The sequence below is a fragment of the Kutzneria sp. NPDC052558 genome, assembly GCF_044547355.1.
Taxonomy (GTDB): Bacteria; Actinomycetota; Actinomycetes; order Mycobacteriales; family Pseudonocardiaceae; genus Kutzneria.
In genome coordinates this window covers 115,344-170,118 of sequence record NZ_JBIUAG010000003.1, presented here as the reverse complement: position 1 = coordinate 170,118, position 54,775 = coordinate 115,344, and the positions used below count along the sequence as shown (strand labels likewise).

59 protein-coding genes and 1 tRNA gene (2 of these 60 only partly in view) are annotated in these 54,775 nt (G+C 71.6%); 25 read left to right on the top strand and 35 right to left on the bottom strand.

Features of this window, described 5'->3' with window-relative positions; genetic code table 11:
• Together ACIG5F_RS07265 and ACIG5F_RS07260 are read left to right on the top strand one after the other, a co-directional pair.
• Window positions 1–732 carry the 3' portion of a LutB/LldF family L-lactate oxidation iron-sulfur protein gene (locus tag ACIG5F_RS07265; RefSeq protein ID WP_396516552.1) on the top strand. It extends 690 nt beyond the left edge of the window, so 732 of the gene's 1,422 nt are visible here — the last part of the coding sequence; its start codon lies off the left edge, out of view; the stop codon is at window positions 730–732.
• Window positions 725–1,339 carry a lactate utilization protein C gene (locus ACIG5F_RS07260; protein ID WP_396516551.1) on the top strand — a complete coding sequence of 205 codons (615 nt, stop codon included), beginning with the start codon at window positions 725–727 and terminating at the stop codon, window positions 1,337–1,339. The genes ACIG5F_RS07265 and ACIG5F_RS07260 overlap by 8 nt, the downstream gene beginning before the upstream one ends.
• Before the next feature lie 157 nt (window positions 1,340–1,496).
• Here the strand turns inward: ACIG5F_RS07260 and ACIG5F_RS07255 are convergent, their stop codons facing one another.
• The 3 genes from ACIG5F_RS07255 to ACIG5F_RS07245 all read right to left on the bottom strand — a co-directional run bounded on the left by ACIG5F_RS07255 (window position 1,497) and on the right by ACIG5F_RS07245 (window position 4,405).
• Window positions 1,497–2,360 (bottom strand): Fpg/Nei family DNA glycosylase, encoded by an 864-nt coding sequence (locus tag ACIG5F_RS07255; protein WP_396516550.1) that lies wholly within the window; start codon window positions 2,358–2,360, stop codon window positions 1,497–1,499.
• A 3-nt stretch (window positions 2,361–2,363) separates the two neighbouring features.
• On the bottom strand, window positions 2,364–2,801 hold the full coding sequence (locus ACIG5F_RS07250; RefSeq protein ID WP_396516549.1) for a DUF983 domain-containing protein: 438 nt from the start codon (window positions 2,799–2,801) through the stop codon (window positions 2,364–2,366).
• Between the two features lie 122 nt (window positions 2,802–2,923).
• Window positions 2,924–4,405 carry a sigma-70 family RNA polymerase sigma factor gene (locus tag ACIG5F_RS07245; protein WP_396516548.1) on the bottom strand — a complete coding sequence of 494 codons (1,482 nt, stop codon included), beginning with the start codon at window positions 4,403–4,405 and terminating at the stop codon, window positions 2,924–2,926.
• Between the two features lie 240 nt (window positions 4,406–4,645).
• Here ACIG5F_RS07245 and ACIG5F_RS07240 point away from each other — a divergent pair, with 240 nt between their 5' ends.
• Together ACIG5F_RS07240 and ACIG5F_RS07235 are read left to right on the top strand one after the other, a co-directional pair.
• Window positions 4,646–5,032: a hypothetical protein gene (locus tag ACIG5F_RS07240; protein ID WP_396516547.1), complete on the top strand. Its 387-nt coding sequence runs from the start codon at window positions 4,646–4,648 to the stop codon at window positions 5,030–5,032.
• Window positions 5,033–5,076: 44 nt separating this feature from the next.
• Window positions 5,077–5,149, top strand: a tRNA-Gly gene (locus tag ACIG5F_RS07235).
• Between the two features lie 119 nt (window positions 5,150–5,268).
• Here the strand turns inward: ACIG5F_RS07235 and ACIG5F_RS07230 are convergent.
• Both ACIG5F_RS07230 and ACIG5F_RS07225 read right to left on the bottom strand, forming a co-directional pair.
• Entirely contained in the window at window positions 5,269–5,538 is a 270-nt protein-coding gene (locus ACIG5F_RS07230) for a hypothetical protein (protein ID WP_396516546.1), read from the bottom strand.
• A 113-nt stretch (window positions 5,539–5,651) separates the two neighbouring features.
• Entirely contained in the window at window positions 5,652–7,253 is a 1,602-nt protein-coding gene (locus tag ACIG5F_RS07225) for a chitinase (RefSeq protein ID WP_396516545.1), read from the bottom strand.
• A gap of 146 nt (window positions 7,254–7,399) precedes the next feature.
• On the opposite strand from ACIG5F_RS07225, the gene ACIG5F_RS07220 reads away from it, so the two are divergent.
• A complete protein-coding gene (locus tag ACIG5F_RS07220; protein ID WP_396516876.1) occupies window positions 7,400–7,798 on the top strand; it encodes an ATP-binding protein in 399 nt (132 codons plus the stop codon).
• Here ACIG5F_RS07220 and ACIG5F_RS07215 read toward each other — a convergent pair.
• The 6 genes from ACIG5F_RS07215 to ACIG5F_RS07190 form a co-directional block, all read right to left on the bottom strand.
• Window positions 7,784–8,659, bottom strand: a complete 876-nt coding sequence (locus ACIG5F_RS07215; RefSeq protein ID WP_396516544.1) for an alpha/beta fold hydrolase — start codon at window positions 8,657–8,659, stop codon at window positions 7,784–7,786. The two genes, ACIG5F_RS07220 and ACIG5F_RS07215, sit on opposite strands and share 15 nt — an antisense overlap.
• Before the next feature lie 10 nt (window positions 8,660–8,669).
• Window positions 8,670–9,026, bottom strand: a complete 357-nt coding sequence (locus tag ACIG5F_RS07210) for a hypothetical protein (RefSeq protein ID WP_396516543.1) — start codon at window positions 9,024–9,026, stop codon at window positions 8,670–8,672.
• Window positions 9,027–9,041: 15 nt separating this feature from the next.
• Complete coding sequence (locus ACIG5F_RS07205; protein ID WP_396516541.1) at window positions 9,042–9,329, bottom strand: YiaA/YiaB family inner membrane protein; 288 nt, start codon at window positions 9,327–9,329, stop codon at window positions 9,042–9,044.
• A gap of 52 nt (window positions 9,330–9,381) precedes the next feature.
• Window positions 9,382–10,014, bottom strand: a complete 633-nt coding sequence (locus ACIG5F_RS07200) for a zinc ribbon domain-containing protein (protein WP_396516875.1) — start codon at window positions 10,012–10,014, stop codon at window positions 9,382–9,384.
• 119 nt (window positions 10,015–10,133) lie between these two features.
• The gene (locus ACIG5F_RS07195) at window positions 10,134–10,517 is read right to left on the bottom strand and encodes a type II toxin-antitoxin system death-on-curing family toxin (protein ID WP_396516540.1); all 384 of its coding nucleotides are present in this window, start codon (window positions 10,515–10,517) and stop codon (window positions 10,134–10,136) included.
• Window positions 10,514–10,720, bottom strand: a complete 207-nt coding sequence (locus ACIG5F_RS07190; RefSeq protein ID WP_396516539.1) for a hypothetical protein — start codon at window positions 10,718–10,720, stop codon at window positions 10,514–10,516. The genes ACIG5F_RS07195 and ACIG5F_RS07190 overlap by 4 nt, the downstream gene beginning before the upstream one ends.
• Window positions 10,721–10,845: 125 nt before the next feature.
• Between ACIG5F_RS07190 and ACIG5F_RS07185 the strand changes: the two genes are divergently transcribed.
• From ACIG5F_RS07185 to ACIG5F_RS07170, 4 genes are all read left to right on the top strand, one after another.
• Window positions 10,846–12,030 (top strand): hypothetical protein, encoded by a 1,185-nt coding sequence (locus tag ACIG5F_RS07185; RefSeq protein ID WP_396516538.1) that lies wholly within the window; start codon window positions 10,846–10,848, stop codon window positions 12,028–12,030.
• Window positions 12,031–12,056: 26 nt separating this feature from the next.
• The gene (locus ACIG5F_RS07180; RefSeq protein ID WP_396516537.1) at window positions 12,057–13,751 is read left to right on the top strand and encodes a hypothetical protein; all 1,695 of its coding nucleotides are present in this window, start codon (window positions 12,057–12,059) and stop codon (window positions 13,749–13,751) included.
• A 113-nt stretch (window positions 13,752–13,864) separates the two neighbouring features.
• Window positions 13,865–15,073 (top strand): hypothetical protein, encoded by a 1,209-nt coding sequence (locus ACIG5F_RS07175; protein WP_396516536.1) that lies wholly within the window; start codon window positions 13,865–13,867, stop codon window positions 15,071–15,073.
• The gene (locus ACIG5F_RS07170) at window positions 15,073–18,675 is read left to right on the top strand and encodes a glycosyltransferase (RefSeq protein WP_396516874.1); all 3,603 of its coding nucleotides are present in this window, start codon (window positions 15,073–15,075) and stop codon (window positions 18,673–18,675) included. Before ACIG5F_RS07175 ends, ACIG5F_RS07170 begins: the two co-directional genes overlap by 1 nt.
• On the opposite strand, the gene ACIG5F_RS07165 is transcribed toward ACIG5F_RS07170, so the two are convergent.
• Genes ACIG5F_RS07165 through ACIG5F_RS07155 form a run of 3 tightly spaced genes read right to left on the bottom strand, consistent with a single transcriptional unit; the run spans window position 18,672 to window position 22,961 of the window.
• A complete protein-coding gene (locus tag ACIG5F_RS07165; RefSeq protein WP_396516535.1) occupies window positions 18,672–20,615 on the bottom strand; it encodes a glycosyltransferase in 1,944 nt (647 codons plus the stop codon). The genes ACIG5F_RS07170 and ACIG5F_RS07165 overlap by 4 nt on opposite strands.
• Entirely contained in the window at window positions 20,612–21,616 is a 1,005-nt protein-coding gene (locus ACIG5F_RS07160; protein ID WP_396516534.1) for a hypothetical protein, read from the bottom strand. The genes ACIG5F_RS07165 and ACIG5F_RS07160 overlap by 4 nt, the downstream gene beginning before the upstream one ends.
• A 25-nt stretch (window positions 21,617–21,641) precedes the next feature.
• Window positions 21,642–22,961 (bottom strand): hypothetical protein, encoded by a 1,320-nt coding sequence (locus ACIG5F_RS07155; RefSeq protein ID WP_396516533.1) that lies wholly within the window; start codon window positions 22,959–22,961, stop codon window positions 21,642–21,644.
• Window positions 22,962–23,409: 448 nt separating this feature from the next.
• Between ACIG5F_RS07155 and ACIG5F_RS07150 the strand changes: the two genes are divergently transcribed.
• The 4 genes from ACIG5F_RS07150 (at window position 23,410) to trxA (ending at window position 25,222) form a co-directional block, all read left to right on the top strand.
• Window positions 23,410–23,787 (top strand): hypothetical protein, encoded by a 378-nt coding sequence (locus ACIG5F_RS07150; RefSeq protein WP_396516532.1) that lies wholly within the window; start codon window positions 23,410–23,412, stop codon window positions 23,785–23,787.
• Window positions 23,788–23,803: 16 nt separating this feature from the next.
• Window positions 23,804–24,418, top strand: coding sequence for a hypothetical protein (locus tag ACIG5F_RS07145; RefSeq protein WP_396516531.1), 615 nt, complete (start codon window positions 23,804–23,806; stop codon window positions 24,416–24,418).
• Window positions 24,419–24,548: 130 nt separating this feature from the next.
• On the top strand, window positions 24,549–24,950 hold the full coding sequence (locus tag ACIG5F_RS07140) for a MerR family transcriptional regulator (protein ID WP_396516530.1): 402 nt from the start codon (window positions 24,549–24,551) through the stop codon (window positions 24,948–24,950).
• A complete protein-coding gene (gene trxA / locus ACIG5F_RS07135; RefSeq protein ID WP_396516529.1) occupies window positions 24,905–25,222 on the top strand; it encodes a thioredoxin in 318 nt (105 codons plus the stop codon). Before ACIG5F_RS07140 ends, trxA begins: the two co-directional genes overlap by 46 nt.
• Here trxA and ACIG5F_RS07130 read toward each other — a convergent pair.
• The 4 genes from ACIG5F_RS07130 to ACIG5F_RS07115 all read right to left on the bottom strand — a co-directional run bounded on the left by ACIG5F_RS07130 (window position 25,206) and on the right by ACIG5F_RS07115 (window position 30,149).
• On the bottom strand, window positions 25,206–25,871 hold the full coding sequence (locus ACIG5F_RS07130; protein WP_396516528.1) for a response regulator: 666 nt from the start codon (window positions 25,869–25,871) through the stop codon (window positions 25,206–25,208). The genes trxA and ACIG5F_RS07130 overlap by 17 nt on opposite strands.
• Window positions 25,868–26,950 carry a sensor histidine kinase gene (locus tag ACIG5F_RS07125; protein ID WP_396516527.1) on the bottom strand — a complete coding sequence of 361 codons (1,083 nt, stop codon included), beginning with the start codon at window positions 26,948–26,950 and terminating at the stop codon, window positions 25,868–25,870. Before ACIG5F_RS07125 ends, ACIG5F_RS07130 begins: the two co-directional genes overlap by 4 nt.
• Before the next feature lie 81 nt (window positions 26,951–27,031).
• Entirely contained in the window at window positions 27,032–28,828 is a 1,797-nt protein-coding gene (locus ACIG5F_RS07120) for a gamma-glutamyltransferase family protein (RefSeq protein WP_396516526.1), read from the bottom strand.
• A 7-nt stretch (window positions 28,829–28,835) separates the two neighbouring features.
• Window positions 28,836–30,149 (bottom strand): UDP-glucose dehydrogenase family protein, encoded by a 1,314-nt coding sequence (locus tag ACIG5F_RS07115; protein WP_396516525.1) that lies wholly within the window; start codon window positions 30,147–30,149, stop codon window positions 28,836–28,838.
• 133 nt (window positions 30,150–30,282) lie between these two features.
• Here ACIG5F_RS07115 and ACIG5F_RS07110 point away from each other — a divergent pair, with 133 nt between their 5' ends.
• Complete coding sequence (locus ACIG5F_RS07110) at window positions 30,283–31,245, top strand: aldo/keto reductase (RefSeq protein ID WP_396516524.1); 963 nt, start codon at window positions 30,283–30,285, stop codon at window positions 31,243–31,245.
• A gap of 228 nt (window positions 31,246–31,473) precedes the next feature.
• Window positions 31,474–32,232, top strand: coding sequence for an SDR family NAD(P)-dependent oxidoreductase (locus ACIG5F_RS07105; RefSeq protein ID WP_396516523.1), 759 nt, complete (start codon window positions 31,474–31,476; stop codon window positions 32,230–32,232).
• A gap of 79 nt (window positions 32,233–32,311) precedes the next feature.
• Here ACIG5F_RS07105 and ACIG5F_RS07100 read toward each other — a convergent pair whose 3' ends face one another.
• Window positions 32,312–33,949 carry a TM0106 family RecB-like putative nuclease gene (locus ACIG5F_RS07100; protein WP_396516522.1) on the bottom strand — a complete coding sequence of 546 codons (1,638 nt, stop codon included), beginning with the start codon at window positions 33,947–33,949 and terminating at the stop codon, window positions 32,312–32,314.
• A gap of 78 nt (window positions 33,950–34,027) precedes the next feature.
• On the opposite strand from ACIG5F_RS07100, the gene ACIG5F_RS07095 reads away from it, so the two are divergent.
• Window positions 34,028–34,465: a DUF6474 family protein gene (locus ACIG5F_RS07095; RefSeq protein ID WP_396516521.1), complete on the top strand. Its 438-nt coding sequence runs from the start codon at window positions 34,028–34,030 to the stop codon at window positions 34,463–34,465.
• On the opposite strand, the gene ACIG5F_RS07090 is transcribed toward ACIG5F_RS07095, so the two are convergent.
• Complete coding sequence (locus tag ACIG5F_RS07090) at window positions 34,462–34,896, bottom strand: DUF6069 family protein (protein WP_396516520.1); 435 nt, start codon at window positions 34,894–34,896, stop codon at window positions 34,462–34,464. The genes ACIG5F_RS07095 and ACIG5F_RS07090 overlap by 4 nt on opposite strands.
• A 121-nt stretch (window positions 34,897–35,017) precedes the next feature.
• On the opposite strand from ACIG5F_RS07090, the gene ACIG5F_RS07085 reads away from it, so the two are divergent.
• Window positions 35,018–35,674: a TetR/AcrR family transcriptional regulator gene (locus ACIG5F_RS07085; RefSeq protein ID WP_396516519.1), complete on the top strand. Its 657-nt coding sequence runs from the start codon at window positions 35,018–35,020 to the stop codon at window positions 35,672–35,674.
• On the opposite strand, the gene ACIG5F_RS07080 is transcribed toward ACIG5F_RS07085, so the two are convergent.
• From ACIG5F_RS07080 to ACIG5F_RS07065, 4 genes are read right to left on the bottom strand one after another with little or no spacing between them, the layout of a single operon-like run.
• Entirely contained in the window at window positions 35,671–36,633 is a 963-nt protein-coding gene (locus tag ACIG5F_RS07080) for a glycine betaine ABC transporter substrate-binding protein (RefSeq protein WP_396516518.1), read from the bottom strand. The two genes, ACIG5F_RS07085 and ACIG5F_RS07080, sit on opposite strands and share 4 nt — an antisense overlap.
• Window positions 36,630–37,367, bottom strand: coding sequence for an ABC transporter permease (locus ACIG5F_RS07075; RefSeq protein ID WP_396516517.1), 738 nt, complete (start codon window positions 37,365–37,367; stop codon window positions 36,630–36,632). The genes ACIG5F_RS07080 and ACIG5F_RS07075 overlap by 4 nt, the downstream gene beginning before the upstream one ends.
• A complete protein-coding gene (locus tag ACIG5F_RS07070) occupies window positions 37,360–38,496 on the bottom strand; it encodes an ABC transporter ATP-binding protein (RefSeq protein WP_396516516.1) in 1,137 nt (378 codons plus the stop codon). Before ACIG5F_RS07070 ends, ACIG5F_RS07075 begins: the two co-directional genes overlap by 8 nt.
• Window positions 38,489–39,136 (bottom strand): ABC transporter permease, encoded by a 648-nt coding sequence (locus ACIG5F_RS07065; RefSeq protein WP_396516515.1) that lies wholly within the window; start codon window positions 39,134–39,136, stop codon window positions 38,489–38,491. Before ACIG5F_RS07065 ends, ACIG5F_RS07070 begins: the two co-directional genes overlap by 8 nt.
• Window positions 39,137–39,213: 77 nt before the next feature.
• Between ACIG5F_RS07065 and ACIG5F_RS07060 the strand changes: the two genes are divergently transcribed.
• Genes ACIG5F_RS07060 through ACIG5F_RS07045 form a run of 4 tightly spaced genes read left to right on the top strand, consistent with a single transcriptional unit; the run spans window position 39,214 to window position 42,142 of the window.
• Window positions 39,214–39,735, top strand: a complete 522-nt coding sequence (locus ACIG5F_RS07060; protein WP_396516514.1) for a hypothetical protein — start codon at window positions 39,214–39,216, stop codon at window positions 39,733–39,735.
• Window positions 39,736–39,780: 45 nt separating this feature from the next.
• Window positions 39,781–40,575 carry a YcnI family protein gene (locus ACIG5F_RS07055; protein ID WP_396516513.1) on the top strand — a complete coding sequence of 265 codons (795 nt, stop codon included), beginning with the start codon at window positions 39,781–39,783 and terminating at the stop codon, window positions 40,573–40,575.
• Window positions 40,572–41,111, top strand: a complete 540-nt coding sequence (locus tag ACIG5F_RS07050; RefSeq protein WP_396516512.1) for a copper resistance protein CopC — start codon at window positions 40,572–40,574, stop codon at window positions 41,109–41,111. Before ACIG5F_RS07055 ends, ACIG5F_RS07050 begins: the two co-directional genes overlap by 4 nt.
• The gene (locus tag ACIG5F_RS07045) at window positions 41,108–42,142 is read left to right on the top strand and encodes a copper resistance D family protein (protein ID WP_396516511.1); all 1,035 of its coding nucleotides are present in this window, start codon (window positions 41,108–41,110) and stop codon (window positions 42,140–42,142) included. Before ACIG5F_RS07050 ends, ACIG5F_RS07045 begins: the two co-directional genes overlap by 4 nt.
• On the opposite strand, the gene ACIG5F_RS07040 is transcribed toward ACIG5F_RS07045, so the two are convergent.
• The 5 genes from ACIG5F_RS07040 to ACIG5F_RS07020 form a co-directional block, all read right to left on the bottom strand.
• Window positions 42,120–43,391, bottom strand: a complete 1,272-nt coding sequence (locus tag ACIG5F_RS07040) for an MAB_1171c family putative transporter (protein ID WP_396516510.1) — start codon at window positions 43,389–43,391, stop codon at window positions 42,120–42,122. The two genes, ACIG5F_RS07045 and ACIG5F_RS07040, sit on opposite strands and share 23 nt — an antisense overlap.
• A gap of 11 nt (window positions 43,392–43,402) precedes the next feature.
• Window positions 43,403–43,933 carry a hypothetical protein gene (locus ACIG5F_RS07035; protein WP_396516509.1) on the bottom strand — a complete coding sequence of 177 codons (531 nt, stop codon included), beginning with the start codon at window positions 43,931–43,933 and terminating at the stop codon, window positions 43,403–43,405.
• A 138-nt stretch (window positions 43,934–44,071) separates the two neighbouring features.
• Entirely contained in the window at window positions 44,072–44,824 is a 753-nt protein-coding gene (locus ACIG5F_RS07030) for a helix-turn-helix transcriptional regulator (RefSeq protein ID WP_396516508.1), read from the bottom strand.
• A 563-nt stretch (window positions 44,825–45,387) separates the two neighbouring features.
• Window positions 45,388–45,693 (bottom strand): tetratricopeptide repeat protein, encoded by a 306-nt coding sequence (locus ACIG5F_RS07025; RefSeq protein WP_396516507.1) that lies wholly within the window; start codon window positions 45,691–45,693, stop codon window positions 45,388–45,390.
• 63 nt (window positions 45,694–45,756) lie between these two features.
• On the bottom strand, window positions 45,757–46,539 hold the full coding sequence (locus ACIG5F_RS07020) for an alpha/beta fold hydrolase (protein ID WP_396516505.1): 783 nt from the start codon (window positions 46,537–46,539) through the stop codon (window positions 45,757–45,759).
• A gap of 81 nt (window positions 46,540–46,620) precedes the next feature.
• Between ACIG5F_RS07020 and ACIG5F_RS07015 the strand changes: the two genes are divergently transcribed.
• Window positions 46,621–47,466, top strand: coding sequence for a macrolide 2'-phosphotransferase (locus ACIG5F_RS07015; RefSeq protein WP_396516504.1), 846 nt, complete (start codon window positions 46,621–46,623; stop codon window positions 47,464–47,466).
• Here the strand turns inward: ACIG5F_RS07015 and ACIG5F_RS07010 are convergent.
• From ACIG5F_RS07010 to ACIG5F_RS07000, 3 genes are all read right to left on the bottom strand, one after another.
• Window positions 47,450–47,737, bottom strand: a complete 288-nt coding sequence (locus ACIG5F_RS07010; protein WP_396516503.1) for a hypothetical protein — start codon at window positions 47,735–47,737, stop codon at window positions 47,450–47,452. The genes ACIG5F_RS07015 and ACIG5F_RS07010 overlap by 17 nt on opposite strands.
• Window positions 47,738–47,846: 109 nt before the next feature.
• The gene (locus ACIG5F_RS07005; protein ID WP_396516502.1) at window positions 47,847–48,752 is read right to left on the bottom strand and encodes a phosphotransferase; all 906 of its coding nucleotides are present in this window, start codon (window positions 48,750–48,752) and stop codon (window positions 47,847–47,849) included.
• Window positions 48,753–48,756: 4 nt separating this feature from the next.
• Entirely contained in the window at window positions 48,757–50,073 is a 1,317-nt protein-coding gene (locus ACIG5F_RS07000; protein ID WP_396516873.1) for a helix-turn-helix domain-containing protein, read from the bottom strand.
• A gap of 302 nt (window positions 50,074–50,375) precedes the next feature.
• On the opposite strand from ACIG5F_RS07000, the gene ACIG5F_RS06995 reads away from it, so the two are divergent.
• The gene (locus ACIG5F_RS06995; protein WP_396516501.1) at window positions 50,376–50,606 is read left to right on the top strand and encodes a hypothetical protein; all 231 of its coding nucleotides are present in this window, start codon (window positions 50,376–50,378) and stop codon (window positions 50,604–50,606) included.
• A 13-nt stretch (window positions 50,607–50,619) separates the two neighbouring features.
• The gene (locus ACIG5F_RS06990; RefSeq protein WP_396516500.1) at window positions 50,620–50,985 is read left to right on the top strand and encodes a hypothetical protein; all 366 of its coding nucleotides are present in this window, start codon (window positions 50,620–50,622) and stop codon (window positions 50,983–50,985) included.
• Between the two features lie 307 nt (window positions 50,986–51,292).
• Here ACIG5F_RS06990 and ACIG5F_RS06985 read toward each other — a convergent pair whose 3' ends face one another.
• Both ACIG5F_RS06985 and ACIG5F_RS06980 read right to left on the bottom strand, forming a co-directional pair.
• Complete coding sequence (locus tag ACIG5F_RS06985; RefSeq protein WP_396516499.1) at window positions 51,293–52,576, bottom strand: MFS transporter; 1,284 nt, start codon at window positions 52,574–52,576, stop codon at window positions 51,293–51,295.
• Entirely contained in the window at window positions 52,576–53,889 is a 1,314-nt protein-coding gene (locus ACIG5F_RS06980) for a GH1 family beta-glucosidase (protein ID WP_396516497.1), read from the bottom strand. The genes ACIG5F_RS06985 and ACIG5F_RS06980 overlap by 1 nt, the downstream gene beginning before the upstream one ends.
• 141 nt (window positions 53,890–54,030) lie before the next feature.
• Here ACIG5F_RS06980 and ACIG5F_RS06975 point away from each other — a divergent pair, with 141 nt between their 5' ends.
• Entirely contained in the window at window positions 54,031–54,666 is a 636-nt protein-coding gene (locus tag ACIG5F_RS06975; RefSeq protein WP_396516495.1) for a TetR/AcrR family transcriptional regulator, read from the top strand.
• Window position 54,667: 1 nt separating this feature from the next.
• On the opposite strand, the gene ACIG5F_RS06970 is transcribed toward ACIG5F_RS06975, so the two are convergent.
• Window positions 54,668–54,775: the end of an amino acid deaminase/aldolase gene (locus tag ACIG5F_RS06970; RefSeq protein ID WP_396516494.1), read on the bottom strand. The gene runs 1,098 nt beyond the window's last position; 108 of the gene's 1,206 nt are visible here — the last part of the coding sequence; the start codon falls outside the window, past its right edge — the gene reads right to left on this strand; the stop codon is at window positions 54,668–54,670.

Below are 54,775 nucleotides of genomic sequence, written 5' to 3'. Positions count from 1 at the left end.
CGGATGTGCCTGACCCTGCCGGAAGTCCTGATCACCGTGATGGGCATCGAGAAGCTGGTGCCGACCTGGCAGGACCTGGAGGTGTTCCTCCAGCTGCTGCCCCGGTCGTCCACGGCCGAGCGGATGAACCCGTACACCTCGGTGTGGACCGGGGTGACGCCCGGCGACGGCCCGCAGGAATTCCACCTGGTGCTGTTGGACAACGGGCGCACCGACGCGCTGGCCGACCGGGTCGGCCGGCAGGCGCTGCGCTGCATCCGCTGCTCGGCGTGCCTGAACGTGTGCCCGGTGTACGAGCGGACCGGCGGGCAGGCCTACGGGTCGGTGTACCCCGGGCCGATCGGCGCGATCCTGTCGCCGCAGCTGGTCAACGACATGCACGACAAGCAGGCGGCGTCGCTGCCGTACGCCTCCTCGCTGTGCGGCGCCTGCTACGAGGTCTGCCCGGTGCGGATCAACATCCCCGAGGTGCTGGTGCACCTGCGGGCCGAGGCCGTCGAGGCCAAGGGGCGCACGCCCGAGTCGGTCGGCATGGCCGCGCTGAGCTGGATCTTCGGCGACGCCAAGCGTTACGAGAGCGCCCAGAAGATCGGCTCGCTGGCTCGCTACCTGGCCCCGTCCGGGCGGATCAGCAGCCTGCCGTGGCCCGGCTCGAAATGGACGTCCGCGCGGGACGTGCCGACCCCGCCGGCCGAGTCTTTTCGCATGTGGTGGAGGAACAACCGTGGCTGACGCCCGCTCGGTGATCATGGGCCGTATCCGCCGGGCACTGGCCGACCGGCCCGAGGTTGCGGAGATCCCCCGCGCCTACGACAAGAGCCGGCCGCTCGGCGACCTGGTGGAGCTGGCCGCCGAGCGCATCGCCGACTACCGGGCCGAGGTGCACCGGGTGGCGTCCGAGGACGTGCCGGCCCGCATCGCGGCCCTGCTGACCGAGCGCGGCGCGCGGCGAATGGTCGGACCTGTCGACCTGCCGGCCGCCTGGAAAGTTGACGTTGCGGACTGGCTGAGCGACTCGCCGCCGCTGTCCATCGATCAGCTGGACGGGGCCGACGGCGTGCTCACCGGCTGCGCGGTGGCGATCGCCGAGACCGGCACCATCGTGCTGGACGGCGGTCCGACCCAGGGCCGGCGGGCGCTGACCCTGGTGCCCGACTACCACCTGTGCGTGGTGCGGTCCGACCAGATCGTCGGCATCGTGCCCGAGGCGCTGGCCCGGCTGGAGCCCACCCGGCCGCTGACCTTCATCAGCGGGCCGTCGGCGACCAGCGACATAGAGCTGGACCGGGTGGAGGGCGTGCACGGCCCGAGGACCCTGCACGTGATCATCGCCGGCTGACCACCCGCCCAACCGCCTGACCACCCCCGCGAACAGCCCCACCACCGACCACCCAAGCCGCCATATTCACAATCGCAATTCCCACATGTGCGCCACATTCGACTTCCAGTGCTGCATGTGGACCACATGTGGCGAAAACGGGGGCGGGGCTCTGGGGTTACTTGAGGAGGCGGGAGAGGCGGCGGTCGGCGAGCGGCTTGCCGCCGGTCTGGCAGGTCGGGCAGTACTGGAACGACTTGTCGGCGAAGGAGACCTCGCGCACGGTGTCGCCGCAGACCGGGCAGGGCAGGCCGGTTCGGCCGTGCACCCGCAGGCCGGAGCGCTTCTCCCCCTTGAGCGTGGCCGAGCCCTGGCCGACGGAGCGGGTGACGGCGTCGGTGAGCACGCTGTGCAGGGCGGCGTGCAGCCGGTCCAGGGCGTTGTCGTCGAGCTTGCCGGCGGTCGCGTAGGGCGAGAGCTGGGCGGTGTGCATGATCTCGTCGGAGTAGGCGTTGCCGACGCCGGCGAGCACGGTCTGGTCGGTCAGCGCGGTCTTGAGCCGCTCGGTGCGGCCCTTGAACAGCGCGGCCAGGGCAGCCCGGTCCAGCGACAGGGCGTCCGGGCCGAGCCGGGCGATGCTGGGCACCTCGGCCGGATCCTTGACGATCCACACGGCCAGGCCCTTCTTGGTGCCGGCCTCGGTGAGGTCGAAGCCCGGCCCCTGCCCCGGCGGCCCGAGGTGCACGCGCAGGGCCAGCGGCCCCTTGCCGGGCTTGGGCGGGGCGGCCGACAGGGTGTTGGCCCAGCGCAGCCAGCCGGCCCGGGCCAGGTGCACGATCAGGTGCAGGCCGTCGCAGTCCAGATCCAGGTGCTTGCCGTGGCGGCCGGCGCCGGTGACCTCGCGGCCGTGCAGATCGGTCCACGGCGGGCTGGCGGTCTTGAGCACCGACAGCGAGGCCACGTCCACCCGGACCACCGTGCGGCCGACAGCGAACTCGCGCAGGTGGTGCGCGAGCGCTTCGACCTCGGGCAGTTCAGGCAAGGGCTAGTCCACCGGTTGCAGCGGCCCGTCCACGTTGGGCAGGGAGTACACCTCGATGTTACGCGCGACCTTGCTGGTCTCCTGGCGAACCGTGAACACGCCGCGCACGGTGCCGACCCAGCGCTCCGGCGGGTGCTCGTCGAGGTCGCCCGGGGTCTCGGCGACGATCGTCCACGGCCGCCGCAGCGCCCAGCGGGCCGGGAAGAACAGGAAAAGGATCACCAGGGCCAGGATCAGCCAGGCCGGCACGACCACACCGTCGGGCCGCCAGACCAGCAGCACCACGGTCAGCAGGACCAGAATGGCGATCATGCCGATGCCCGGGCCGTGGCCGCCGGCCACGTCGTGCTCGAAGTCGTCGGCCCCGTCCATGTTGGCCCACGACATGCGACCGCGCACGGTCCACATCCTGCCGTCGGCACCCCGTACCAACCGCGTCATCCCCGCCTCCTCGCGATCGCGAACCGGTCACCGGAGCGTCTGTCCACGGTATCGCGCGGGGACTGGACCCGGCGGGTGAACCTTTGCACGCGCCAATTGTGACGGTTCGCGACCGTCCTCGCTCACTGGGGCTTTCTGATCGAGGTCGAGCCGGTCGAGGTGGTGGTGGAGGTGGCCGTCGGATCGCTCGGCGGCGACGACGTGGTGCTGGTCGTCGACGTCTTCTTGGGGGCCGAGGTGGTGGCCGGCGTGCTCTTGGTGGTGGTCGGGGTGGTGGTCGTCGGACCCAACACCGCCACCGTCGCCGAAGTGCCGGACGTCACTGAGGTGCCGGACGTGTTGGTGGTCGGGGCGTCGAGGATCTTGCCGGTGGGCGTCGAGGTCGACGTCTCCGTGACGGCGGTCTGCGGGTCGCCCGACGGCGGCGGGGCCGAGCCGGTCTGCGACGGTGGCGTCACCTGCCGGCCCGGGTGGTTGTCGAAGAACGCCGACTGCGCGCCCTCGGCCGCCTGCGCCTTGGCCGACACCGGGTGGCTGCTGGCGTACGCGCTGGTCGGGATGGAGCCGTTGGTCGCCCCGTCGGCGGCGGTCGGCTGCCCCGGCGACGGCGCGCAGTAGGTGGACACGATCTGGTGGTCGCTGTGGTCGGGGGCCGCGTCGGGCTGGCTGTGCGACAGCCACGGTCCGATGGCGATGCCGAACACGCCCACGGCCGCGACCGAGGTGGCGGTCAGGGCCAGCTTCACCCGCGTGGCCAGCAGGGCTCCCTTGCCCACGAGAGCGGCGCCGAAGCCGCTGCCGGCGACATGGCCGGCCACCACGCCGGTCGCACCGAGGCCGATCAGCGGCACCAGCACGCCGGCGTGCGCTCGTAGCGCCGAGCAGACCTCGTTGAGCTCCCCCTGCAGCGACTTGCACTGGTCGCAGCCCCGCAGGTGGGCCCGGATCCGGCGGCCCTCGAGGCCCTTCACCGTGCCGGCGGTGTAGCCGCCGAGCTTCTCCCGCACCGACCGGCAGGCCGTCGCGCCGAGGCCCTCGGTCAGATGCGCCTGGAGGTAGGCCGCGCGCAGGCCGTCCCGGGCCCGGCGGGCCAGGGCGGCGGTGGCGTTGGCGCTCAGGCCGAAGTGCGGCGCGACCACGGCCGGTCGCTCGCCCTCCACCTCGACCTGCCACAGCACCGTCCGCCAGCGCTCCGGCAGGCTGCTGAAGGCCTGGCTGATCAGCGTGCTCTCGGCCAGGCGGGACGAGTTGTCGGTGTACGGCTCGGCCCGGCGGTCCAGCTCCGCGTCCTCGACCGGCACGTCCCGGCGGCGGGCGCTCCACTCCCACGACACCCGACGGGCCACCGTCAGCAGATACGTCCGCACGTGGTCGGTCGGCCCGTTGCCGCGGCGCACGGCCTGCAACACGCGGAAGAAGGCCTCCGCGGTCAGGTCGTCGGCCTCGGCGGCGTCCCGCACCTGCTGCATCGCGAATCGGCGGACCGCGTCGGCGTGCCGCGAGAACAGCTGGCCGAAGGCGCTGTCGTCGCCCGCGCGCAGTCTCTCGAGCAGGGCTTGGTCATCGTCGGCTCCCGCCGACGCCGGGCGGCTCACGTCTGCCATCCCCGCCCCCTCCCCAGCCGAACGCCACCGAGTGGGTGACGATGATCCCACAAACAGGTGTAACCAAACGTAACAGGACAGGACAGCCTGAGTCGTTCTTACAAGGTCGCCGACCGCCGCTGATACCGCCGATTGGCCTCAGCCAGCCGTAATAACGCCTGGTGTCGGCCCGGTCACGGCTCGGCGTCATGTGGTCACGCCCGCCTCCGCCGACCGGCCCCGCACCGGTAACCTTCATCCGTGGTGGAGTGGCGTGGAGAAGCGTCGGCGCGGTTCCCCGAACTGCGTCCCTACCTCGAACGCGACTCCTGGTCCTGCCACGTCTTCCTGTTCGAGGTGCTGCAGCTCGCCCTCGAAGCGCACCGCAGCGGCGACCAGGAGCTGCTGGACCGCGCCTACGGCTTCGCCCGCTGGTGCTTCGAACAGCCCGGCCGGTTCCTGTCCAACGCCGCCGTCGTCAGCTTCTACGAGCACGTCTTCGACGACTGGGATCTTCGTCACGCCGTCGCCGCCCGGCTGCCGGCCGAGGTCATGGCCACCGTCCGCCCGCTGTGGGAGTGGCGGCTGCCCGCCGACAAGTTAGCCGAGGTGGACCGGCTGCTCGGGGCCGTCGACCACCCCGGTTGAAAACCCCGCCGCGGCATGGGATATGCTGTGCGCAGCACGGCGTTGCGGACGTAGCGCAGTTGGTAGCGCATCACCTTGCCAAGGTGAGGGTCGCGAGTTCGAGTCTCGTCGTCCGCTCGGGCCCGAGGGGCGTGTGTTCGCTGGAAAGCGCGAACACACGCCCCTCGCCGTTATTTTGGGGGGCCGAGCCCCCCACGCCCCCCACGCACTAGCTGCCCGCTGGTGTGCGAGCGCTTTCAGACTTCTAGGCGGTAGAGGCCGAAGATCATGAAGGCGGTTTCGAAGCGGATAGCGAGGTCGCTGAAGCCGTTGCCCCAGACGCGGACGGACAGGACCTCGGTGCCGGGGCTGGTGGCGAAGGCGATGGTGACGTCGGAATCGCCCTCGAGGGGGAACTCGAACCAGCCGTCCTGGGCGGTGGAGTCGCTGGTCATCAGGCCCAGGTCGACGTTGCGCCAGTCGCCGTCCTCGAGCTGCTGGCCGGCGAAGGTGCTGGCGACCTCCACGAACGCCTTGGCGTTCTGGGCCAGGATCCAGCCCTCGGCGAGCAGCTCACCCTTGCTTCTGCTGATGACGGCCTCCCGGGGCAGGGCGCTGGCCCCACCCCGGAAGGATGCGGTCAGCCGCCGAAGTACGAGGTGAAGTTGGTGGCGAACTCCCAGTTGTTGAACTTATCCCAGTTGATGGACCAGGTCATCAGGCCGCGAAGGTCCGGGTGCGTGCCGTGCACGGCGTAACCGCCGCAGTTGGTGTTCTTGGTGAGACAGTCCAGAGCCTGGTCCAGGGCGCCGGTCGAGATCCAGCCGTTGCCGGCGTTCTGGTTGGCCGGCACGCCGATGGCGACCTGGCCGGGGCTCAGCGCCGGGAACACGCGTGAGGTGTTGCCGGCCACCGGGAACCCGGTCAGCAGCATGTCGGTCATGGCGATGTGGAAGTCGGCCCCGCCCATCTGGTGGTACTGGTTGTCCAGGCCCATGATCGGCCCCGAGTTGTAGTCCTGGACGGTGAGCAGGGTCAGGGAGTCCCGCAGGGCGTAGATGACGGGCAGGAACGCGCCGGCCCGCGGGTCCTGGGCGTTGTTGGGGCCGGGACCGTAGAACTGGTAGCCCAGCTGCACGAAGAACGTCTCGGGGGCCATGGTCAGCACGAACCGGGCGCCGTAGCGGGCCTTGAGCTGCTTCAACGCCGAGATCAGGTTGACCACGACCGGGGTGGTCGGGCTGCGGAAGTCGGAGTCGCCGGCTTGCAGCGACAGGGACTGGTTCTCGAAGTCGATGTCGACGCCGTCCAGGCCCCACTTGTCGATGATGGCGCCGACCGAGTTCACGAAGTTGGTCGCCGCGGCGGCCGAGGTCAGCTGGACCTCGCCGTTGGCGCCGCCGATGGAGATGACCACCTTCTTGCCCTTGGCCTGCTGGGCCTTGATTCCGGCCAGGAAGTCGGCGTCGCTCTCCACGCCGGCGCACTCGCTGGCCGAGCAGCGGTTGAACACGATGTTGCCGTTGCCGGCGGAGTCGGCGAAGGCCAGGTCGATCACGTTCCACGCGGCCGGCACGCTGGCGATGGGCTCGTAGCCGGAGCCGTTGCCGAAGCTGGTGTGCAGGTAGCCGACCAGGGCGTGGGCCGGCAGGCCGGAGCTGGGCGGGGTGGTCGGCCCGGTAGTCGTGGTGGTGGTCGTGGTGGTGGTCGTCGTGGTTGTCGTGGTGGTCGTGGTGGGCGGCGGCTGGTTGCCGGCGGGGCCGGTCAGCGAGACGTCGTCGAGGTAGTACGTGGGCTGGCCGTACCAGCCGTGCACGTAGATCGTGACGCTGGTGGTGGACGCGCCGGTGGTGAACGAGGTCGACAGCTGCTGCCAGCTCGAGCTGGAGGTCCAGGTCTGGGGATCGGTCGTGCCGGTGCCGGTGGCGCCGAGATAGACGTAGCTGCCCTGGACCCAGGCCGACAGCGAGTACTGCGAGTTCGGCTGCACGCTGACCTGCTGGCTGCACTGGGCGAAGTTCTGGCCGGCCGGCGTGCCGGCCACCGCGCCGGCGCCGGAGTGGGTCGGCGCGGTGACGGCGGCGGCCGCCGAGCAGGTCCAGCCGGACAGGCCGGACTCGAAACCGGGGTTGGCGGCCAGGTTGGCGGTGGCGCCGGTCGCCGGCTGGGCCACGATCGCCAGCGTGACCAGGGCCGTCGCGGTGATGCCGGCCAACACGTGAAGCAGGGGTCTGCGGGTCATGCGTGCCTCCACAGGGTGCGATCCGCGGTGCCCGAAAGTGGACTAGACCACATTTTCCGTGTCAAGGTCTAGACCAAAATCGGTGGCATGGACGGCCGCCCGGGTGGGCATCCCGGTGAGGCCCACTCGCGGGAGGTGCTACCGCCATCGACAACCACCCGCCGGACCGGCCGGACGAGCTGCACTTCGGGCTCGACGGGCTCGGCCGGCTCCGGGATCTCGTCACCGCCCGCGCCCTGGCCTGTGGGCTGGCCAGGACGCGGGCCGAGGACCTGGTGCTCGCGGTGCACGAGCTGGCCACCAACAGCATTCGGCACGGCGGCGGCCACGGCGTCTTCCGGCTGTGGCGGGACGGGGCGGCGCTGGTGTGCGAGGTCAGCGACCGCGGCTGGATCACCGACCCGCAGGCCGGCCGGCGACGACCGGCCCCGGACCAGCCCGGCGGACGCGGGCTGTGGCTGGTCAATCAGCTGTGCGACGCGGTGGAACTGCGGTCGTCGCCGGCCGGAACGGTGGTGCGGGTGCGGATGTCAGGCGGCCGCTGAGCGGGCCGCGTTGTCGGCGACGGCGTCGATGACCTGGGCCCAGACCTCGCGGGGCAGGTCGTGGCCCACGCCGGGAATGGTCAGCAGCCGCGAGTCCGGGATCGCCGCGGCGGTCGCCCGGCCGCCGGACACGGCCAGCAGCGGATCGGCCTCGCCGTGCACGACCAACGTCGGCACGGCGACCGAACGCAGGGCCTCGGTGCGGTCGCCGGCGGCCATCACCGCCGCCATCTGGCGCAGGAAGCCCATCGGCCGGCGGGACCGTTCGAACGCGGCGATGGCCGAGTTGCGGATTCGCTCGGCGTCCAGGGGAAAACCGGGCGAGCCGATCACCTTGGTGGCCTGGATCGCGAGCTCGCCGGCCGCCTCGGCGGTGTCCGGGGCCGGCGACTGGAGCGTGGCCACCGCCTCCGGCGTGGACTCGCCGACCGAGCGGTCGCCGGTGGTGGACATGATCGAACAGGCCGACAGCAGCCGGTCGGCGTGCCGGATCAGCAGCTCCTGCACGATCATGCCGCCCATCGACACGCCCAGCACGTGCGCCCGCTCGATGCCCAGCGCGGTCAGCAGGCCAGCGGCGTCGTCGGCCATGTCCGACAGCTGGTACGGCGCCGATGAGGCGTCGCCGGCCAGCACCGCCGGCACGTCCAGCGGCGCGTCGTCGAAGGACTGGGACAGGCCGATGTCGCGGTTGTCGTACCGGATCACGTGGAAACCCTTGTCCACCAACAGTCGGGTGAAGCCGGGGTCCCAGGCGATCAGCTGCGTGCCGAGGCCGTTCACCAGCAGCAGGGCGGGATCGCCGGGATCGCCGATGGTGTCGTACTCCAGGGTGATCCCGTTCGCGGTCACGTGCGGCATCGGGTTCCTCTCACAGATCCGGCAGTGGGTCCGGCGGGAGCCAGTCCCGGTCGGCCAGCTCCGCGTCCGCGGCCCGCGCCACCGGCACGTACTCCTCGTCGATCTCCAGCCGCATCGTGCCCAGCTCGATGACCCCGGCCGTGGGCGACAGCCGCACCGAACGGGGAAACCTCGCCCACACCGACTCGGGCACGTGCCGCTGGAAGAACTTGCAGGCCAACAGGGTCACCCCGGACGCGCCGACCACGACGAGCAGGCTGATCATCCCGGGGCGACCGACCGACAGCGCCGGGAAGAGGTACTCGATCTGCTCACCGGGCGGCAGCAGCGCCTTGCACAGCTGCCTGACCTCGGACGACAGGGCCACAGATCCAGTCTGCCATCAGTCGACGCGGAACGGATCGTGCTCGGCGATCAGCTTGTCCACCCGGGCCCGGTCCACCCGGTGCGCCAGCGCCGAATCCTCCTGCCGGTCGCGCACCACCTTGGCCAGCGTGAACGCCGAGGTGACGGTGTAGAGCAGGCCGACCGCCAGAAACGCTCTGATCCAGGGGTCGACGGGCAGGAGCGCGACCCCGACGGCCACCGCGATCAGCGACAGGCCGAAGGAGATCGCCGCCTGGGCGAAGAACGCGGGAGTGGGGCCGTTGGTGGGAGTTGGCGTCGTCATGGGGAAAGCGTCTCGGGTCGGGGCCGACTCGTCTTGAGTACTGCTACTCAGTTCAGAGCTTGCCGCCGCACTCGGAGCAGAACACCGCGCCCGGCTTGTTGGCCGTCGAGCCGCAGCCGCCGCAGGCCACCGGCATCGCCAGCGAGCCGCCGCAGGCCGAGCAGAACTTGCCGCCGTCCACCTTCGCGCCGCAGCTCGGGCAGTCCAGCTTGGCCCGCGTGGCCACGTCCACCTCGGCCGTCCAGTCCTGCTCGCGGGCCTTCTGCCAGATCTGGTCGCGCTGGGCCGCCGACTGGGCGCGGGCCACTTCCTCGGCCACGATCGGCGAGCAGCGCAGGCACTGGCCGATCTCCTCGTTCCAGCACTGCGCCTTGCACATCCAGTCGCCGCAGCCGCGGCACTGCCGGAAGCTGGGGCTGATCTCCCCCACCGCCGCGGTCAGCGCCTTGTCCTTGGCCGGCGAGTTGGTGGCGCGGTCGTAGCGCCACTGCTCGGCCGAGCGGCTCAGGTCCTCGACCGCCCCGCCGAACAGCGAGCCGACCGCGCGCAACAGGCCGCGGCCCATTTCCACCTTGTCCCGCTGGAACGCCGAACGGTAGCCGTTGCCACAGCGCTCACAGTAGAACTCGAACTGGTATCCCTCGGTATTCGAGAGATCGCGGAAGTTGTCGGTGAACGGGACCATTCCAGGCACGCACGGACCCTATCCGGCGGCGGACCCGTTGCGCCCCTGCCGTTTCGGGCAAGGATCACCGCAATCGGGGCAAGGGTTCACGCCCCTTGGTGCAGCCGGTGATGCCCTCGTCACGCGCCGTTTCGCGACCATTCCCGCAACGTCGCCGCCACCGTATCCACATCGTCCGATTCACCCGCCGCGGCGGCGAGCACGAATTCCGTCGCCCGATCGTCGTCCGGCGTGAAATCGAACCCGTTGAGCGCCAGGAACACCCGGGCCGCCACCCAGGCCAGCCGCTTGTTGCCATCGATCAGCGGATGGTTGCGCAGCACCGAGTGCATCAGCGCCGCCGCCTTGCGATGCGGATCCGGATACGCGTCCGCGCCGAACATCGTCATCCTCGGCCGGGCCGCCGCCGAGTCCAGCAGTCCCTCGTCCCGGATCAGCGCCTCGCCGCCCATCGTCGCGTGGGCGATCGCCAGCAGATCGGCCGTCGTCAGATACCTGGTCATGCCGTGCCCAGCCGATGCACGATCACCGCGTCCGTCGCCAGCACCCGCCCCGCGATGGCCATCACCTCCGCGTGCCGCCGCGCCTCCAGCGCCGCCGCCACCGCATCCGCCGCGAATTCCTCGGCCGACACGCCTTCGGCCCGCGCCGCGGCGTGCAGTTCGACATCGAGTTCATCCGGCAGTCGCACGGTCAGTGTGGTCACGAGTTGACCATAACCAGAGGCAAACGCCGAGCCGGACTCCTTTTTTCGGGTCACTATGTTGTGACGGACGGACGCGCCTGGTAGCAAGGCCGGACACGGTGCCGCGGACCCCCGGAGGAACGATCGTGACCTGGCAGGAGGAACTCCGCGCACTGGACGCCCAGCTGGCGGACAAGGGGATCACCCCCGCCGAGTACCGGCGCCAGCGCGACAACCTGCTCGCGGCGGCGTCCGGAGGCTTCCCGCCGGCCGGGCAGGTCGCGCCGCAGCGTCCGGCGCAGCCGACGCCTCCGCAGGGACTACCGGCGCAAGACCAGTCGGCGCAGGGATCCCAGCCCGCATCCGACCAGTACCAGCCGGCCTCGTCGCCGCCCCAGTACCAGGCGATCCAGCCCATGCCCGGCCCGGCGGCTCCGCTCCAGCAGCAACCGCCTTACCCCGCGGCCCCGCAGATGCCCAGTCAGCCGTTGCCGATCCAGCAGCCGCCGGGCACGCCGCCGTCGGGGCAGCCCGCGCCGGCCGGCCCGTCGTTCACCGGCATGCCGATCCAGCCGATGCCGCCGGCGCCGGACAGCCACGTGGTGCCGCCGTGGTCGCCGGTGACCGAGCTGCCGATGTACCAGCCGCTGGCCGACCAGCAGGCCCCGGCGCCGCAGTACGCGCCGCGGACGCCGATGGAGGAAGAGCTCTTCAACGCCAAGGTGGCCAGGAAGAAGTCACGGGCCGCGCTGCTGGTCGTCGTCGTGGTGGTGGCCGTGTTACTGCTGGCCGGCGGCTGGTGGTTCGGCGTCCGCCCGGCGATGGAGGCGGCGTCGGCCCCGTCCGGCCCACAGGCGCTGCACCTGGAGGACCTGCCGGCGCTACCCGGCGCCGCCCGTCTGGACCGGGCCGAGCTGTCGGTCTTCGAGGGCCAGAACCGCGGCCTGTTCGACGCCCGCGAGGCCGACTTCCTCCAGGCCGACAAGGTGAGCCAGGTCACATTCACCGGATCGGCGGACGGCCATCTCAACTACGTGGTCCTCGCCTTCGTCACCGACGGCCCGACCTCGGCCAAGAAAACCAGCGCCGACCTGCTGGAGTATCAGGACCTCGGCGGCCTGCACCCGGCCGACGGCATCGGCCTGCCCGACCAGGTCAAGGTGGTCAAGCTGGTTGCCGGCGACCAGGTGCAGTACCGCGCCATCTACGCTTCCGGCCTGAACGCGGTGATGGTGGCGGTCGCGCAGGCCCAACCCGCCGACGAGTCGGCGGTCGCCAAGGCGCTGCACGACGCCGCCACCGCACTGTTGGCCAAGGCGCCGGCGAGCTAGCGGCCGGCGGGGGAACCGGAGCTCGCATGACCACCACGCAGTCCCGGCCGGAGATGGCCGAGACGGCGGCCGAGGACGGCCGTCGCCGCTGGCCTTGGCCGGCGATCCTGTTGACGGTGCTGGCCGCGCTGCCGGTGCTGTCGATGATCGTGGAGGTCGTCCGCTCCCCCCGGCTGAACTTCCTGGACTACTGGTCGGTGCTCGGCCTGGCCAGCTCCCCGACCGGCCAGTACCACCTGGCCGGTCTCTTCGTCGTCTACAACCAGCACCCGGTGGTGCTGGCCGGCACCTTGTTCTGGCTGGACGCGAAGTTCTTCGGCGGCTCCAACCAGGCGCTGGGCCTGCTGGTGATCGCGCTCAGCCTGGTCGTCGTGGCGGCGCTGGCGTCGATGCTGCCGCGCCGGCTGGGCCCGACGGTGCGGGCGGCGGCGCTGGCCGGCTTCGCCCTGCTGCTGTTCTCCGCGGGCAACCTGGAGAACTTCGCCGAGGGCATGAGCGGCACGCACTGGCTGTCCGGCCTGGCCCCGGCCGTCGTGGCGATCGCGCTGGCGCATCGCGGGCGGACGGCGCCGGCGCTGATCCTCGGCTTGATCGCCTGCTTCGGCCACGGCGCGGCGTTCCCGGTGTGGGTGGCACTGGCCCTGATCCCCTGGCTGCGCGGCGACCGGCGGTGGAAGGTGATCACGCCGATCGTCATCGCCGTGCTGGGCGCCATCGGCGCGGCCATCGCGTACACGACGCTGCCCGGCTCCTCCCCGACTTCGGTGGCAGCGCTGACCCTGGACCGGTTCCTGGCCGTCACCTCCGGCGTGGTCGGCCAGCTGTGGTCCTCGCAGGCGCCGGACCTGCCGGTGTTGGCCGGCACGCTGACGACCATCCTGCTGGCGGTGGCGGTCGCGCTGGTCGTCGCCTCCCGGATCCGGCCCCGTGAGCAGCACGAACAGCAGCCCGCCGAGGCCGCCGGCTGGACCGGCTTCGGCGCGCACATGCTGCTGGCCGCGGCCATGATCGGCGTGTCCCGCGCCGGAGTGGCCGACAACATCGGCGAGTCCGGCCGGTACGCGGTGATCAGCGGCCTTGCGCTGTGCGCGCTGCTGGGGCTGGGGCTGGTCCTGTGGCGCCGGCTCGCGGTCCTGCCGGCCGTGGTGCTGGCGGTCGCGGTCGGCCTGATGACGTTCGCGCTGGGCAGCCCGCAGGCCACCAACGTGCGCAACCAGTACCCGAACCAGACGGTGTTGGCGGTGGCGGCGCGGCTGGACGCCAAGAACGTGATGACGTCACTGCGGATGAAGGACACCATCCTGCCGGCGGCCAAGGGCCTCGGCGTCTACCCGTTCACCAGCGACTTCACCCTCGGCTGTGGTGGCCCGGAACTGGGCTCGCAGCTGAACGTGTCCGCCGCGCCGCAGCTGGCCCCCGCAGCGGCGGGCGCGAGCGGCGGCTACGTGGAGACGGGCAAGGTGGTCGGCGACACGGTGCTGTCCGGCTGGGCGGTGGTGGACGGCAGGAGTCCCGACTGCGTGCTCGTGGTGGACGACCACGACAATGTGGTCGGGGGCGGTTACGTGGGCCTGCCGCGGCCGGATGTGGCGGCGGCCACCCACACCACCGCCGTCAACGTCGGCTGGCACGCGGTCGCCGCCGCCAACGCGACAAACCCGCAGGTCGTGGTGATGTCCGGGGGCAAGGCGTACCGCCTGGCGGTGGCTCCGAAGCAGTGACAGACGAGGCCGGGTCACAACCCGATCTCTCAACGACGTAGTCGAGTACGGCGGCCGAGAGGCCTTCGGCACAATGGCCCGCAGACGTGAGACGTGATCCGGAGGGGTTGAGGATGTCCTGGCAAGAGGAGCTGCAACAGCTCGACAGCGAGCTGGCCCAGGGCCGGGTGACTCCAGAGGACTACCGTCTGCGCCGCGATCAGCTGCTGGGGGTGGCCCAGGGGCAGCAGCCCCAGACGCCGCCCGGCGGCCAGCCGCAGCAGCCGGCCGAGCAGCCGCCGCAGGCCAGCAGCCCGTTCGGCCAGCCGTTCCGCTGGCAGCCGCCGGCCAACCAGCAGAACCAGGCCCCGGTGCCGCCGCCGGCGGAGACGCAGTCGGAGAGCACGCAGGTGATGCGGCCGATCTCCGACGCCCCGGCCGGTGACAGCGCCGAGCGCACGCAGGTGGTGCGCAACACCGGCGACGGCGCGGAACGCACCCAGGTGGTGCCCAACGCCGGCGGTTTCACGCCGGGCCCGCAGACCCCGCCGCCGTGGCAGTCGATGCCGCAGCAGGGCATGCCCCCGCAGGGTGGGCCGCAACCGCAGCAGGAGTACGGCGCGGCGCCGTGGAGCAACGAGCTGCCGCCGGACTTCGGCAAGGCCAGCTGGCCGTTGCAGGGCCCGGAGATCTTCGACAGCGGCAAGAGCAGCCGCAACACCGGCAAGATCATCGCCATTGCGGTGGCCATCGTGCTGGTGCTGGGCCTGGCCGGCGGCATCTACTTCTTCACCGCCGGCTCCAACCACGACGCCACCACCACGACGTCGACCACGCCCAAGCCGACGACCACCACCTCGGCCCCGCCGCCGCTGCCGACCGGCCCGTTCGTGCAGGTGCCGGGCAAGCAGGTCTACAACGTCAACTACTCCATCGCCGACGCGGTCACCAACCACGCGCCGACCGACACCGAAGTGGGCATCCTCAAGAACAACGGCGCGATCCAGGTGGCCGGCGTGGTCACCGAGAACGGCCAGATGCACGAGGGCATCTGGGCGTTCCAGGCCGGCACCGGCGCGGATCCGAAGGCCATCCTGAACGCGATCGACAACTTCTACGCCCAGTCCAAGTACCAGCAGGTGACCGCCGGCATCCCGACCGGCGTCGTGGCCCGCACGCTGGCCGCCGGCAACTCGAACGAGCAGACGGCGTTCCGCGCGCACTACATCTCCAACGGTTACGTGATCCGCGTCGAGACCTACAGCACCGACGCGGCGGCCGCGGAGAAGGCGTTCCGCGACCTGCTCAAGACCGAGACGCAGAAGTACGCGCCTGCGCCGTGATGTCGGGTGAGGTCGGCTACGCCGACGGCGCGGAGTCCGAGGTCCTGCTGGCGCTGAGGGCGGCGCGGGATGTCAGCGCGGGGTCGACGGAGCTGGCGGTGAAGGTCGACTCCTGGGAGACGGCCTATCACTTCTCGCCGCAGCGGCTGGGTCTGCTCGCGCCGCTGCGGCTGCGGCCGGGGCAGCGGGCGGTGGATCTGGGTTGCGGCACCGGTGTTCTGACGCGGGCGCTGGGCGAGGCCGGGCTGGACGTGCTCGGCATCGAGGGCACGGAGGATCGTGCGGCGGCGGCCCGTGAGCGCTGCCGGGACCTGTCCAACGTGCAGATCGTCCGCGGCGAGATCGAGGGTGAGCTGGCCGCCGCCCCGGGCGGCCTCGATCTGGCGGTGCTGTGCGGGGTGTTGGAGTACAGCACCCTCTACGGCGCCGGGCCGCAGCGGCTGCTGGGGCGGGTGCGGGAGGCGCTGTCCGAGCGGGGCGTGGTCGCGCTGGCGATCGAGAACCAGCTGGGCGTGGGCTACCTGCTGGGCCGGCCCGAGGATCACCACGGCAAGTCGTGGGTCGGTGTCGCCGACTATCCGGGCGACCAGCCGCAGCCCCGCACCTGGACCCGGCGCAAGCTGGCGTCGCTGCTGGCCGAGGCCGGTCTGACGGCGCAGCGCTGGCTGCTGCCGTACCCGGACTACAAGATGCCCCGCGTGGTGCTGAACACGGCGCTGTTCGACCGCCCGGACGCCCCCGAGCTGGTGGAGAAGTTGGTCCGCGACCCGCTGCGCGGCGCGTTCGGCGGCGGTCTGATGGCCGCGCCCGGGCGTGAGCTGTATCGGGCGGCGGTGGCCGAGGGCTTCGGCGTCGAGGTCGCGCCGTCGTTCCTGGTGTTGGCGTCGGCGTCCGAGCAGCCGCTGGACGAGCTGCTGGATCCGGGGCTGGCCTGGTTGATCAGCGGCGGCCGCCGGCCGGAGTGGCGGCGCACCCGCGCGCTGGGCCGGGACCTGGTGTTGACGTCGTCCGCCGGCGTGAGCCGACGGGACTGGCTGCGCCAGCAGACCGAGTCGGCGGAGCCGTGGCTCGCCGGCCGGGCGCTGGACGCGGCGATGCTGGACGCCTTGCGGGCCGGCGATGTGGTCGAGCTCCGTCGGCTGGCCACGCTGTGGCAGCAGACGGTGCTGGCCGAGCAGCGGCCGTTGGCGGCCGACGACGAGCGGCATCCCTACCTGCCGGGGCACGAGGGCGTGGCGGTGTTGCCGCCGGATCACCTCGACGTGCACCCGGGCAACCTGGTCCTGACCGACGACGGCGTGCAGCGGGTGGACCGCGAGTGGCTCGCTGGCACCGGGGTCGACGCGGAGTTGGTGCAGCTGCGGTCGTTGCTGGAGTTCGCGCACGACATCCGTGACGGCGGCGCGCCGCACGTGTGGGGCAGCGCGGCGACCGAGCACGACGTGTTGCGCGGCCTGGCCGGTCTGATCGGGCTCGGGCAGGCGGCCGACGAACGGCTGGCCGAGCTGCTGGAGGCCGAGGGCGAGCTCCAGGCGCTGGTCACGGGCACGCCGGCGGCGGCCGTCGTCAAGGCCCTGCACGAGCGGATCGAGCAGCCCGGCCAGAAACCGTTGTGGGCCATGGACGGCGGCCTCGACCGGCTGCTGAGCGACCGCCAGCACATCGGCGGGCTGGAGCAGAGCCTGCACGACGCGACGGCGGACCTGGAGCGGCATCGCCAAGCGCTGTCGGACGTCACCGCCGACCGGGACGAGAAGCAGGCGGCGCTGGCGCAGGCGCAGGCGCGGGCCGAGGAGATCAACGGCCAGCTCGGCATCACCGAGCAGGAGCTGTCGGTCGCGCGGGCCGAGGCGGCCCGGCTGGACCGGCGGCTGGCCATGGTCTTCGCGGAGCTGGCCGATGCGGCGTTGGAGGCCGAGTCGGCGCAGGCCCGCAGTTCCGAGCTGGAGCAGCAGGCGGCACAGGTCGCCGACCGGCTGTCCAAGACCCGGGCCCGGCTGGACGCCCTGGAGAACGCCAAGATCGTGCGGGCCGCGCACCGCTACCTGTGGCCGTCGGCGCGGATCGCCCGCGGCGTGCGGGACATCGCGCTCGGCCGGGCCGGCGACGAGGGCGACGCCGTGATGCGGCGTTCCGGTCCGCTGGCCGGTGTGATCGGGGCGCGGATGCGGGAGTCGGCGCGGCCCAAGCGGGAGGCCGAGCTGCACTACTCGGTCAACGTGCCGCAGCGGCCGATCGCGGTCGGCCGGGGCCAGGTCGTGGACCTGGACGGCTGGGTGGTCAACGCCGGCGTCGCGGTGAAGGACGTCCGCGTGCTGTTCGAGGGCGCATGGCACGCGGCCAGCACCGGCCACTACCGGCCGGATGTCGTTGCCGCGCTTGGACCTTCGGCCGTGCGCACGCCCGGCGGCTGCGGCTTCCGGGTCCGGCTGCCGCTGACGCCGATCGCCACGCCGGTGGACAAGCCGCTGGCTCTGGGGGTGCTGCTGGCCGACGGAACCCTGCTGCGGCGCGAACTTCCGCCGCTGCGGCTGCTTCCGTCCAATGTGGACCCGGTGACGGTGTCGTGGCCCGGGCGCGGTCCGAAGATCGCCGTCTGCATGGCGACCTATCGTCCGGATCCGGCTTTCCTTGCCGCGCAACTGGATTCGATCCGGGCGCAGACCCACGACAACTGGGTGTGCGTGCTCAGCGACGACAACTCGGGCCCGGAGTCGGTGGCGGTCATCCGCCGGCTGATCCACGGGGACGACCGGTTCGTGCTGGTGGCGCACGAGGACAACGTCGGCTTCTACGCCAACTTCGAGCGGGCGCTGGCCGCCGCCCCGGCCGACGCCGACGCGGTCGCGCTGGCCGACCAGGACGACGTCTGGGACCCGGACAAGCTGGCCACGCTGCTGGCGGCGCTGCCCGGCCACGGCCTGGCCTACTCGGACATGCGGCTGGTCGACGAGCACGACACCGTGCTGGCCGGCTCGTTCTGGTCGGACCGCCGCAACCAGTGGACCGATCTGGAAGCGTTGCTGCTGCTGAACACCGTCACCGGCGCGGCCAGCCTGATCGACGGCCCGACGCTGCGCGAGCTGGTGCTGCCGTTCCCGCCGGGCACGCCGTCGGCGTTCCACGACCAGTGGATCGCCGCGACCGCGCTGGCCGATTCCAAGCTGGCGTTCGTGAACCGCGCGCTGTACTCGTACCGGCAGCATGGGCAGGCCGTGACCGGGCACCGTCAGGAGCGGCTGGACAAGGGTCTGCCCGGCAACCTCGGCATGGCGCTACTGGCCTTGGGGCGCAACGAGATTCTCACCGCCGAGCAGGAAGCGCAGCTGGAGGCCGTGGCCGAGTACGAGCTGCGCCGCGTGGCCCAGTTCGCGACGACGCTGCTGCTGCGGGTGAGCAGCCTGACCGCCGAGGACCGCGAGCGGCTGACCGCCCTGAGCGAGGTCGAGCACCGCCGGGCCCCGCTGCTCAAGCTGGCCTCCCGCGCGCGGGAGGAAACCGCTGGGGCGGAACGGTTCCTGCTCAGCGCGGCGCTGCGCTGGCACGCGCTGCGGCGGGCCCGGGCCAAGATCCCGCCCCTGGTCCCGCCGAGTATCGACTAGCTGCTGCTGTACTGGATCTTCTGGCTCGGCAGGGCCCCGCAGTCGGCGATCACGCCTTCCATCTCGGCCCGGAAGGCGGCGGCGGAGAACCTGGTCCGGCAGACCTCGACCAGGGCCTGCTGGATCTCCGTCCACAGCACGTCGTCGGTGAGCATCCGGTGGCACAGCTCGACGATCTCGGCCGGGGACTCGCCGACCAGGTGCCGGGCCATCCAGCCCAGGTGCAGGCCCTCGCCGCCGACCGGCGTGGTGACGAAGGGCAGGCCGGCGGCCATCGAGTCGACAAACTTGATCTTCACGCCGGCCCCGTAGCGCATCGGCACCACGTGCAGCCGGGCCTTGGACAGCCAGACGCCCGGGTCCGGCACCTTGCCCAGGACCTCGATGTCGTCGCGGGCCAGGGCCCGCACCGCCGGCGACGGGTCGGCGCCGATCACCCGCAGCCGCAGCCCGGGATGCCGGCGGGACAGCTCCGGCAGCACCTCGTCGACCAGTTCCAGCACCGCGAACTCGTTCGGCGTGCGCGGCGCGTTGTCGAAGCCGCCGAAGAACGCCAGACCGTCACGGCCCTCCAGGCCCGGCACCTCGCCGGGCAGGCTGGCCGGGTAGCAGGCGACGTGCACGGAGGTGTTCGGCGCGATGCCGCGGGCCCAGCGGGCCTCCTCCTCGCTCACGCAGACCGCCACATCGGCCCAGGTGAAGGCGTGTTCCTCCTGCTCGCGCAGGTGCCGCGCCTCGATCGCCAGCCGTCGGCGGTCGGCCGAGGTCGGCGCCGTCTCGAAGTACTGGCCGGGGCGGCGGTAGAACAGCGCTTCGGAGTCGTAGACCTTGACCGCCTGCGGCTGCGACTTGGCGATCGTCAGGCCGACCTGGGCGAAGTTGTGCGGCCGGAACACCACCACCACGTCGTACAGGCCGGCCCGCTCGGCCGACCAGCGGCGGGCGTCGGTGACCCCCCAGACGACCTCGATCCCCTTGGCCTGCAAGGCCGGCGCGTACTCCTCGGCCCGCTCGGGCGAGTACGCGTAGAAGGTGACGCGGGCGTTCGGGTCGGCCAGCCGCCAGGCGTCGACCACCGCCATGGTGCGGGGGTCGCCCCGGCCGCGGTCGGCCTGCGGCACACGGTCGTCGATCAGCAGCACCCGATAGCCGGCGTTGCGGTCGCGCAGCCAGTACCTGTGGTGCTCGCGACCGGGCTCGTCGAGGCCGACGACGGCCGGGCGATCGGCCAGCTCCTGCGGCCAGCGGCGCAGGAAAACCTTGTGGTTGAGCCGCATCAGCTCGGCCGCGCGGTCGCCGCCGCTGCTGCCGTGCCGGACGTGCACCACCTTGGACCGCGGGTCCACCCACACCGTCCAGCCCAGCGACTTGAGCTGGACCTGGAGGTCGACGTCCTCGAAGTAGGCGATCTCGTAGTCCGCGCTGAAGCCGCCGGCCTGGTGGAAGGCGCTGCGGCGCATCACCAGGCAGGCCGCCGAGGCGTAGTCGACCTGGCGGGCGAACATCTCGTTCTCGGGGCCGTCGATCGCGCGGCACCAGCCGTCGCCGCCGATGACGCTGCCGGCTTCCTGCACGGTGCCGTCGACGTTGAGCATCACGGGCGCGACCGCGGCCACGTCCGGGCGGGTGTCCAGCACCTCCAGCAGCGGCTCCAGCCAGCCCTCGGTGACCTCGACGTCGGCGTTGAGGAAGCACACCAGCTCGGTCTTCGCGTGCCGCACGGCCAGGTTGCAGCCGGCGCCGAAGCCGAGGTTGCGGTCCATGCGCAGCACGGTCGCGCCGGTGAGGTTGGCGGCCAGCCATTCGCCGGTGCCGTCCGGGGACGCACTGTCGGCGATGATCACCTCGTACGGCTGCGGCGTGTGCTCGGCCAGCTTGGCCAGGCACGGCCCGACCAGGTCGCGGCCGCCGTAGGTGACCAGGACGAACGTGATCCTCATGCCCGCCTGATCTTCCCGTAGGTCTCGCGGAGCGGCTGCGACCAGCGCAGCAACTTGGTCTGGCGCAAGGCGTTCAGCTCGCGGTGGTCCTCCGCCGCGCGGGCCAGGGCCTCGCGGTGCAGCTGGCGCTCGTGCTCCAGCTCGGCCCGCAGCCGTTCGACCGCCTCGGAGTCGTCGGCGGCCATCAGCTTGTCCACCAGGATCTGCCGCTCGTGCAGCATGCGGTGGCGCAGCCGTGCGTGGGCGTGCCGCAACGCCGCGTTTTCCGCCGACAGCTCGGCATTCCGCCGCGTCAGGTCGCCGCCGCGCTCGACCAGGACCTGCTCGGCCGCCGCGGCGAACCCGTCGATCTGGGCTCGGGCCTCGCGGGCCATCATGCGCACGTCGATGATCGGGCCCTGGAAAGCCGTGCCCAGCGCGGCCGCCGCCGCCGCGACGTAGGGATCCTCGGTCACGACCTTGCGGGCCGAGGCGATCGCCGCGAGCTTGTCCTCCACGACCACGTCGGCCGGCAGCTCGATGCCGTCCGGGCCGATCACGTAGTCGCCCTCGGGCAACTCGCCGAGCTGGCGCAGCTGAAGCGTCCGGGCGGCCAGGACCTCGGCCGGCGCCAGCGTGTCGGCCAGCACCGCCAGGTTGACCGTCACCGTCGGCAGTGTGAGGGCGAAGAACGGCTCGGCCGACGACGTCCCGTACAACGCGGTCAGGTCGTCGCCGGGGGCGAAGGTCGGGCACAGGATGCTCAGGTGCACCGAGTCGGCGATCTGCTTGAGTCGGCCCTGGGTGGGCTCGCCCAGCGGCTGCGCCACCAGGCCTCCGTCCGACACCGACGGCCGCGACCAGCCCAGCGGGGCGTAGTGCGTCACCCGCCAGCCGGGCAGCCGGGCCAGCAGCTCGCGTTCCAGCACTCGGGGCACCACCTGGTCGCCGAGCCCCGGCAGGTCGCTGCTTCCCCACAGGGCGATGGCGCCGACGGTCGCCGGCTGGGACTCTGCTCGCACGTCGGGCACTGTACCGAGTGGCCGGTCAGCGCTTGGGATGTGCGGCCAACTGCTGGACGATCGTGCTCAGCACGTCGGGCTGGGTCAGCGGGCTGATGCCCGAGGCGATGTTGCGCTCCACGACCTCCAGCACCACGGTGTCGCTGTCCACGATCCGCTGCGCCTCGGCCCCCGGGTCCTGCTGCACGACGGCGCTGGGCGTCAGGCTGATGTCGGCGAAGGTGGCGGCCAGGAACGGCACCGCGTAGTTGGTGAACGAGTCCGTGATCATCGCGGTCTTGCCCTGGACCATGCCGTTGACCGGCTTGTCGGTGTGGAAGCTGACCGTGTCGCGCAGGTCGAACGGGCCCTGCTGGGCGCGGTCCACGCCGCCGTCGGGGGCCAGCCGGTAGGTGTGGCTGGTATCGGTGCCGGTGCGGGCGATCATCGGCGGCAGGTCGGCCGGGCCGTCCACCTTGGCCCCCTCGGTCACCCGCCACGGCACGTCGATGCCCGGGCTGATGGCGCCGGCCAGCGCCCTGGTCATGATCAGGCCGCCGGCGAAGGTCCAGTGCGTGTCCTGCGGGAAGTAGGCCGAGGAGCCCAGCCGGGCCAGCGCCGGCCGCAGGTCGACCGCCCCGGCCTGGCTGGTGACCTCGGCCCAGAACTGGTCGCTGTAGGCCTGTGCGCAGGACTTGCCGGCGTAGCGGTCGGGCAGGTTCTCCGGCACCGCCGTCGACTTGTCCGGCGGCACCACCAGCACGAACTTGCGGCCGGACTGCTCCACCGCCGCGCGCAGCTTGACCAGGGCCGCGATGACGTCGTTGAGCGGCTGCTGGGGCTGGCACTTGCCCTGCGTGTCGTAGCCGAAGTACAGCCAGTTGTTCTTGCCCTCGATGACCCGGGGGTAGCCGGCGATCGGCGGCGGCTCGTTGTCCAGCGGCTTCGTGCCCGGCGACGGCGCCCCGGCCGTGGGGGCCGGGGCCGCCGCGATCGGGCCGCTGGCCGGCTGGGACGGGTCGCCGCTGTCCTCGGACAGCGGCTCGCCGAAGACCGACCGGCTGACGCCGTCGGCCAGCCGGATCGCGTCGTCACGGAAGGACAGGTGGTCGGTGGCCCAGGGGCCCAGCTCGGTGAAGAAGGACCAGCCGTCGGCCGGGCTCGGGAAGGGGTGCAGCGCGCGGTTCTCGATCGACGGCGGCGTGCCGAAGATGGTCAGGCCGAACAGCGGCGTCATGAAGAAGACGACCGCCGTGACCAGGGCGAACCGCTGCTTGCCGTGGCGGGGGCGGTAGAGCGGGTGGTCGTCGGGCAGCGCCGACTCGTGTCGGCTGATCGGCTGTGTGTCCTCGCCCTGGTCCCCCACGGCCAGCACCCTAGCCCAGCCTTCGGCCGCTCCGGGTCGGTACGCTCGACCCGCACGCGACGTTCTCCCGTGCAGATGACGAGGCGCCACCACCAGGTGGACGGTTCTCCATTAACAGGAATTATGTGATCCCGATCACTTCAGAATGGGTTCAGCAGCCCAGCGTGACAGGACAGAGGCAAGACGGTGTGACGCAGTCACCCACCGTGTTTGACTGTGAATCTGTTAATGATGCCTGTATTCCCCAAACGGGTGAATCCCTGTCACCTTGATGTCGAAGGTTCGCCGGTGCCAAGGGGCCGGTGAAGGTGGGGGCTGGACACCTTGGAGGCAACTGTGGCGTTGCAGATAGCGGCGTTGGTCGCGGTCGGTGTGGTGCTGCTGATTCGCGTCGTGGTCGCGAGCTACAACCGTCCGTCCAACCCGTCCGACCGGTAGGCAGGTCGACATGGACGGCGTCCTTGGCAAGCTCGCCGAGCTGCGTGACCACGGCTTCCAGTTCATGAACATCCCCGACGAGGACGGCCGGCTCGACCGGATCATGGGCTACCGCCAGCTGCGCGGCTTCGTCGACACCATCCTGTTCCGCTCCGAGCACGACGCCAAGGCCGGCCGCGCGCCCGCCGTGCACGACTCCGCCCAGCCCGGCAAGGCCGTCTGGCTGTTCGAGGGCACCCTGGCCGAGGCCATCGACCGCCTGCTCGAACTGCCCCCGCCCGGCTCCGCCTCGGCGCCGACCCTGGCCGGCCCCACCGCCGCCCCCGACCTCGTGCCCGCCCATCTCAACCCGTTCCGCATCTGGACGCCCCAGGAAGGCATCGCCTGACGCTAGGTTCTGCCGCATGGCTGGTGAGCAGGTGCCGTTGTGGGTGCCCGTGGCGGTGGCGTTACTGGGGTTGGGCGGCGTGCTGGGGGCGCAGCTGATCGCCGGCTGGCGGGAGGACCGGCGCTGGCGCCGGGAGACCGAACGCGAGGAACTGCGCTGGACCCGGGAGCGGGCCAAGGACCGGGAGAACCGCAGCTACGAGGGCCGGGCCAAGGCCTACGCCGAGGTCATCGGGGCCATCGAGGCCTTCGACTGGGTCCTCTACGACGCCCGCCGCACCCTCCGCGAAGGCGCATCGCTCGACGAGGCCTCCGCCGCCGACCTCCGCAAGGTCTCCGCCCAGGCCCGCAGCTCCCTCGGCGCCGTCAACGTCCACGCCCCCGAACGCATCCGCGCCATGCTGCGGGAATCCCTCGTCCGCCGCTCCACCCTGGCCACCCGCCTGCTGGTCAACCGCCACGGCGACGAGGAACGCGAGCTGTGGCGCGAGGCCCAGCGGGAGTACAAGGTCATGCGCCGGGCCATGCGGGAGGACCTCGGCCTGGACGCCGAAGCCCTCGAGCAAACCCCGCCCACCCAGGGGGCAGACCCCGCTCCCAGTCTATCCGCGGGGGACGCTGAGCGACCTTGAAGATGCGGTGGCTGTGGACAACCGGGGACCTGTGGACAACCGGGAATGCGCAGGTCGGGAGGCTACGGCCTGGAGGTCCAGCGGATGGACGCTGGCCTTCACGCCGGCGTGAAGGTTTACCGTCGCCGGTATGCGCATCGGTGAGCTGGCGGACCGGGCCGGGACGACGACTCGATCGCTCCGCTACTACGAGGAGCAGGGGCTGCTGTCGGCGCGGCGGACGGCCAACGGGTACCGCGAGTACGACGAGGAGGACCTGCGGGCGGTCAACGAGATCCGGTCGTTGTTGGCGATCGGGTTCGCGTTGGAGGACACGAGGCCGTTCGTGGAGTGCCTGCGGGCGGGCAACGAGACGGGGGACGTGTGCCCGGCGTCGGTGGCGGTGTACCGGCGCAAGCTGGCCGAGATGGATGACTGCATCGAGCGGCTGCGGGCGGTGCGGGCGCAGGTGGCGGCCGCGGTCGAGAGGGCGACAGGGGAGCAATCGTGCTGCAAGAGGTCACCGACGCGGATTTCGCGGAGCGGGTGCTGACCAGCGACAAGCCGGTGCTGGTGGAGTTCTGGGCCAGCTGGTGCGGCCCGTGCCGGATGGTCGGCCCGGTGCTGGAGCGGCTGGCCGACGAGCATCCGGAGATCGGCATCGTGAAGATGGACCTGGACGCCAACCAGGTCACGGCCCGCGACTACCAGGTGATGGCCGCGCCGACGATGCTGCTGTTCGAGCGGGGCGAAGTGGTGAAGACGATCGTCGGGGCGAAGCCGAAGGCGGCCATGGAGCGGGAGCTGTTCACTCCCGTGGCGTGACCAGCTTCGACTCGTAGGCCAGCACGACCAGCTGGGCGCGGTCCCGCGCGCCCAGCTTGGTCATGATCCGGCTGACGTGGGTGCGGGAGGTCGCCGGGCTGATCACCAGGTGCTCGGCGATCTCCTCGTTGGACAGCCCGCCGGCGACCAGGGCCAGCACTTCGCGTTCACGGTCGGTCAGCTCCCGCAGGGCCCCCGGGTCGGGGCGGCGGTGTTCGGGCCGGGCGGCGAACTCGGCGATGAGGCGGCGGGTGACCGTAGGCGCGAGCAGGGCCTCGCCGGCGGCGATGACCCGGATGGCGTGCAGCAGGTCGACCGGCTCGGTGTCCTTGAGCAGGAACCCGCTGGCCCCGGACCGCAGCGCCTCGAAGACGTACTCGTCGACGTCGAAAGTGGTCAGCACCAACACTTTCACGCCGGACAGCGCTGGATCGGCGGTGATCTGCCTGGTCGCCACGAGACCGTCGACGCCGGGCATCCGGATGTCCATGACGACCACGTCCGGCCGGTGCTGCCGGGCCAGTTCGACGGCCTCGGCGCCGTCGGCCGCCTCGCCGCGCACCTCGAAGCCGTCCTCGGTCTCCAGCAGCAGCCGGAAGCCGGCCCGCACGAGCTTCTGGTCGTCGGCCAGCACGACCTTGATCGTCATAGCGGCAGCTCCGCCCGCACCAGAAATCCCCCCTCGTCACGGGATCGCGCCAGCAGCGTGCCGCCGAGCGCCAGTGCCCGTTCCCGCATGCCCCGCACCCCGTTGCCCGGCTCGGCCGACACCGGCGAGCCGTCGTCCAGCACTTCCACGGTCAGGCTTTCCTCGTCCCGCGAGAACCGCACGTTGACGGTACGCGCGTCCACGGCGTGCCGGACGGTGTTGGTCAGCGCCTCCTGCACGATCCGGTACGCCGTCGAGTCGACCGGCGCCGGCAGGTCGCCGGGATCGCCGCTGACCTCGACCGACAGTCCCGCGCCGCGGGCGGCCGCGAGCAGCTCCTCGATGCGGGCCAGGCTCGGGGCGGGGGCGCGGTCCTCGCCGGAGCGCAGCACGCCGAGGGTGGCCCGCAGGTCGACCAGGGCCGCCCGGGAGGCCTCCTTGATCGCCAGCAGCGCCTGCTTGGCCTCCTCGGGCCGCCGGTCGGCGACGTGGGCGCCGACGCCGGCCTGCACGTTGATCATGGCCAGGCTGTGCGCGACGACATCGTGCACCTCACGGGCGATGCGCAGCCGCTCCTCCTCGGCGACGCGGCGGGCCCGTTCCTCGAACACCTCGTACTGGGAGCGGCGGTTGGCCCGCACGTACCGGGCCGCGACGCCGATGGCGATCACGGCCGGCACGAAGAACACGTACCGCAGGTCGGTGGCGTCGCGGTCGGTGGTCAGCTGGGCCACCCCGAAGCCGATGACCAGCAGCGATCCGGCGATGCTGGCCCGCAGCGGCCCGACCCGCTTGGCCACGGTGTACAGCGCCAGGGCCGGGAACAGCGGCGTCGGCGCGGACGGGTATCCCGAGTAGAGGTAGCTGAAGGCCAGCACGGTCGAGAGCACGAAGACCACGTGCGGCCAGCGATTGCGCCAGAACAGCGGCACGGCGCCGGCCAGCATCCACGGCACCGCGAACCCGTCCAGTCGCAGCGGCGGCTGGTGCCAGTGCGCGGAAGCCCCCGCGATCAGCAGGCAGCCGATCGCGAGCGGAATGGGCAGCAGCACGGTCTTCCGGCTCCGGCTGAGGGGCACACCCGGACGCTACGACATCGCACGCCGCCCCGCGTACGTCACGAAGCGGCAATGCGAACTACGTTCCACGTGGAACCTTGGTCAGCGGCCGACGGCGTATCCCTGCATGCCCCGGGCGTTGGCGGCGCCGCGCAGGAGCCCGGAAGCCGGGTCGCGGGACACCGCCGACAGCCGTCCGAGGGCCCACGGCCCAGCGTCGACGACCTCGTGCCCACGCCGCCGCAGCTCGTCCAGCACCCCCGAGCCCAGCCGCGACTCCGCGACCAGCTCGCCCGGCTGCCAGCTGCGCGGAGAGAACGAGAGCGGGAACGCGGCCGAGTGCCACATCGGGGCGTCGATCGACTCCTGGAGGTTCAGGCCGCCGACGGTGTGGGCCAGCCAGAAGCACAGCTGCCACTGGTCCTGCTGGTCGCCGCCGGGCGTGCCGAAGGCCACCGGCACGTCGTCCCGGAAGGCCAGCGACGGGCTCAGCGTCGTCCGCGGGCGACGACCGGGGACCAGCGACGCCGGCAGACCCTCCTCCAGCCAGAACATCTGGGCCCGGCTGCCGAGCGCGAAGCCCAAGGACGGAATGGTCGGCGAGGACTGGAGCCAGCCGCCGGACGGCGTCACCGAGATGACGTTGCCCCAGCGGTCCACCACGTCGACGTGCACGGTGTCGCCGCGCATCTGGCCTTCCCGCGTGACCGTCGGCTCGCCGACCGCGGCGTCCATCGGCGAGTCGCCGCCGCCGATGCCGCGGCCGGAGGCGATGAACTCCGGCAGCCGCGGAGCCCGGCCGCCCGGCGAACCCGGCCGCAGCTCCAACGACGCGGTGTCGCCGATCAGCGCCAGCCGTGATGCCGTGTACTCGGCCGACAGCAGGTCGTCGAGCGGCACGTCGGCGCTGTCGCCGTACCAGGCCTCACGGTCGGCGAAGGCCAGCTTGGCCGCCTCGACCGCCAGGTGCACGGTCTCGGCGGTCGGCACTCCGTCCACATAGGAGAGCCGGTCGCGCAGCTCGTGCAGCAGCAGAACCTGTTGCGCCAGAACCGGTCCCTGGCTCCACGGCCCGCACTTGGCCAGCGTCCGGTCGCCGACCTGCACGGTCACCGCGTCCTCGTAGCTCGCCGTCCAGGTCGCCATGTCCTGCCCGGTGAGCACGCCGGCGTGGTCGCGGCCGGAGTCGTCCCGGTGCGGCTTGCGGCTGAACGCCTCGATCTCGGCCGCGACAAACCCCTGGTACCACGCCTTTCGCGCCGCCTCGATCTGCGCTTCCCGGTCGGAGCCGGCGGATTCGGCCTCGCGCAGCAGGCGTTCCCAGGTGTCGGCCAACACCGGATTGCGGAAGAGCGTGCCGGCCTTGGGCACCTGCCCGCCCGGCATCCACAGCTCGGCCGAGGTGGGCCAGTGCTCGGTGAACAGCCGGCTGACCGCGCTGATCGTGTCCGGAATCCGCCCCACCAAAGGGAATCCGTTGCGGGCGTAGCCGATCGCATAGTCCAGCACCGCGCGCAGCGGCTTGGTGCCGTGATCACGCAGCAGCGTCAGCCAGCCGTCCCACGAACCCGGCACCACCGCGGCCAGCAAACCGCTGCCGGGCACCAGGTCCAGCCCCTCGTCCCGGTAGTGCTCGATGGTCGCCCCGGCCGGCGCGACGCCCTGCGCGCACAGCACACGCGGGGTCAGGTCGTCGGCGGTCGCGAAGATCGCCGGCATGTCGCCGCCCGGGCCGACCAGGTGCGGCTCCACCACCTGGAGCACGAAGCCGGCGGCGACCGCGGCGTCGAACGCGTTGCCGCCGGACTCCAGCACCACCATGCCGGCGGCGGAGGCGAGCCAGTGGGTGGACGCGACCATGCCGACCGTGCCGGTCAGCTCCGGGCGAGTGGTGAACATGACCCCATCAGATCACGGCGGCGAGGTCCTGTCCCAGGTCCAAGTGGCCACGGCCGACACCCCACCAGGTGAGACCGTGCCGGCGCAGCGCGTCCGGATCCAGGTGGTTGCGGGTGTCCACGACCACCGAGCCTGCGGCCAGCTCGTTGATCCGGGACCAGTCCAGCCCGCGGAACTCCGGCCATTCGGTCAGCACCACGACGGTGTCGGCGTCCTTGGCCGCCTCGTACGCGTCGGACACCACCCGGACACCGTCGACGTCGCGGTCGATGCCCGGGTCGTAGCCGGTGAGCTCGGCGCCTTCGGCCCGCAGCAGCTCGGCCACGGCCAGCGCCGGCGAGTCCCGCAGGTCGTTGGTGCCGGCCTTGAAAGCCAGGCCCAGCAAGCCGATCCGCCGGCCTCGCAGCCGGCCGCCGGCGGCCTCGCGGATCTTGGCCACGATCAGCTGCCGCTGGTGGGTGTTGGTGTCGATGGTGGCCTGTAGCAGGGAGAAGTCGTAGCCGACCGCGGCCGCCACCTGAAGCAGCGCCTGGGTGTCCTTGGGCAGGCAGGAGCCGCCCCAGCCCGGGCCGGGCTGAAGGAAGGACTGGCCGATGCGGCGGTCGTAGCCCATGCCCTCGGTGACGTCGGCGACGTCCGCGCCCAGCCGCTCGCACAACTCGGCGACGGCGTTGACGTAGGACAGCTTCATCGCCAGGAAGCAGTTGGCGGCGTACTTGACCATCTCGGCGCTGGCCGCGTCGGTGAGCACGGTCGGCGCGCCCAGCCGGGCGTACAGGGCGGCCACCCGCTCGGCCGCGTCCTGGATGTCGCAGCCGACGACGATGCGGTCGGGGTTGAGGAAGTCGTGCACCGCGGTGCCTTCGCGCAGGAACTCGGGGTTGGACACCACCGGCACGTCCTTGCGCTTGAGCAGGCCGGACACCCGGGCCGCGGTGCCCACCGGCACCGTCGACTTGTTCACCACGATGCTGCCGACCGGCAGCATCGTGCGGACCTCGGCGATCACCGACTCGACGGCGGCCAGGTCGGCCGCGCCGCCCTGCCCCATCGGGGTCGGCACGCACAGGAAGACCACCTCGGCGTCGCCGACCGCGGCCGACGCGCCCACCACGAACTCCAGCCGGCCGCCGGCCTGGCCTTCCTGCACCAGCTCGGCCAGCCCCGGCTCCAGAATGGTCACCTGACCGGCGCGCAGCCGCTGCACCTTGGCCACGTCCACGTCCGCGCACACCACGTGGTGCCCGAGCGAGGCCAGACAGGCCCCCGTGGTGAGACCGACGTACCCGGTCCCGATCACCGCGATTCGACGAGCGAACACCTCGCACCACCCCGACCTGGTCGCAGGAGTCTCCGCAACCGACGTTCGCAGGCGGAGTTGACGGGCCCGCTGGCTTAGGCCGTACAGGTGGTGAACACCCGGTGGCGCGAGTCGAGGTTTAGGGTCACCCCCCGTGGAGCAACGTCGCCTGGGTGATTCCGGTCTTGTCGTCAGCGCGGTCGGCCTCGGCTGCAACAACTTGGGCCGGCCCGGCACCGCGACGGAGACGTTGGCCGGCGCGCGCTCCGTGGTGGAAGCCGCGCTGGACAACGGAATCAGCTTCTTCGACGTGGCCGACGTCTACGGCGCGCCGCGCGGCCGCAGCGAGGAGCTGTTGGGGCAAGCGCTCTCCGGCCGCCGCGAGCACGCGGTCATCGCCACCAAGTTCGGCGTGGACATGCAGGGCGTCAACGGCCCCGACTTCGGGGCCCGCGGTTCGCGGCGCTACGTGCGGCGGGCCGTCGAGTCCTCGCTGCGGCGGCTGAACACCGACTGGATCGACCTGTACCAGCTGCACCGGCCCGATCCCCGCACGCCGCTGGCCGAGACCCTGTCCGTGCTGGACGACCTCGTGCACGAGGGCAAGATCCGCTACGTCGGGCACTGCAACCTGGCCGGCTGGCAGATCGCCGACGCCGCCTGGACCGCGCAGTCCGAGCACGTGGCCGCGCCGGTGTCGGCGCAGAACCATTACTCGCTGCTGGAGCGGGAGGTCGAGCGCGAGGTGATGCCGGCGTGCGGCCGATTCGGGCTGGGGCTGCTGCCGTACTTCCCGCTGGCCAACGGCCTGCTGACCGGCAAGTACCGGCAGGACGGCGAGCCGCCGGCCGGCAGCCGGCTGTCCGGGCGGGAGCGGCTGCTGGCCGAGGCGCCGTGGGACCGGATCGAGAAGCTGCGGGCCTTCGCCGAGGAGCGGGACGTGCCGATGGTGCGGCTGTCCATCGCCTGGCTGGCCGCCCAGCCGACGGTGGCCTCGGTGATCTGCGGCGCGACCAGCCCCGAGCAGGTGCGGGCCAACGCCCGGTCCGGCGAGCTCACGCTCAGCGCGGCCGACCTGGACATGCTCGACGAAATCTGCCCGCCTGGTCGTCGCTGAGTGTGATGCTTGTCATCCCCCGGTCGTACGCCGGAACGGCACCTGCGGCCGACGCGGCGGCGGCCCGTCCGCGCGCACCCTGGTTGACATGGAGATTCTGCTGATTGCCGCACTGTTCGCGGGCGGCGCTCTGGTGCTGTCCCTGCCGCTGCTGGTGATGCTGCGGCTGCTTCAGGATCCGGCCGACCGACACGACGTCTGATCGATCCAGCAAGTTAGCCTCGCCGAATGCAGATCTCTGACAACGCGGCGATCGTGACCGGTGGGGCTTCGGGGCTGGGCGGGGCGACCGCGCGGGCGCTGGCCGCCCGCGGCGCGCGGGTGTTCGCGCTCGACCTGCCCAAGGCCGTCGCCAACGCCGAGGCCGTCGACGGCGTGACCTATGTCGAGGCGGACGTCACCAGTCCCGAGCAGGTGCAGGCCGCGGTGGACACCGTGGTCGCCGCCGGGGCGCCGCTGCGCATCGCGGTCAACTGCGCCGGGGTGGGCACCGCCGGGCGGATCGTGGGCAAGAACGGCCCGCACGACCTGGACACCTACCGGCGGGTCATCGAGGTCAACCTGATCGGCACGTTCAACGTGCTGCGGCTGGCCGCCGACGCCATCGCCAAGACCGAGCCGCTGGCCGACAACCAGCGTGGCGTCGTGATCAACACCGCCTCGGTGGCCGCGTTCGACGGCCAGATCGGGCAGGCCGCCTACTCCTCGTCCAAGGGCGGCGTCGTCGGCCTCACCCTGCCGGCCGCCCGCGACCTGGCCTCCTCCGGCATCCGCGTCATGACCATCGCCCCCGGCATCATCGACACCCCGATGCTGGCCGGCGTCTCCGACGAGTTCCGCGCCGGCCTGGCCGCGGGCGTGCCGTTCCCCAAGCGCCTCGGCCGTCCCGACGAGTACGCCCAGCTGGCGGTGGCGATCGTCGAGCACGACTACCTCAACGGCGAGGTCATCCGCATGGACGGCTCCCTCCGCATGGCCCCCCGCTAGCCATCGCCTTGACGCTTGGAAGGGGGCTTTCCTCCACTCGGAGTGAAGGAAAGCCCCCTTCCAAGCAGTTCAAGGGCGGTTAGAGGTCGTCGGCGAAGGGGAGGTCGGCCATTGCCGGCGAGCTCATCCACTCGCGCAGGGCGAGGGTGGCGTGCACGTCGTCCTCGTTGTACTCGAGCAGCCGCTGGCGCTGGGAGACCTCGGCCGGCGGGCCGTCCATGCCGACGGCGTCCCGGTACCAGCGCATGGAGTTCTCGCCGCCGGCCTCGGGGTCGCGCCAGTGGAAGCCTGCGACCGGGGCGATGATCTTGAGGCCTTTGCCGTGGGCGCACAGGAACTGGTCGCGGACCACGCCGAAGACGTCGACCCAGGCGGGGTCGCGGATGAAGGCGTTGACCTGGGCGACGGTGGGCACGCCGGGCTTGCCGGCGAAGCGCTCGGCCGAGGACAGCAGCCAGCGGTTCTCGGCCAGCTCGTTGTAGCAGTAGGCGCGGAAGGTCAGGTTGTGGGCCAGGGCCTTGTCCCGCACCCGCATCAGCCAGGTCCAGAACTCGCCGAAGGAGCGGGCCTCGTCGTCGTGGGGCAGCGGCTCCCAGGTGACGAACGGCCGGTAGCCCTGGGGCTCGCCGATGTCCTGGCCGGTGAGCAGGCAGCCCCACATGTAGGCCCCGGCGTCGCCGAAGCTCTCCATGTCGATGTCCACCTCGACGTCGGCGCGGGGCACCCGGACCTTGCGCACCCTGCGCACCACGGTCAGGTCCCGCAGCCAGGCCCGGGCCAGGATCACGGCGTCGGACAGCGGCATGCCGACCAGCGGGGTCACCAGCTTGGTGGCCGGATCCATCGCCGCCAGCTCGTCCACCGTGGACACACCCAGCTTGCGCAGCGCGAACGCGTCCTCGCCGCGGACGACCAGGCTCACGTCGCGGGCTTGCTTCAGCACGCCTTCGCAGACCGGCCACCACGGGCAGCTGCGGCATTCGACGATCCGGGACGGCCGGGCCAGCGCCTCCGAGCCGGCCGCCGCGGCGTTGGCCACGGCGAGCCGGTCGGCGAAGCGCATGTCGTACTCGGACAGCGCGGTCCGCGCGCCCGGCCAGGTCGGGGCGTCCAGGTCGTGCCACAGCACGACGTCGGCGTCCATGCCGACCACGCCGCCGTAGGAACGGCCGCTCGCGGCGAAGCCACCGGCCTGGAGCATGCGCTGGGCGTGGGCCAGCCGGAGCTGGTCCCGGGGCTGGGGACGGACCTTGCGCAGCGGGTCCGACCGGATGCCCATCGGGGTCGGCTCGCTCAGCGGCGAGGTGCGGGCGCCGGTGCCCGGATCGGTGACCTTGTGCCGGACGACCAGCACCGGGACGTAGCCCGTGCTGGTCCGGACCAGCAGGTCGATGCCGCCGCGGCGGCCGCCGGCCGGGTCCCGCGGCAGCTGCGGGGCCCACACGAACGGGGCGCCGGCCGAGAGCGCGGCCACGGTGGCCCGCTCCCGATCGGCCGGTTTCGCGTCGAGCGGGATCTCCGTCCAGGCCGAGCCGGCCATGCGGGCCATCCGGTCGGCGACCGCGCGCCGGTGGGCCATCGCGTCGGCCCGGCGCTGCTCCCCGGACGGGTCCGGCTCGGCCTTGGGGGCGTCGGCCATGGTCGGGTCGTTCTCCAGGTGCACGCGCCGCCGGCAGCGGGTCACCACACCGGCGTCGAGCAGCACCGAAGACGTCACGGTGAGCAGCCTAGTTCCGCCGGTCGGACTCCGTGTCGACGGCCGGTGGATCTCCACCTCCCGGACTAGAGTCGGGGTGTGGCACGCAACCGGTCCAAGCCCCGGCTCACACCCGCCCGCGCCAAGAACCTCGTCGGCCTGGCGAAGGTCATCGCGCCGGCCGTTGTGCCCGTTATCGCCCCGTACGCGGCGCGGGCCGCCGCGATGGCGCGGGACGCCATGGAGAAGCGACGGGCTCGCCGTCTCGGCATCGCCGTCGAGGATCTGGCCAACTACTCGGGCCCCGGCGGCGCGCTGCACGCCCGCATCGCCGGCGCCGCGCAGGCGGCGACCGACCTGCGCGCGACCGACGCCGCCTTCGCCGAGTCGAGCGAGGCCCGGCTGACCCAGCTCGCCGCGGCGGTCCGGGCGGCCGAGCGGATGCCCGGGGCCCGCCGGAAGGCGGCGCACAAGGCCGTCTCCCAGGAGCTCGATCGCCTGGAAGAGGACCTGCTCCGCCGCCTCGGCGTGAACTAGACGGTCCGGCGGTAGCCGGTCAGCGGCAGCAGGCGGCTGACCGCCGTCACGGTGACGACCGCGACCACCACGTGCATGACCAGCAGCCCGACCAGGTTGACCACGTCGGCCATGCCGGAGATCAGCAGCCCGAAGTCGGGGATGAAGCTGAGTACCACGACCGCCGGGACCAGCACGCGCAGCACCGCGCGGGCGTTGGCGGCGTAGCGGCGGACGGCGGCCCAGCCCAGGACGCCGGCGAGCACGCCGGCCACCGTCAGCGGCGCGTAGGCGATCACCACCAGCCCCATGTGGGTGCCGTTCGGATTCAGGGCGGTCGCGCCGAAGGCGACGACGGCGTTGAGGGCGACGGCGACGACCGCCGCGATGGCGATGCCGAGCAGGACCCGGGCGGTCGAGGCGTCGGCGTGGGGGTGGGCCTGGGTGCTCATGATCGGACTCCCTAGAAAGTGGATAACCTCGCTCCGTTTCACCGCCGACGGTAGCAGCGAAAATGGATACGAGCTATCCACATGGACAACTCTGCTCCGTTTCCCAGCTAGGATGGTGGCCATGGACGGTTCCAAGCCCCTGCGGCGAGACGCCGAGCGCAACCGGCAGCGCATCCTGGCCGCGGCGGACGCGCTGGTCGCGGAGGTCGGCCTGGACGTGACCCACAACGACATCGCCCGCGCGGCCGAGGTCGGCGTGGGCACCGTCTACCGGCGCTTCCCGGACCGGGAGCAGCTGCTCGACGAGCTGTTCGACGACCGGGTGGACCAGGTCATCGCCCTGGTCGAGGGGGCATCGCAGATCGAGGACCCGTGGCAGGGCCTGTGCGCGTTCGTCGCCGGCAACCTCGAACTCCAGGCCGGCGACCGCGGCCTGCGCGACCTCATGGTCGGCAGCGGCCGGGCCACCGAGCGGGCCAAACGGGCCAGCCGGCGGATCGGGCCGGCCGTGCGGGAGCTGGTCCGGCGGGCGCACGCCTCCGGCCAGTTGCGCCCGGACGTGGGCGCCGAGGACTTTCCGCTGATCCAGGAGATGGTCGGCACGGTGGTCGACCACGCCAAGCACGTCGACCCCGACCTCTGGCGGCGCGCGCTGGCCCTCGTGCTGGACGGCTACCGCGCCGACACCCAGTCACGAGAGCCGCTGCCGGCCCCGATGGCCACGCCGGAGCAGATAGACCAGGTGCTGTCCCACACCCGGCCGTCGCCGCGTCGCTAGGCGTTGCTGTCCGGCACGTCCTTGCTGGTCACGAAGCCCTCCTTGACCAGCCAGTCGCGGGCCACGTCGGCCGGGTCCCGGCCCTGCACGTCCACCTGGGCGTTGAGCTCCTGCATGGTCCGGTTGTCCAGCTTGGCCGAGACCGGGGCGATCACCTGCTCGATCTGCGGGTGCGCGGCCAGCACGGCCGAGCGCACGGTCAGCGCCGCGTTGTACTGCGGGAAGAAGTGCTGGTCGTCGTCGAGCACGGTGAGGCCGAGCGACAAGATCCGGGCGTCGGTGGTGAAGACCTCGCCCCAGTTGCAGGCCGTGCCGTCCTTGGTCGCCTGGTAGACCGCGCCGGTGCCGAGGATCCTCACGTTCTGCGACGGGATCCCGTACTTCTTGGTCATGCCCGGGAAGCCGTCGTTGCGGCTGGCGAACTCGGTCTCCAGGCAGAACGTCAGCGCCGAGGGGTCGACCTCGGCCAGCTCGGACAGCGTGCGCACGCCGTACTTCTTGATCACGTCGGCGTTGGCGGCGATGGCGTACTTGTCGTTGACCGGGGACATCGCCAGCCAGCTCACGCCGTTGGCCCGGTCGGCCGTCCGGACCTTGTCGAACTGCTCCCGCGGGTCGACGATCACGTCGTTGTGCCCGAGGTAGCTGATCCACGCGGTGCCGGTGTACTCCCAGCTCATGTCGATCTGCCCGGCCAGCAGGGCGTTGCGGGCCGAGTTGGAGCCCTGGATGTTGGTCAGGTCGCTGACCTGCGCGCCGGCCGCCGACAGGGCCAGCTCGGCGATGTAGCCCAGCACGATGTTCTCGGTGAAGTCCTTGGACCCGACGGCCAGCTTCACCCCGGACAGCACCGGCTTGATCGAGCCCGGGCCGACCGCCACCGGCACCGTCGAACCGGAGCTGAGCCCGCACCCCGTGAGCAGGGTCGCGACCAGGGCCAACGCCACCAGCTTCCTCATCGCAGCCCTTTCGGTCCGAGAAACTCCTCCGCCAGCCCGCCGAGCCAGTCGACGAGCAGCGCCAGCGCCATGGCCAGCACCGAGCCGACCACCAGCACCGAGTAGCGGGCCAGCTTGTCGCCGGTGTCGATCAGCACGCCCAGCCCGCCGCCGGCCACGAAGAAGGCCAGCGTCGCGGTGCCCACGGCCAGCACCAGCGAGGTGCGCAGGCCGGCCAGGATCAGCGGCACGGCCAGCGGCAGCTCGACCCGCCGCAGCACCGCCGAGGACGACATGCCGATGCCGCGGCCGGCCTCGATCAGGGTCGGATCGACCTGGCGGATGCCGACGATGGTGTTGCGCAGCACCGGCAGCAGCGAATACAGGGCGATCGGCAGGGCCGCGACCCAGAACCCGGTGCTGGCCGTGACCAGGAAGAACAGCACCATCAGGCCGATGGCCGGGGCGGCCTGCCCGATGTTGGCCAGGGTCAGCACGACCGGCGCGGCGAACCGGGCCCAGCGCCGCGTCAGCAGGATGCCCAGCGGCACGCCGACCAGCACCACCACCGCCGTCACGGCCACCGCCAGCAGCAGGTGCTGCCAGGTCAGCTCGACCAGCGTGGGGAAGTTGATGTTGCGCTGCTCGATGTCGTCCAGCTGCCGGGTGCTCTCCCACACCAGCACGCCCGCGACCACCGCGAGCACCGCGACCGGCTGGGCGAACAGCCGGATCCGATCGGCGCGGTCAGGCATGCTCGTGCTCCTCGCGCAGCTTGCGCACGACGTCCATCACGGTGTCGATGCCGACCGCGCCGACGTACTCGCCGCGAGTGCCGACCACCGGCACCGAACCGCCCTCGGTGAGGATCGCCTCCAGCGCGTCCTGGAGCGTGGACTGCCGACTGACCTGGTCGTTCACCGGCCGCCCGACCGTGCCCAGCGCCCCGTCGTTGAGGTCGCGCAGGTGCACCCAGCGCTTGGGCCGCTTCCGGTTGTCCAGCACGAGGGCGTACTTGTGGTCGCCGGCCAGCAGCCGGGCCCGCACGTCCGCCGGCCGTTCGTCGAGGGTCGCCGTCTCGACGTGGTCCAGCTCGACGTCCCGCACCCGCAGCAGCGTGAGCTGCTTCAACGACGCGCCCGCGCCGACGAAGCCGGCCACGGTGTCGTCGGCCGGGGCGGCCAGGATGGCCTCGGGCGTGTCGAACTGGAGGATGCTGGACCGGGGCCCGAGCACGGCGATCCGGTCCCCCAGCTTCACCGCCTCGTCGAAGTCGTGGGTGACGAACACGATCGTCTTGTGCAGTTCGGACTGCAACGACAGCAGCTCGTCCTGGAGATTGCCTCGGGTGATCGGGTCCACCGCGCCGAACGGCTCGTCCATCAGCAGCACCGGCGGGTCGGCGGCCAGCGCCCTGGCCACCCCGACGCGCTGCTGCTGGCCGCCGGACAGCTGGCGCGGGAAGCGGTCGCGGAACTCGCCCGGATCCAGCCCGACCAGGTCGAGCATCTCCTCCACCCGGGCCGTCGTCCTGGCCTTGGGCCAGTTCAGCAGGCCCGGGACCAGGCCGATGTTCTGGCCAACGGTCAGGTGCGGGAACAGGCCCGCCTGCTGGATGGCGTAGCCGATGCCGCGGCGCAGCTCGTCCGGGTCCAGCGAGAGCGCGTCCCGGCCGCCGATGGTGATCCGGCCCGACGACGGCTCGATCAGCCGGTTGATCATCTTCATGGTGGTGGTCTTGCCGCAGCCGGACGGGCCGACGAAGACCACGATCTCGCCGGCGGCGATGGTCATGCTGAAGTTCTCGACGGCCGCCTGCCGCCCGCCCGGATAGCGCTTGGTGACGTTCTCCAGCTCGATGTCGACGGCTTGCTGCTCAGTCACGGATGCCCCTCGATGTGGTCAGCCGGCCGACGAGCACGTACACGCCGTCCAGCAGCAGCGCGATCACGATCACGCCGATGGTGCCGACCAGCGCGAGCTCGACGGCGTTGACGCTGCCCACCCGGGACAGCCCGCTGAAGATCAGATTGCCCAGTCCCGGGCCCTTCACGTACGCCGCGATGGCCGCGATGCCCATCAGCAGCTGGGTGCTGACCCGCATGCCGGCCAGCACCGCCGGCCAGGCCAGCCGCAGCTCGACCCGGGTCAGCACGCGCAGCCGTCCCATGCCGATGCCGCGGGCCGCGTCCACCACCGCCGGATCCACCCCGTTCAGCCCGACCACCGTGTTCCGCACGATCGGCAGCAGGGCGTAGAGCACCAGCGCGACCATCGTCGGCGGCACGCCCAGGCCCAGCACCGGGATGAGCAGGCCGAGCAGGGCGAACGAGGGAATGGTCAGGATCGCGCTGGTCAGCGCGGTGGCCACGGCCGATCCGACCGGACTTCGGTAGACCGCGACGCCCAGCCCGACGCCCAGCACGGTCGCCAGCAGCGTGGCCTGAACCACGGCGCTGGCGTGCAGGTAGGAGTCCATCAGCAGGGCCTGCCAGCGGGCGGTCACGTACGTCCACAAACCCATGAGGTGATGGGTACCCAAATGGAGTAGCGATAAACCACCATTCGGAACGTTCCCCGGCACCCCTTACGCTCAGCGGCGTGTCTCGACGGCAGCAGCTCACCGGCCCCGTGCGGTTGTCGCGCGGCGCCATGCTGGCCGTCAGCTCAACCACGCTGGCCGTGACGGCGCACGGCGTGGCCGGCGGCGGCTGGCCCGAGGCGCTGCCCGTGCTGCCGTTGAGCCTGCTCATCGCGCTGGCCGGCACGGCCCTGGCCGACCGCTGGCGCAGCGGCTGGACGATCATCGGCGCCCTCGGGACCGCCGAGCTCACCCAGCATGTGCTGCTCTCGGTGATGCACGGCGACGCCGCCTTCGGCACCGGGTTCATGGCGGCTGCGCACCTGGTCGCGCTGCTGCTGACCGCCGTGCTGCTGGCCAAGGCCGACGCCGCCGTCGTCGCGATCGCCGGCGCGGTCCACCGGCTGCTGCCGTGTGTGCCGTCCTTCCCCCATCCCGACCGGGTCCGCATCGCCCCGGTCGTCTCCCGGCCGGCCGACCAGGTCCTGGACGTGCTGTTCCGCCGGTCGCTGGGCCGTCGCGGCCCCCCGCTTTTCTCCTGAATCCCCGACACCCCGACCAGTCCCCATTCAGGAGAGAACACAGCCATGTCCACAACCCGCTTCGCGCTGCGCGCCGGCGGCGTGCTCGCCGTCGCCGGCGCCGTCGCCCTGGTCACCGCCCCGGGCGCGTTCGCGCACGTCACCGCCAACGTCACGACCGCCGTGCAGGGCAGCTACGCGGTGATCACCTTCCGCGTGCCCAACGAGGAGGCCGACGCCGGCACGGTGAAGCTGCAGGTCACCTTCCCCGACTCGTACCCCATTCCGGGCGCATCGGTGCGGCCGGTGCCGGGCTGGAAGTCCCAGGTCGACGTGGAGCCGCTGCCCGCGCCGATCAAGGAGAACAACCTCGACGTCAAGAACGCCGTCAAGACCGTCACCTGGACCGCCGACGCCGGCACCCGGATCAACCCCGGCGAGTTCCAGGAGTTCGCCGTGTCGGCCGGGCCGCTGCCCGACGACACCGACGAGCTCCAGTTCCCGGCCGTGCAGACCTACGACAACGGCGTGGTGGTGAACTGGGCCGACGCGCCGCCGGCCGCCGGGCAGAAGGAGCCCGAGCACCCGTCGCCGTCGATCAAGCTCCAGACCAAGGCCAACGCGCCCGGGGCCATGGACATGTCGGCCATGGGCGCGACCGGCATCACCGACACCGCGTCCAGCACCGCCGTCTCCGACAACACCGCCCGCTGGCTGGGCGGGGCCGGTCTGCTGGTCGGGGCCATCGGCGTCGGCGTCGGCGCGGGCGCGGTGCTGCGCACCCGGCGACCGGCCGTCGCCACCCCGGCCCCGGCGTCCACCGAGTCCACCACCACCGAAAAGGGGGGCAAGTCGGAGTGAAGCGGCTGCTGGCGTGCCTGCTGCTGGCCGGCGCGGGAATGGTCGGCCTGGCCGGGCCGGCGTTCGCGCACAACGTGCTGGTCGGCAGCGACCCCAAGGACGGCACGTCGTTGGAGGCCGGTCCCTCGACCGTGAGCCTCACCTTCGACCTGCCGATCCAGCAGGGCGACTTCGACGTGATCACCGTGACCGGGCCGGGCAACACCCGCTGGGACGGCGGCCCGGCCAAGGTGGACAGCAACGTGATCAGTGCGCCGGTGCGGCCGCTGGGCGCGGCCGGGCAGTACACCGTCGGCTACCGGATCCTGTCCGCCGACGGGCACCCGGTGTCCGGCGCGGTGAAGTTCACGCTGACCAAGGCCGGCAACGGCACGCCGGCCACGCCCACCGCCGCCTCCGACGCCCAGGCCTCGACCGACGGCTCCGACGGCTCCGTGCCGGTGTGGCCGTGGATCGTGGGCGGCGTCGTGTTGCTCGGCGTCGGCGTGTTCGTCGCGCTGCGCATGGGTCGCACGCCGGAGGACAGCTCGAAATGACCACTCCCCGGACCATCGCGCGCCCCAACTACGGGCTGGTCGTCGGCCTGGTGCTGACGGCACTGGCCGGGGCGCTCATCGGGACCTCGCTGACCGGCGAGGCCCCGGTGCCCGGCGTCGCCGAGCCCGGCGCGATGGTCCGGTTCGGGCTGCCCGTGGTGCGGGTGCTGCTGGACGTGTCCGCACTGGTGACGGTCGGGCTGAGCGTGCTGCCCATGCTGCTCGGCTTCGACCGTCCCAAGCAGACCGAGCCCGTGCTCGACACCGCCCGGCGGGTCGCCGTCATCAGCTCCGCCGCGTGGGCCGTCACCGCGTTGCTGTCCCTGGTCTTCGCCGCCGCCGACCTTCGCCCCGGCGAGATCCCCACCGTCAGCACCGTCGTCGAGTACGTCTCCACCATCGGCGCCGGCCAGGCCCTGGTCATCAGCGCCGGCATCGCCCTGGTCTACCTGCTGTTCGCCGTGCTGGCCCTGCGCCACGGCGAGAAGGTCCCGGCCGAGCTGCGGATCGTGCTGTCCGTCTTCGGCCTGCTGCCCATTCCCGTCACCGGCCACGCCTCCAACTTCGGGCTGGCCTGGGACGGGCACGGGCTGAGCATGGTCTCGATGGAGCTGCACGTCATGGCGGCCGCCGGCTGGACCGGCGGTCTGCTCGCCCTGGGCGTGCTCGTCCTGGCCAACCGCTCCCTGCTGGCCCGGGCCCTGCCCAAGTTCTCCAAGCTGGCCACCGTCTGCCTGATCGCCGTCGGCGCCACCGGCCTGGTCAACGCCGCCATCACCCTGGCCGGCACCCCCGGCGTCAGCCTCTGGACCGGCCTGTTCGTCACCCACTACGGCTGGATCGTCCTCGGCAAGATCGCCTGCTTCGCCGCCCTCGGCCTGCTCGGCGCCAACATCCGCTTCCGCCTGCTGCCCCTGGTCGAGCAGCACCAGCGCATCCCCGCCCTGGCCGGCTGGCTCACCTTCGAGCTCGCGGTCATGGGCCTGGCCTACGGCCTGGCCGTGGTCCTCACCCGCGCCCCCGTCGTCTGACCTGAGCGTCAACGGCGCTCGCCTCGGCGACGATGGGCGAGCCGAAGAACAGGGCGGACACGCGTAGCCAGTGGCGGGCCTCGTGCGCCAGCCCGCCGACTTCGGACCGCCGGCCGACGACATCGACGACGCTGCCGGGCATGGGCCGACCGGCCAGGTAGGCCTCACGGCCGACCGCGAGCACGACGGCGTCGACGAGGGCCGCCGCATCGCCGCCGGTCAGACCGCGCTCGCGAGCCAGCGTTTCCGCCAGGTCGCCCACATCCGCGTCGACGTGACGCCGAAACGCCTGGAGAAAGTCGTTGAGCTCGATGATCCGTCGATGCAGATTCCACGTCGCGCGCAGGCGCAGCAGATCCGCGGCTCTCGATCTGGCCGGACTGAGCGCCACGCTCGGCAACGCCCGCCACAACGTCGACCACAACGCATAAAGACGACAACAGACGGCATAGCACTGCCACCAGAGCTGAATGCGGTGCAGCATTTCGCGGACCGGCCGGAGCCAAGGGCTGGTCATGAGCACCGAATAGACCCCGGTCGCGCACAGGCCGACCAGCGAGCCGAAACCGGCGACAGCGAGTGGCGGCCCTTCCACCGACGCCTCGGGCCAGGGGAAGGGCGCAAGACCGGGCACCAGCAACGCGACCTGATAGGCGATCACGTGGAACTGCACGATGGCCGCGATGGACACACACAGCGAGTACGTGCCGAGGGCGAGCGACAGCCATCTGACCGAGGCGGCCTTGCGGGCCCAGCGCAGGCTGACCCGAGCGAGGTCCTGCAACGGGTAGACGAGATAGACGGCCAGGATGAGCCAGGCAATGGGGCCGACGACCACGTCCGGCCGCCCGCCCGCCGTGTAGCGTCCGTGCGGGCCGAAGTCGAATTCCCGTGAATGCGGGGCCAGCGAGAACAGGAAAACGAGAATCGCGCCCGCACAGAGCAGTGCGGTGAGATGACGCCGCGTCTGTCGGGCCGCCGCTGCCGGCTCTTCGACCGTGAAATACATACAGCACAACATGAAGTAGTTGCAGAGCATGCCGACGATGTTCTCGACCGGCCAGGTGAGGTCCACTCCGCCGACGACCAACAGCGCCGACACACCGGGAATGCGCACGAGCGAAGCGGCGAAGGAGAAGACCACCCCGATGCCCAGCGCGCGCAGCTGCGGCGTGCGACCGCCCTGGACGACCCGGTACAGCACGGTGATCACCGCGATGATCGAGCCGATCAGCCCGACCACCGCCACGAGCGAAACGTTCACAGCTGGTCGCGCCCCCGCCGCGAGGGCCGCAGGGTCGAGGCGAACCGGGCGATCACGGCCAGGTCGGCGGGGTCGGGCGGGGAGATCGGGTGGATGAGCTGCGTGTCCGCCACCCGCAGGGCCAGGGCGGTCGCGAACCGCTCCGCGGCCTGCTCCTGTTCGTCGAGGTAACCGGTCTGTCCGCCGCAGTCCAGCCGGCACAGGCCGGCGCGAACGGTGCGCCGGACCACCTCCGGGGCCAGGTCGGGGAGCAGGGCGGACATGAGACGGAACTGGAGGTCGTCGAGGTCCTCCGACGAGAGGTGCCCGAGGACCATGTGCGCGACCTCGTGGAACACGGCCTGCCGTTGGACGGCCTGCGGCGCGGTGTCGTCGTAGACGATGCAGTCGAGTGTCGGGGCCTTCACCCACAGGCCGGAGAAGGGCGCCGGCCCCTCGGGCACGACCGTGGAGAACGGAATGAGCGACACCGGACGGCCCCGGAAGGTCGCCAGGCCCGCGATGAACTCGTCGAGATCAGCGCCCACGGGGACGGCGGAGAGCAGGCTCCGCACCGCCCTCGCCAACTGTCGTCGACGGCGTAGGCCGGACAACCACGACAGCACACGCAACGGATCCCCCCAGGGTCTCGTCGTGTCACATCCTCGACCAGCGGTTCGACATGGTCACGGGCGGTCGCCGGGCCGCCCTTCCGCCTGCTTCGCGTTCTGGGTCCGCACGTGTCTGAGCACGGCGGCGATCGCGCCGAGCGAGGCGTTGTCGGCCAGCACGTCCGACGACAGGTGGCGCGCGGCCACCGGCAGGTAGTCGGCGAGCAGGTCGAGCTGCTCGTCGATGCGGGCGATCACCTTGGCGTCGGAGGTGGTGAGGTATTCGGCCGGCACGCCGAAGTACTCCGCGAGGGCCCGCAACAGCTTGAGTCCGGGATCGTCGTCGGACCCGTCCCGCAGGCGGCTGAGCTGGGCCACGTCGACGCCGATCGCGGCGGCGACCGCGTCGTCGCTGAACGCGGGGTTGGCCGGGCCGGCCGGTCGCACCTTCTCGAACAGGGTGTTCACCCGATCCCGCACGCTGCGCTGCCTGACGTACAGGGGCAGGTCGCCGACGGCGATCTCGTCCTTGACCAGGTAGGTCACGTCGACACCGAAGAAGTCGGCCAACCGCTGGATCAGCTTGAGGTTCGGGTTGTCGCGCTGGCCGTTGCGGAGCTGGGTGACGTAGGTGTCGGTGGACCCGATCGCGCGGGCGACGGCGCTGTGGCTGAACTCCGCCTGCCGCCGCGGCGCGTGCGGATTGCCGGAGGCTGCGATGTCGCGCGCGTGCTGGTGGTCGGACACGGGACGCGTCTGCCGCTCGAACAGCGCCTGGATCTTCGCCGCCAACGGACCGCGCGCGCCGTCGGCTTCTCGGCCTGACATCGGGCCCCCTCGCTGGCTGACGTGGGCCAAGCCTAACTGGGTTGCCGCAGCGTGGACACAGGTCGGCAACCAGTTGGGTCGGTGAGCCGCACGGTCCGCCGCCATCGGACGCACCCCTCCCCGGCGGTCGACTCCTCTTGTGAACAGGTGTTTTCTCACGACCCTGCGGACCTTGCCCGCAGGGTCGACCCGCAGCCAGGCCGGCATCCGTTGGTCGTCCGCAGTGCTCCATTCAGGTGGTGTCCAACTCATAACACCGTTATTAGTTGGAAGTGCGAGAGGCTGGGCCGGCCGCGTCGAGCGGCATGCCACCTCATCGAAGGACCTCGTGCTGACACACCCAGGGGGGAGGAGGCGAGCGAGGGAGGCCACAGCGGTCCGGCCTGCAGATCCCGCCTTCGCTGCCAGCGCGAACGACGATCAACCGGCACACCCCAGGCCGCGCGATCGGGTCCGGACGAGGTGGACCGTCGACCGGGAGTTCCCCGTTCTCGTCGACGGACAGGGCCCGTCTGCGCACTCCCCAAAGTCCCCGCGCAGGCGGGCCCCTGTTCGAACCGGGCCTACAGGTCGGCGGCTTCCCGGGCGGCGACGGCCGCCTCCTCGTCCAGGCCGATCAGCGTGTAATAGCTGCTCAGGGTGGTGAGGGCGGCGGCGAGGTCAGGGCGGTGGCCGTCGACCAGGCGCCAGGTGTCGACGGCTTCCTCGATGAGCGCGACGGCGTCGGGATAGCGGGCGTGGTCGTGGTAGGCCACGCCCAGCGCGGTCAGAGCAGCGGCCAGCTCGGGCCGGTGCGCCGGATCCTCGGCGGCCCGCGCCCGGCACTTCTCGACCGTCTTCTCGAACTCCGTGACCGTGTCCGCGCTCATGCCGGCCTCCCCGGAACGGATGATAGGTCGCCGGCGGCGACCGTCATCCCGGATAGCAGGGACTCAGGCGGCGCTGCCCTCCAGCAGCACGGCCGCCACCTGCTCGGGATCATCGCTCATGGGCACGTGCCCGCAGCCGGGCAGGGACAGGTGCCGGGCGTCGGGCAGGGCCCGGCGGGCGCGTTTGGCCTGGTAGGGCGGGAGCATGGCGTCCTTGGTGCCCCAGGCGACGGTGATCGGGATGTCGGCGGGGATCTGTTCGGCGAACGGCGTGCCCTCGCGCACGATGAGCTTGTACGAGGGCCAGGCGATCTTGAAGGCCTCGAAGTCGCCGAGGGCCTGGGTCGGGTCGAGCCGACTGGGGCGGGCGACGATGGCGGCGTACATGAGCCCGCGGCCGGCGGTGTGGTTCACGAGCCGGGGCACGGCCGGTTCGAGCGCCCGGCCGACGCCGCGCATCGTGCCGAACACGGCCCGGGTGTACGCGAAGTCCCAGTTGGCCCGCCAGAAGCCGGCCGGCGACAGGGCGGTCACCGAGCGGACGGCATTCAGCGCGGCCAGCTCCAGGGCCAGGCGGCCGCCGAGCGAGTTGCCGGCGACGTGCGGACGGGCCACGCCGATCCGCTCGAACAGCTGGACCAGCTCGTCGAGGGTCTGGGCCAGGGCGGTGCGGCCGTCGCGGACCAGCGGTCCGGACTCGCCGTGCCCGGGCAGGTCGATCAGGATCACCTCGCGGTGCGGACTGAGCAGGTCCACCACCGGCGCCCAGGCCTGTCGGCGATGGGTGACGCCGTGCAGCAGGACGAGCGGAGCGCCGGAACCGACGCGGTCATAAGCCAGGCTCACCAGACCCACCTCCCCATAACCTACTGCCGGTAAGAATACCTTTCGGTAACTCGATTGCCAGAGCCCGATAGCGTGGAACCCGTGCCACCCTCAGCCGAGTCGATGCTCCGCGAGGCCCGGGAAAACGGCCTCGACCTGCGGGATCAGTACGAGATCGACCAGTCCGGCTGGGACTACCTCGTCCTGCACGCGACCGCGACGGACGGCGCCGACTGGATCCTGCGGGCGCCTCGCCACACCGACGGCCTCTACCTGCCGGCCGAGGGGCGGCTGCTCGACCACGTCCGCCCGCTGCTGCCGGTCGCGGTGCCGGACTGGCGGATCAACACCGGCACGCTGGTCGCCTACCCGAAGCTGCCGGGCGCGCAGGCCGACATGCGCTGGACGCCGACCGACGACCTGCTCGGACGCACCATCGCGATCATGCACGCCCTGCCGACCGAGCCGGTGCGAGCGCTGGGCGTCCCGGTGTTCACCCCCGACGGCCAGCGGAAATGGATCGCCGACCTGATCGAGCAGGCGCGCGCCGAGTACGTCATCGCCGACGAGCGGCTGCGGCGCTGGCAGGACTGGCTGGACGCGACCGACCGCTGGCCGCCGGACATGGTGCTGGCCCGGGGCGACCTGCATCCGCAGCATCTGCTGGTCGAGGGCGGCCGGCTGGTGGGGCTGATCGACTGGGCGGACGCGACCATCGGCGACCCGGCCATGGACTTCACGGACCCGTACGCCAACTTCGCGCCGGCGGTCTTCGAACGGCTGCTGGCCGACTACGAACGGCACGGCGGACACGTCTGGCCGGGCATGCGGGAGCACATCGCGCTGCGCGCGTCACTCGAACCGGTGATCAACGGCCTGTACGGCGTGGAGACGGGGCGGACGGATCTGATCGAGCAGGCCCGGGAGCAGCTCAGTCGCAGTCGGTGACCTGGGCGGCGGACGGCGTGGCCCGCAGTTCGCCGAGGCGGTCGAGCACGCCGTGCCCACGCCGGTCGAGTTCACGGCGGTCGATCCAGCCGGCGGCGTAGTGCCGGTAGGCCTGGGACAGCATCACCAGTTCGGCGAGATAGTCGGCGGAACGGCGGCGTCGACCCTCGGGCAGCGCGGTGAGCAGCGGCAACTGACTGTCGACGACCTCGTCAAGCAGTTGCGCCGTACGCAGCGCACGCCGGGTGCGCCACCCCCGCCACGCGAACATGCGCGTTCCCGCCAGGCCCTTCACCGTCGCAGTCCACCTCACAGCGTCGCCCACTACCCGATGCCTGTGACGTCGTACCGCTCCGGCACCGCGTTACCGGGATGTGACGCTACCGGTAAGGGACCCACCTGGTGAAGGTGTCGCCGACACGAACCGAGCGCAGCCGCCGGCGCAGCTCGGAGCGAATGTTGGGGTTGCTGCGGGCAATCGGCAGCACAGCGGCGGTGAGCTTGAGCTCACGCACCTCGCGCAGCACGGCAAAACCATCCCAGCGGGTGACATCGAAGCCGTAGGCCTCGGCCAGCATCGCGTGCTTGTTCACCGTGTGGTGGAAGCGCAGCTGGCCGACGGCGATCGGCACCAGGTCCCACTCGCGCGGCCCGACGCAGGTGGTGTCGAAGTCGCACAGCACCGTGCCGCCCGGGGTGGTGATCAGGTTGCCCAGGTGCGCGTCGCCGTGCACCACGCCCGGCGGCAGCTCGTAGCTCACCTCGGCCAGCCGGGTCTCCACGTCGTCGCACCGGCGCAGCAGGAACTCCACGTCGTCGGGGTCCCAGCCCTCGGCGTCGCGGATGCGGCGGCGCAGGTCGTCGATCGGGTTCCACTCCGGCAGGCTGGCGTCCTCGACCGGGATCTCGTGCATCCGGCGCAGTAGGTCGGCCAGCTCCACGGCGGTCGGCTCGTCGCCGGTGTCGGGCACCTCCTGCCAGAACGTCGCCGAGTGCTCGCCGATGTGCAGCGGCTGGCGCACGTCGGGCAGCAGCTCCACCGCCGGCACGCCGTAGTCGGACAGCAGCTGGGCGGCGTTCACCACGTTGTCGGCCCGGTGCCGGAGCCCCGGGGTGAGCACGATCCGCACCACGACCGGGTGGCGGGCCAGCCGGAAGACAGCGTTGTTCACGAACCGGATCAGTTCCGCACCGGTCGCGTCCAGCCCGACCTCCGCGCACGCCTGACCGAGGACGGCCCGTAGCCGATCCCTGGTGGAGCGTCCGTCCGACAACGAAGCAGTCACTTGGTCATACCGTCCGATACACCTTGATCCGCTCGGCGAGGTCGAGCGCCGCCGAGTTGTTCTTGCGCCGAGCGGCCTCCAGCTGGAGCGGCATCAGCCGGTCCGAGATCCGCTTGGACTTGATCGACTCGCCCAGCTTCATGGCCGAGTGGCCGATCTTCACGCCCTGGTCTACGTCGCCGACGCGCATATGGTTCTCCGCCAACATGGACAGGCCGAAGACGTGGGTGCGTTGCATGTTGCTCTCGTAGCCCTCGGTGCACTTGATCAGCTCGTTCACCGCGAGCGGGGCGTACTTGACCCGGTTGTCGTCGAACTTGCTCAGCGCCGACAGGGCCGAGCCGATCATCCCGTGCAGGTCGTTGACGTCGAAGAACTTGACCCAGCTGGGCGCTTCCTCGCTCTGCGCCCGCTCGAACTCGTCGCGGGTGCGGCTGATCATGCGCTGCACCTGGTCGGGGCGGTCCAGCATGCCGTAGGCCCAGGCCTCGTTGGCGCACAGCACCGCGACCGTGAGCGCGGAGCCGGACTCCTGGGCGGCGATCTGGCCCAGCTGGAACATCTTCAGGGCCTCGCCGGCGGCGTCGTTGTGCAGGTAGACGCGGCCCATCCGGTACAGGATGTTGGCCACCAGGCCGTTGTCGTTGCCCATCTTGGCCAGTTCGAGCGCCTTGGCGAAGTGGGTGCGGGCCGAGTCCAGCAGGCCGGTGTCGAACGAGGTCCAGCCGGCCAGGCTGTGCATGTCGGCGACCGCCTTGAACAGCCGGTGCTTGACCGGGTCGGCCGCCTCCACCTCCAGCAGCTGACGGGTCCAGGACAGCTGGGCGACCACCGCGTCCCGGCAGAACCCGCCGCCGTACTGGTAGTCCAGCGAGCGCAGCGCCCTGGTCGCGGCCTCGATCTGCCGCACGTCGGTGGTGCCGATCCGGTTCGGCGTCGGCGTCTGGGCCGCCGTCGGCACCCACGCCCCGCTGTCCGGGCCCAGCACCTGGGCGCCCATCGTGACGGAGGCCGCGTGCTGCAGGAACCGCCGCCGCTTGACCTCCTCGTCCTCCCGCTGCTCGGCCTCGTCGACGCTGCCGGCGACCTTGAGGGCCGTCGTCTCGTCGTAGGCCAGGCCCATGTAGCCGCGCGGCACGCCGAGACCGTCGGCGATGCGGGCCAGCACGTCGTAGGCCATGACCTGGCGACCCTTGAGGATCTCCGAGACCTCCGACTGCGACTGGCCGGTCAGGGCCGCGATCTGTCGCTGGGACACGCCGACGCGACGCAACTGCCGGTACACCGAGCTGACGTCCCGGTTGGCCAGCGCGTCGCGCATCTCCTGGCGCTCCCAGTTGTCCGGCGTAACGGGCGAGCTCTGGGAACCGATGGTGTTCAATTGCGCCCCCTCACGGTCCGTTGGGCGTCATCCGAAGAGTAAGGGCTGCTCGCCCCGGCCGAGAAGGCCTGATCGGCGAGGCTGATCGGTCGCACCGAACCCCGTTGACCGTTCATCGTGCCGCTCCCACCGATCAGCGCTGTGACGCCCCACAACGTTTGATGTACGCGCAATCTAGTTTTCCGTAAGCGGCCGCACACGGAGGGACACAGCAAGTGGAACTGATCGGACGAGTCCAGGGGATGACCCGGGAGACCCTCGCCGAGCAGCCCGCGAGCTGGACCGACGGGCGGCGCGCATGGCAGGTCCACTGCCGCGACGTGGTGAACCGGGAACGGTGCCTCACCGTTGTGGTGGACAAGGGCAGGGTGGTCCTGATGGGCCCTCCTGGGGAGACCGCGGTCCTGTCCGCAGGCCAACTCGGCCAGCTGCGGACGGTCCTGCGCGAGGCCGCCGACCAGGCGGAAAGGTGACGGTGACGTACAGGTGGACGAGATACTCGGCCAGGTGCTCCGCAACGCCGTGTGGGAACGCTTGGACATGCTGTCCGAGCTGGCCAACCAGGCGGACGCGCCGTCCCTGCTCTCCGTCGCTCGCTCCGAGCTGCCCCGCCTGACCGACGGCTGGCGAGCTCTGCTGGCCGCGCACGAGCCCGACGAGAAGGGCAACTGCCCGGAGTGCTCCACCCGCTGGCGGCAGCAGAAGTCGCCGTGCTCGGTGTGGCGCGCCGCCTACGAACACCTGGTCGCCGGCGGACTCGCCACGCGACCGGCCCGACACATGCTCAGCCCGCAGCAGCCCGCACCGGCGCCGCGCGGGTCCCGTCACCGCTCCGTAGCGGTGGCCCACTAGCTGGCGGCGTCGGCGTCCCGGAAACCCCGACCCGGGAACTGCTGATCCTCCGCCACCGGCCGGCGACCCGGGGACGTCCGAACCCCCGACCGCGACGTACCGGGTCGCTGGCCAGATAACTCCACAGATTTCCGCGGGCCGGCGCTGAGTTGGCGCCCCGAGCGTCTACCCCGAACCGGTGACGGTCCGCGGCCACCAACCCCGGTTGGGGTGCCTGTTTTCCCCGGACAGGCACCTCAACCGGTCTCAGTTTCATGGCGCCGCCTTCGGCGTCGCCTGCTCGGCCCTTCTCAGCCGAGAAGAACTGTCAGCTCACCGACTTGATCCTGGTCACCATGACGCCGCCGGCCACCGTCGCGATCGCCGACAGGATGAACAGGGCGGCATAGCCGCCGGCGGCCATCTGCAACGCCAGTCCGGCCACGACCGGGGCGATGACCTGCGGCAACGCGTTCGCGATGTTGATGACGCCGACGTCCTTGGCCCGGTTCGAGGCGGCCGGCAGCACCTGGGTCAGCACGGCCAGCGCCACCGCCCAGTAGACGCCGAAACCGATGCCGAGCAGCGGGGCGGCGACCAGGGCGGCGGTCCAGGTCGGCGAGACGGCCAGGATGATCGCGGCCGCGGCCATCACCACCGCCGAGGCCACCACGTACGGCTTGCGGCGGCCGGAGTTGTCGGACATCCGGCCCGCGACCAGCGCGCCGATGGTCAGCGCGATGCCGTAGAGCACCATCAGGATCAGCAGCCCGTCCACCGGATCGCCCTGGTAGTGCACGGCGTCGGCCAGGAAGTACAGCAGGTACAGCGTGCCCAGGGCGTTGCCCAGGTTGACCGCGAAGTGCGTGCCCCAGCCCCAGCCGAAGTCCGGGTGCTTGACCGGGGAGATCCACAGCGCGCCGATCATCTGCCGCAGCCCGCCGCCGGGGCGGAACCGCCGCGGCAGCACGGCGTCCGGCGTGAACCGGACGAAGGCCAGCGCACCCAGCACCACCAGCACCGCGCAGGCCGCGTAGCCGCCGGCCAGGCTGGTGATCACCACCGACACCAGGGCGGCGCCGGCCACCGTGCCGAGCATCTGGCTGATGCCGATGAAGCCGCCGACCTCGGCCCGCTGCTCGACCGGCACCCGGTCGGGCAGCGCCGAGGTGAGGCTGGCCAGCATGCCGTTCAACCCGGCCTGCACCAGCGACCAGCCGATCACCATGACCACGATGTTCGGCGCGACGGCGAGCACGGCCAGGCCGACGCCGCCCAGCACCGCGCCGGCCAGCGTCCACGGGTGGCGCCGGCCGAACCGCGAGCAGGTGCGGTCCGACAGCGCGCCGATCACCGGGTTGGCGATCAGCGCGACCAGCGCGCCGATGCCCGTGACCAGGCTGAACACCGCTTCCTTGTCGGTGCTGGCCAGCAGCTGGGCCTGCTCGGGCAGCAGCACCTGGATCGGCGCGTAGATGCCCAGCCACAGGCCGAGGTTGGCCAGGAACAGCAGCGTCGTCCAGCCGCCGCGCACCTTGATCACGGGTTCGGCGAGCGCACCCGGTTCGTCGTCGAACGGTCCGGCCCCGTCCACCTCGGCGGCCTGCGCCATCAGTGATCACCTCTGATCAGTTCCCGCAACCAGGTGAAGGAGGCCTTGGGCGTGCGCCGCTGCGTCTCGTAGTCGACGTGGACCAGGCCGAATCGGGGTTGGTAGCCCTTGGACCACTCGAAGTTGTCCAGCAGCGACCACACGAAGTAGCCGCGCACGTCCACGCCCTCGTGCATGGCCAGCCGCAGCGCCCGCAGGTGCTCGGCGATGAAGTCGATGCGGGCCCGGTCCTCGATGCCGTCGAAGCTGCACCCGTTCTCGGTGATCTGCACCGGCGGCAGCCGGTCGCCGTGCCGGTCGCGCAGCTGGACCAGGAACTGGCGCAGCCCGTCCGGCACCACCGGGGACCCGTTGGTGGTCATCGGGTAACCCTCGACCTGGCCCAGGTCGAACGGCAAGGGGTTGCCCTCGGACGGGGCGGACACCTGGGTCGGCTCGTAGTAGTTGACGCCGTAGAAGTCGAGCGGGGTGTTGATCGCCGGTAGGTCGTCGGCGAAGCCGACCGGCAGGTGCGGGTGCATCGACTCGGGGTAGGTCCCGGCCAGCATCGGGTCGGCGTAGAGCCAGTTGAGCAGGTCGCTGCCCCGCTCGGCGGCCTGGTGGTCGGCGGCCTTGTCGGTGGCCGGCCAGACCGGGGTGTGGAAGTTGGCGGTGCCGATCTGCTTCGCCCCGGCGGCCCGCAGCGCCTGCACGGCCAGGCCGTGGGCGAGGTTCTGGTGGTGGGCGGTGGGGACGGCGTCCATCAGCAGGAACTGGCCGGGCGCGTACTCGCCGATGCCGTAGCCGTAGACCGTGGTGACCATCGGCTCGTTGATCGGGATCCACATCGGCACCCGGTCGGCCAGCCTGGCCCCGACGATCGCGGCGTATTCGGCGAAGTGCTTGGCGGTGTCCCGGTTGAGCCAGCCGCCCGCGTCCTCGATCGCCTGCGGGGTGTCCCAGTGGTAGACGGTGGCCATCGGCCTGATGCCGGCCTCGCACAGCGCGTCCACCAGCCGGTCGTAGAAGTCCAGCCCCTCGGTGTTGACCGCGCCGGCGCCGTCGGGTTGCACCCGGGGCCAGGCGATCGAGAATCGGTAGGCGCCGACCCCCAGGTCGCGCATCAGGCCGATGTCCTCCGGGTACCGGTGGTAGTGATCGCAGGCGACCGCGCCGCTGTGTCCGGAGAACACCCGATCGGGTGTCTCGCAGAACGTGTCCCAGACCGACCTGCCCCTGCCACCCTCAGAGACGGCACCCTCCACCTGATACGCCGAGGTGGAGACCCCCCAGAGGAAGTCTTCGGGGAAGGATGGGAGGACGGGCTCGCTCATGGCACCACCTTCACGACTTGCACTACCGCCGAGTAGACGTGAAATTTGTTCGGATACTAGGCGTGTGCGGGGTCACAGGGAAGTGCCCTTCACCCGTCACAGGCGAGAATGCCTGCCACAGCCGCCAGCCAAGGAGTCCGAGTGTCCGCCGACCTGAGCACCGACGTGGGTCCGCTGCGTCGCAAGCCCGTCCAGCAGCGCAGCGCCCAGCGGGTGGAGCGCATGCTCGAGGCCTGCGCCTCGCTGATCGAGGAGTTGGGCTACGACGGCGTGACGACCACGCTGATCGCCGAGCGGGCCGGCGTCGCGGTCGGCTCGCTCTACCAGTTCTTCCCCGACAAGCGCGCGGTGGTGCAGGCGCTGACCCTGCGCAACCTGGAGCGCTTCATGGCTAACGTGGTGCAGCGCTTCGACTCGGCCGAGCTGGAGCACTGGTGGGACGCCGTCGACTCGATGTTCGACGTGTACGTGGAGATGCACCGCACCGTGCCGGCGTTCAGCCGGCTGCACTTCGGCGACGTGGTGGACACCCGGCTGCTGGACGAGGGCAAGGACAACAACGCGGTGATCGCCGAGGGGCTGGCCTCGCTGATCTCCGAGCGGTTCGGCCGGTCCATGGCCGAGCTCCAGCTGCCGGTCGCGGTGGCCATCGAGGCGGCGGACGGCGTGCTGAAGTTCGCCTTCCGCCGCAACGACCGCGGCGACCAGGTCGTGGTCGACGAGGCCAAGGCCCTGATCAAGGGCTACCTGTCGACCCGACTGGGCGAGCCGGAGTAGATCAGCCGAAGGCCTGGCCCTCACCCCGGTAGGTGGGGGCCGTCCGCTCCACCTCGTACCCCCGGACCAGGTGGAACTCGCGGAACCGCTCGGCCAGCTCGCCGGCCTT

Coding starts and splice junctions, on each gene's coding strand:
- ACIG5F_RS07165 (WP_396516535.1), bottom strand. CDS start 20,615: ATGAGGATCACGTTCGTCCTGGTCACCTACGGCGGCCGCGACCTGGTC.
- ACIG5F_RS06980 (WP_396516497.1), bottom strand. CDS start 53,889: ATGAGCGAGCCCGTCCTCCCATCCTTCCCCGAAGACTTCCTCTGGGGG.
- ACIG5F_RS07105 (WP_396516523.1), top strand. CDS start 31,474: ATGCAGATCTCTGACAACGCGGCGATCGTGACCGGTGGGGCTTCGGGG.
- ACIG5F_RS07175 (WP_396516536.1), top strand. CDS start 13,865: ATGTCCTGGCAAGAGGAGCTGCAACAGCTCGACAGCGAGCTGGCCCAG.
- ACIG5F_RS07145 (WP_396516531.1), top strand. CDS start 23,804: ATGGCTGGTGAGCAGGTGCCGTTGTGGGTGCCCGTGGCGGTGGCGTTA.
- ACIG5F_RS07180 (WP_396516537.1), top strand. CDS start 12,057: ATGACCACCACGCAGTCCCGGCCGGAGATGGCCGAGACGGCGGCCGAG.
- ACIG5F_RS07245 (WP_396516548.1), bottom strand. CDS start 4,405: ATGGCAGACGTGAGCCGCCCGGCGTCGGCGGGAGCCGACGATGACCAA.
- ACIG5F_RS07250 (WP_396516549.1), bottom strand. CDS start 2,801: ATGACGCGGTTGGTACGGGGTGCCGACGGCAGGATGTGGACCGTGCGC.
- ACIG5F_RS06985 (WP_396516499.1), bottom strand. CDS start 52,576: ATGGCGCAGGCCGCCGAGGTGGACGGGGCCGGACCGTTCGACGACGAA.
- ACIG5F_RS07030 (WP_396516508.1), bottom strand. CDS start 44,824: ATGTCAGGCCGAGAAGCCGACGGCGCGCGCGGTCCGTTGGCGGCGAAG.
- ACIG5F_RS07065 (WP_396516515.1), bottom strand. CDS start 39,136: ATGGGTTTGTGGACGTACGTGACCGCCCGCTGGCAGGCCCTGCTGATG.
- ACIG5F_RS07045 (WP_396516511.1), top strand. CDS start 41,108: ATGACCACTCCCCGGACCATCGCGCGCCCCAACTACGGGCTGGTCGTC.
- ACIG5F_RS07085 (WP_396516519.1), top strand. CDS start 35,018: ATGGACGGTTCCAAGCCCCTGCGGCGAGACGCCGAGCGCAACCGGCAG.
- ACIG5F_RS07055 (WP_396516513.1), top strand. CDS start 39,781: ATGTCCACAACCCGCTTCGCGCTGCGCGCCGGCGGCGTGCTCGCCGTC.
- ACIG5F_RS07025 (WP_396516507.1), bottom strand. CDS start 45,693: ATGAGCGCGGACACGGTCACGGAGTTCGAGAAGACGGTCGAGAAGTGC.
- ACIG5F_RS07130 (WP_396516528.1), bottom strand. CDS start 25,871: ATGACGATCAAGGTCGTGCTGGCCGACGACCAGAAGCTCGTGCGGGCC.
- ACIG5F_RS07075 (WP_396516517.1), bottom strand. CDS start 37,367: ATGCCTGACCGCGCCGATCGGATCCGGCTGTTCGCCCAGCCGGTCGCG.
- ACIG5F_RS07010 (WP_396516503.1), bottom strand. CDS start 47,737: ATGTTCGCGTGGCGGGGGTGGCGCACCCGGCGTGCGCTGCGTACGGCG.
- ACIG5F_RS07120 (WP_396516526.1), bottom strand. CDS start 28,828: ATGTTCACCACTCGCCCGGAGCTGACCGGCACGGTCGGCATGGTCGCG.
- ACIG5F_RS07205 (WP_396516541.1), bottom strand. CDS start 9,329: ATGACGACGCCAACTCCCACCAACGGCCCCACTCCCGCGTTCTTCGCC.
- ACIG5F_RS07195 (WP_396516540.1), bottom strand. CDS start 10,517: ATGACCAGGTATCTGACGACGGCCGATCTGCTGGCGATCGCCCACGCG.
- ACIG5F_RS07200 (WP_396516875.1), bottom strand. CDS start 10,014: ATGGTCCCGTTCACCGACAACTTCCGCGATCTCTCGAATACCGAGGGA.
- ACIG5F_RS07215 (WP_396516544.1), bottom strand. CDS start 8,659: ATGCCGCACGTGACCGCGAACGGGATCACCCTGGAGTACGACACCATC.
- ACIG5F_RS07000 (WP_396516873.1), bottom strand. CDS start 50,073: ATGCGCGACGCGCTGGCCAACCGGGACGTCAGCTCGGTGTACCGGCAG.
- ACIG5F_RS07225 (WP_396516545.1), bottom strand. CDS start 7,253: ATGACCCGCAGACCCCTGCTTCACGTGTTGGCCGGCATCACCGCGACG.
- ACIG5F_RS07150 (WP_396516532.1), top strand. CDS start 23,410: ATGGACGGCGTCCTTGGCAAGCTCGCCGAGCTGCGTGACCACGGCTTC.
- ACIG5F_RS07140 (WP_396516530.1), top strand. CDS start 24,549: ATGCGCATCGGTGAGCTGGCGGACCGGGCCGGGACGACGACTCGATCG.
- ACIG5F_RS07170 (WP_396516874.1), top strand. CDS start 15,073: ATGTCGGGTGAGGTCGGCTACGCCGACGGCGCGGAGTCCGAGGTCCTG.
- ACIG5F_RS06995 (WP_396516501.1), top strand. CDS start 50,376: ATGACCCGGGAGACCCTCGCCGAGCAGCCCGCGAGCTGGACCGACGGG.
- ACIG5F_RS07090 (WP_396516520.1), bottom strand. CDS start 34,896: ATGAGCACCCAGGCCCACCCCCACGCCGACGCCTCGACCGCCCGGGTC.
- ACIG5F_RS07080 (WP_396516518.1), bottom strand. CDS start 36,633: ATGAGGAAGCTGGTGGCGTTGGCCCTGGTCGCGACCCTGCTCACGGGG.